54 protein-coding genes (2 of these 54 running past the window's edge) are annotated in these 56657 nt (G+C 65.5%); 18 read left to right on the forward strand and 36 right to left on the reverse strand.

The window, feature by feature from the left end; translation table 11 throughout:
• The 9 genes from bamA to rpsB form a co-directional block, all read right to left on the reverse strand.
• Positions 1-209, reverse strand: partial view of an outer membrane protein assembly factor BamA gene (gene bamA, locus AC0KVN_RS13020; RefSeq protein WP_435567353.1) — the start only. 2428 nt of this gene lie to the left of the window's left edge; only the first 209 of its 2637 coding nucleotides appear in the window; it begins with the start codon at positions 207-209; its stop codon lies off the left edge, out of view.
• 88 nt (positions 210-297) lie between these two features.
• Positions 298-1431 carry an RIP metalloprotease RseP gene (gene rseP, locus AC0KVN_RS13025; protein ID WP_017499846.1) on the reverse strand — a complete coding sequence of 378 codons (1134 nt, stop codon included), beginning with the start codon at positions 1429-1431 and terminating at the stop codon, positions 298-300.
• The gene (locus tag AC0KVN_RS13030) at positions 1428-2585 is read right to left on the reverse strand and encodes a 1-deoxy-D-xylulose-5-phosphate reductoisomerase (RefSeq protein WP_435567352.1); all 1158 of its coding nucleotides are present in this window, start codon (positions 2583-2585) and stop codon (positions 1428-1430) included. Before AC0KVN_RS13030 ends, rseP begins: the two co-directional genes overlap by 4 nt.
• Complete coding sequence (locus tag AC0KVN_RS13035) at positions 2585-3361, reverse strand: phosphatidate cytidylyltransferase (protein WP_435567351.1); 777 nt, start codon at positions 3359-3361, stop codon at positions 2585-2587. Before AC0KVN_RS13035 ends, AC0KVN_RS13030 begins: the two co-directional genes overlap by 1 nt.
• Positions 3362-3366: 5 nt before the next feature.
• Positions 3367-4107, reverse strand: a complete 741-nt coding sequence (locus AC0KVN_RS13040; protein WP_435567350.1) for an isoprenyl transferase — start codon at positions 4105-4107, stop codon at positions 3367-3369.
• A 43-nt stretch (positions 4108-4150) separates the two neighbouring features.
• Complete coding sequence (gene frr, locus AC0KVN_RS13045) at positions 4151-4708, reverse strand: ribosome recycling factor (protein ID WP_004211176.1); 558 nt, start codon at positions 4706-4708, stop codon at positions 4151-4153.
• Between the two features lie 2 nt (positions 4709-4710).
• Positions 4711-5436 (reverse strand): UMP kinase, encoded by a 726-nt coding sequence (pyrH, locus tag AC0KVN_RS13050; protein ID WP_004211175.1) that lies wholly within the window; start codon positions 5434-5436, stop codon positions 4711-4713.
• A gap of 226 nt (positions 5437-5662) precedes the next feature.
• A complete protein-coding gene (tsf, locus tag AC0KVN_RS13055; RefSeq protein ID WP_010337470.1) occupies positions 5663-6589 on the reverse strand; it encodes a translation elongation factor Ts in 927 nt (308 codons plus the stop codon).
• Positions 6590-6694: 105 nt separating this feature from the next.
• Entirely contained in the window at positions 6695-7453 is a 759-nt protein-coding gene (gene rpsB, locus AC0KVN_RS13060) for a 30S ribosomal protein S2 (protein ID WP_010337471.1), read from the reverse strand.
• A 257-nt stretch (positions 7454-7710) separates the two neighbouring features.
• On the opposite strand from rpsB, the gene AC0KVN_RS13065 reads away from it, so the two are divergent.
• Entirely contained in the window at positions 7711-7947 is a 237-nt protein-coding gene (locus AC0KVN_RS13065; RefSeq protein WP_214866142.1) for a hypothetical protein, read from the forward strand.
• Positions 7948-7961: 14 nt separating this feature from the next.
• On the opposite strand, the gene AC0KVN_RS13070 is transcribed toward AC0KVN_RS13065, so the two are convergent.
• Positions 7962-8675: a CDP-alcohol phosphatidyltransferase family protein gene (locus AC0KVN_RS13070; protein ID WP_048937892.1), complete on the reverse strand. Its 714-nt coding sequence runs from the start codon at positions 8673-8675 to the stop codon at positions 7962-7964.
• A 50-nt stretch (positions 8676-8725) separates the two neighbouring features.
• The gene (locus AC0KVN_RS13075) at positions 8726-9460 is read right to left on the reverse strand and encodes a phosphatidylserine decarboxylase (RefSeq protein WP_029547694.1); all 735 of its coding nucleotides are present in this window, start codon (positions 9458-9460) and stop codon (positions 8726-8728) included.
• A gap of 203 nt (positions 9461-9663) precedes the next feature.
• Between AC0KVN_RS13075 and AC0KVN_RS13080 the strand changes: the two genes are divergently transcribed.
• Together AC0KVN_RS13080 and AC0KVN_RS13085 are read left to right on the forward strand one after the other, a co-directional pair.
• On the forward strand, positions 9664-10884 hold the full coding sequence (locus tag AC0KVN_RS13080) for an NADP-dependent isocitrate dehydrogenase (protein WP_004211167.1): 1221 nt from the start codon (positions 9664-9666) through the stop codon (positions 10882-10884).
• A 119-nt stretch (positions 10885-11003) separates the two neighbouring features.
• The gene (locus AC0KVN_RS13085) at positions 11004-12617 is read left to right on the forward strand and encodes a bifunctional GNAT family N-acetyltransferase/carbon-nitrogen hydrolase family protein (protein WP_017501588.1); all 1614 of its coding nucleotides are present in this window, start codon (positions 11004-11006) and stop codon (positions 12615-12617) included.
• Positions 12618-12671: 54 nt separating this feature from the next.
• Here the strand turns inward: AC0KVN_RS13085 and glmS are convergent, their stop codons facing one another.
• The 3 genes from glmS to glmU all read right to left on the reverse strand — a co-directional run bounded on the left by glmS (position 12672) and on the right by glmU (position 16764).
• Positions 12672-14495: a glutamine--fructose-6-phosphate transaminase (isomerizing) gene (gene glmS / locus AC0KVN_RS13090; RefSeq protein ID WP_069336802.1), complete on the reverse strand. Its 1824-nt coding sequence runs from the start codon at positions 14493-14495 to the stop codon at positions 12672-12674.
• Between the two features lie 116 nt (positions 14496-14611).
• The gene (locus AC0KVN_RS13095; protein WP_435567349.1) at positions 14612-15475 is read right to left on the reverse strand and encodes a metallophosphoesterase; all 864 of its coding nucleotides are present in this window, start codon (positions 15473-15475) and stop codon (positions 14612-14614) included.
• Complete coding sequence (glmU, locus tag AC0KVN_RS13100; protein WP_435567442.1) at positions 15472-16764, reverse strand: bifunctional UDP-N-acetylglucosamine diphosphorylase/glucosamine-1-phosphate N-acetyltransferase GlmU; 1293 nt, start codon at positions 16762-16764, stop codon at positions 15472-15474. Before glmU ends, AC0KVN_RS13095 begins: the two co-directional genes overlap by 4 nt.
• A gap of 154 nt (positions 16765-16918) precedes the next feature.
• On the opposite strand from glmU, the gene AC0KVN_RS13105 reads away from it, so the two are divergent.
• The 3 genes from AC0KVN_RS13105 to AC0KVN_RS13115 all read left to right on the forward strand — a co-directional run bounded on the left by AC0KVN_RS13105 (position 16919) and on the right by AC0KVN_RS13115 (position 19640).
• Positions 16919-17587, forward strand: coding sequence for an HAD family hydrolase (locus AC0KVN_RS13105; protein WP_435567348.1), 669 nt, complete (start codon positions 16919-16921; stop codon positions 17585-17587).
• A complete protein-coding gene (locus AC0KVN_RS13110) occupies positions 17584-18345 on the forward strand; it encodes an enoyl-CoA hydratase/isomerase family protein (RefSeq protein WP_435567347.1) in 762 nt (253 codons plus the stop codon). The genes AC0KVN_RS13105 and AC0KVN_RS13110 overlap by 4 nt, the downstream gene beginning before the upstream one ends.
• 143 nt (positions 18346-18488) lie before the next feature.
• Positions 18489-19640: a GGDEF domain-containing protein gene (locus tag AC0KVN_RS13115; protein ID WP_435567346.1), complete on the forward strand. Its 1152-nt coding sequence runs from the start codon at positions 18489-18491 to the stop codon at positions 19638-19640.
• Here AC0KVN_RS13115 and AC0KVN_RS13120 read toward each other — a convergent pair.
• The 9 genes from AC0KVN_RS13120 to AC0KVN_RS13160 form a co-directional block, all read right to left on the reverse strand.
• Entirely contained in the window at positions 19616-19891 is a 276-nt protein-coding gene (locus tag AC0KVN_RS13120) for a hypothetical protein (RefSeq protein ID WP_435567345.1), read from the reverse strand. The genes AC0KVN_RS13115 and AC0KVN_RS13120 overlap by 25 nt on opposite strands.
• 94 nt (positions 19892-19985) lie before the next feature.
• Entirely contained in the window at positions 19986-21386 is a 1401-nt protein-coding gene (lpdA, locus tag AC0KVN_RS13125; protein WP_435567344.1) for a dihydrolipoyl dehydrogenase, read from the reverse strand.
• A 107-nt stretch (positions 21387-21493) separates the two neighbouring features.
• Positions 21494-22741 carry a 2-oxoglutarate dehydrogenase complex dihydrolipoyllysine-residue succinyltransferase gene (gene odhB / locus AC0KVN_RS13130; protein WP_435567343.1) on the reverse strand — a complete coding sequence of 416 codons (1248 nt, stop codon included), beginning with the start codon at positions 22739-22741 and terminating at the stop codon, positions 21494-21496.
• Positions 22742-22749: 8 nt separating this feature from the next.
• Positions 22750-25545 carry a 2-oxoglutarate dehydrogenase E1 component gene (locus AC0KVN_RS13135; protein WP_125998785.1) on the reverse strand — a complete coding sequence of 932 codons (2796 nt, stop codon included), beginning with the start codon at positions 25543-25545 and terminating at the stop codon, positions 22750-22752.
• A 98-nt stretch (positions 25546-25643) separates the two neighbouring features.
• Positions 25644-26528: a succinate--CoA ligase subunit alpha gene (sucD, locus tag AC0KVN_RS13140; RefSeq protein WP_004211155.1), complete on the reverse strand. Its 885-nt coding sequence runs from the start codon at positions 26526-26528 to the stop codon at positions 25644-25646.
• 99 nt (positions 26529-26627) lie between these two features.
• Positions 26628-27590: a malate dehydrogenase gene (gene mdh / locus AC0KVN_RS13145; protein WP_010337480.1), complete on the reverse strand. Its 963-nt coding sequence runs from the start codon at positions 27588-27590 to the stop codon at positions 26628-26630.
• Positions 27591-27906: 316 nt separating this feature from the next.
• Complete coding sequence (gene zapE, locus AC0KVN_RS13150; protein ID WP_037518112.1) at positions 27907-29019, reverse strand: cell division protein ZapE; 1113 nt, start codon at positions 29017-29019, stop codon at positions 27907-27909.
• A complete protein-coding gene (locus AC0KVN_RS13155; protein WP_010337482.1) occupies positions 29016-29477 on the reverse strand; it encodes a PaaI family thioesterase in 462 nt (153 codons plus the stop codon). The genes zapE and AC0KVN_RS13155 overlap by 4 nt, the downstream gene beginning before the upstream one ends.
• Before the next feature lies 1 nt (position 29478).
• The gene (locus AC0KVN_RS13160) at positions 29479-30267 is read right to left on the reverse strand and encodes a succinate dehydrogenase iron-sulfur subunit (RefSeq protein WP_004211148.1); all 789 of its coding nucleotides are present in this window, start codon (positions 30265-30267) and stop codon (positions 29479-29481) included.
• A gap of 278 nt (positions 30268-30545) precedes the next feature.
• Between AC0KVN_RS13160 and AC0KVN_RS13165 the strand changes: the two genes are divergently transcribed.
• From AC0KVN_RS13165 to AC0KVN_RS13175, 3 genes are read left to right on the forward strand one after another with little or no spacing between them, the layout of a single operon-like run.
• Positions 30546-31625, forward strand: coding sequence for a glycosyl transferase (locus AC0KVN_RS13165; RefSeq protein ID WP_435567342.1), 1080 nt, complete (start codon positions 30546-30548; stop codon positions 31623-31625).
• On the forward strand, positions 31622-32725 hold the full coding sequence (locus AC0KVN_RS13170) for a CDP-alcohol phosphatidyltransferase family protein (RefSeq protein ID WP_010337484.1): 1104 nt from the start codon (positions 31622-31624) through the stop codon (positions 32723-32725). Before AC0KVN_RS13165 ends, AC0KVN_RS13170 begins: the two co-directional genes overlap by 4 nt.
• Entirely contained in the window at positions 32722-33153 is a 432-nt protein-coding gene (locus AC0KVN_RS13175; protein ID WP_435567341.1) for an HIT family protein, read from the forward strand. The genes AC0KVN_RS13170 and AC0KVN_RS13175 overlap by 4 nt, the downstream gene beginning before the upstream one ends.
• A gap of 24 nt (positions 33154-33177) precedes the next feature.
• Here the strand turns inward: AC0KVN_RS13175 and AC0KVN_RS13180 are convergent, their stop codons facing one another.
• Positions 33178-34212: an outer membrane beta-barrel protein gene (locus tag AC0KVN_RS13180; RefSeq protein ID WP_252364929.1), complete on the reverse strand. Its 1035-nt coding sequence runs from the start codon at positions 34210-34212 to the stop codon at positions 33178-33180.
• Positions 34213-34389: 177 nt separating this feature from the next.
• Here AC0KVN_RS13180 and AC0KVN_RS13185 point away from each other — a divergent pair, with 177 nt between their 5' ends.
• Complete coding sequence (locus AC0KVN_RS13185; RefSeq protein WP_252364928.1) at positions 34390-35568, forward strand: BamA/TamA family outer membrane protein; 1179 nt, start codon at positions 34390-34392, stop codon at positions 35566-35568.
• 4 nt (positions 35569-35572) lie between these two features.
• On the opposite strand, the gene AC0KVN_RS13190 is transcribed toward AC0KVN_RS13185, so the two are convergent.
• Complete coding sequence (locus tag AC0KVN_RS13190; protein WP_010337489.1) at positions 35573-36343, reverse strand: phosphocholine cytidylyltransferase family protein; 771 nt, start codon at positions 36341-36343, stop codon at positions 35573-35575.
• A gap of 126 nt (positions 36344-36469) precedes the next feature.
• On the opposite strand from AC0KVN_RS13190, the gene AC0KVN_RS13195 reads away from it, so the two are divergent.
• Positions 36470-37816: a lipopolysaccharide biosynthesis protein gene (locus AC0KVN_RS13195; protein ID WP_214866133.1), complete on the forward strand. Its 1347-nt coding sequence runs from the start codon at positions 36470-36472 to the stop codon at positions 37814-37816.
• 95 nt (positions 37817-37911) lie between these two features.
• Here the strand turns inward: AC0KVN_RS13195 and AC0KVN_RS13200 are convergent, their stop codons facing one another.
• The 3 genes from AC0KVN_RS13200 to AC0KVN_RS13210 form a co-directional block, all read right to left on the reverse strand.
• Complete coding sequence (locus AC0KVN_RS13200) at positions 37912-38274, reverse strand: hypothetical protein (protein WP_126000313.1); 363 nt, start codon at positions 38272-38274, stop codon at positions 37912-37914.
• A 105-nt stretch (positions 38275-38379) separates the two neighbouring features.
• Positions 38380-39171: a nucleotidyltransferase family protein gene (locus AC0KVN_RS13205; protein WP_017503260.1), complete on the reverse strand. Its 792-nt coding sequence runs from the start codon at positions 39169-39171 to the stop codon at positions 38380-38382.
• A gap of 40 nt (positions 39172-39211) precedes the next feature.
• A complete protein-coding gene (locus tag AC0KVN_RS13210) occupies positions 39212-40696 on the reverse strand; it encodes a M23 family metallopeptidase (protein WP_435567340.1) in 1485 nt (494 codons plus the stop codon).
• Between the two features lie 285 nt (positions 40697-40981).
• On the opposite strand from AC0KVN_RS13210, the gene AC0KVN_RS13215 reads away from it, so the two are divergent.
• The gene (locus AC0KVN_RS13215; protein WP_435567339.1) at positions 40982-43927 is read left to right on the forward strand and encodes a helicase-related protein; all 2946 of its coding nucleotides are present in this window, start codon (positions 40982-40984) and stop codon (positions 43925-43927) included.
• 19 nt (positions 43928-43946) lie between these two features.
• Positions 43947-44243, forward strand: a complete 297-nt coding sequence (locus AC0KVN_RS13220; protein ID WP_037510259.1) for an RNA-binding S4 domain-containing protein — start codon at positions 43947-43949, stop codon at positions 44241-44243.
• A 21-nt stretch (positions 44244-44264) separates the two neighbouring features.
• Here the strand turns inward: AC0KVN_RS13220 and AC0KVN_RS13225 are convergent, their stop codons facing one another.
• From AC0KVN_RS13225 to purM, 3 genes are all read right to left on the reverse strand, one after another.
• On the reverse strand, positions 44265-45056 hold the full coding sequence (locus AC0KVN_RS13225) for a MipA/OmpV family protein (RefSeq protein ID WP_435567338.1): 792 nt from the start codon (positions 45054-45056) through the stop codon (positions 44265-44267).
• 201 nt (positions 45057-45257) lie between these two features.
• A complete protein-coding gene (purN, locus tag AC0KVN_RS13230; RefSeq protein ID WP_435567337.1) occupies positions 45258-46208 on the reverse strand; it encodes a phosphoribosylglycinamide formyltransferase in 951 nt (316 codons plus the stop codon).
• Positions 46209-46324: 116 nt separating this feature from the next.
• Positions 46325-47419, reverse strand: coding sequence for a phosphoribosylformylglycinamidine cyclo-ligase (purM, locus tag AC0KVN_RS13235; protein ID WP_435567336.1), 1095 nt, complete (start codon positions 47417-47419; stop codon positions 46325-46327).
• Positions 47420-47638: 219 nt separating this feature from the next.
• On the opposite strand from purM, the gene AC0KVN_RS13240 reads away from it, so the two are divergent.
• The 4 genes from AC0KVN_RS13240 to AC0KVN_RS13255 are packed head-to-tail and all read left to right on the forward strand — an operon-like array spanning position 47639 to position 53224.
• Complete coding sequence (locus AC0KVN_RS13240; protein WP_435567335.1) at positions 47639-48922, forward strand: heavy-metal-associated domain-containing protein; 1284 nt, start codon at positions 47639-47641, stop codon at positions 48920-48922.
• Entirely contained in the window at positions 48919-49551 is a 633-nt protein-coding gene (locus AC0KVN_RS13245) for an HdaA/DnaA family protein (RefSeq protein ID WP_004211120.1), read from the forward strand. Before AC0KVN_RS13240 ends, AC0KVN_RS13245 begins: the two co-directional genes overlap by 4 nt.
• A gap of 3 nt (positions 49552-49554) precedes the next feature.
• A complete protein-coding gene (locus AC0KVN_RS13250; protein WP_435567334.1) occupies positions 49555-51693 on the forward strand; it encodes an RNA degradosome polyphosphate kinase in 2139 nt (712 codons plus the stop codon).
• 7 nt (positions 51694-51700) lie between these two features.
• The gene (locus AC0KVN_RS13255) at positions 51701-53224 is read left to right on the forward strand and encodes a Ppx/GppA family phosphatase (protein WP_004211116.1); all 1524 of its coding nucleotides are present in this window, start codon (positions 51701-51703) and stop codon (positions 53222-53224) included.
• 21 nt (positions 53225-53245) lie between these two features.
• On the opposite strand, the gene AC0KVN_RS13260 is transcribed toward AC0KVN_RS13255, so the two are convergent.
• The 5 genes from AC0KVN_RS13260 to AC0KVN_RS13280 form a co-directional block, all read right to left on the reverse strand.
• Positions 53246-53431, reverse strand: a complete 186-nt coding sequence (locus tag AC0KVN_RS13260) for a Trm112 family protein (protein ID WP_435567333.1) — start codon at positions 53429-53431, stop codon at positions 53246-53248.
• A gap of 8 nt (positions 53432-53439) precedes the next feature.
• Positions 53440-54051: an LON peptidase substrate-binding domain-containing protein gene (locus tag AC0KVN_RS13265; protein ID WP_037517693.1), complete on the reverse strand. Its 612-nt coding sequence runs from the start codon at positions 54049-54051 to the stop codon at positions 53440-53442.
• A gap of 15 nt (positions 54052-54066) precedes the next feature.
• Positions 54067-54978, reverse strand: coding sequence for a tetratricopeptide repeat protein (locus tag AC0KVN_RS13270; protein ID WP_435567332.1), 912 nt, complete (start codon positions 54976-54978; stop codon positions 54067-54069).
• A gap of 96 nt (positions 54979-55074) precedes the next feature.
• Entirely contained in the window at positions 55075-55512 is a 438-nt protein-coding gene (locus tag AC0KVN_RS13275) for a DUF2141 domain-containing protein (RefSeq protein WP_435567331.1), read from the reverse strand.
• Entirely contained in the window at positions 55509-56237 is a 729-nt protein-coding gene (locus tag AC0KVN_RS13280; protein ID WP_435567330.1) for a sterol desaturase family protein, read from the reverse strand. Before AC0KVN_RS13280 ends, AC0KVN_RS13275 begins: the two co-directional genes overlap by 4 nt.
• Positions 56238-56507: 270 nt before the next feature.
• Here AC0KVN_RS13280 and AC0KVN_RS13285 point away from each other — a divergent pair, with 270 nt between their 5' ends.
• Positions 56508-56657, forward strand: the 5' portion of a protein-coding gene (locus tag AC0KVN_RS13285; RefSeq protein ID WP_435567329.1) for a hypothetical protein. The gene runs 132 nt beyond the window's last position; only the first 150 of its 282 coding nucleotides appear in the window; it begins with the start codon at positions 56508-56510; its stop codon lies off the right edge, out of view.

The following is a 56657-nucleotide window of genomic DNA, read 5'->3' on the forward strand; positions in this document are numbered from 1 at the left end:
GTGTCCTGCTCCAGACGCTGGGTGCCGGTCACGGTGATGCTGCGGATCGTGCCTTCGGGCGTATTGGCCGTGGACGCCGCGATCGGCGCAGCCGCCGGTGCTGCCGGGGCCGCATTCTGGGCCATCGCCGGCACGGCCGACAGGCCCGCAATCATCGTCGTGGCCAACAGGGCCGCGATGATCGGACGCTGGCCCTTGCTGCTGTTCATCGCTGTCACCCGCTCACCTCAAAAAAGTAAAAAACTGTTTCGCCAGAAATAGACGGCGCCGAACCGCGCCTTCCCTGCCCGATGCGGCTCAGCCGATCAAGCCGGACAGCCGCTCCCACAATCCGAAAGACGACAAATCGTTGAAGGTCACCAGCAACATGACCGTCATCAGCAGCGCCAGACCCGACCGATAGGCCCAATCCTGCACCTGCGGGCTCACCGGCCGCCGCTGCACTGCCTCCACCCCATAGAAAAGCAGATGACCGCCATCCAGCATGGGAATTGGCAAGAGGTTGATGAACCCCAAATTAATCGAGATCAGGGCGATGAAGAAGATGAAGCTCTCCAGCCCCAGCGTCGCCGCCTGCCCCGATACCTGCGCGATCTTGAGCGGCCCGCCCAGTTCCTTGACCGAACGGTCGCCGCCGATCACCTGGCCCAGCGTCTCCACCATGGTGCGGATGATCTGGCCGGTGCGCTCGATCGCCACCACGGGCGCGCGCAGCAGGCTGACCGGTTCGATCACCGGTTCGCCCGGCGCGATGCCCAGCCGCCCGATGCGGAATTTGTTGCCAAAGCCGTCATCTTCGCTGACCGCGCCGACATGACCCTGCTTCTCGATCACCTGCCCCTTGCGGTCGAGCAGGATCGTCACCGGCTCGCCGGGACGGATCTGGGCATAAAGGCGGATGTCGTCGAAGGTGCTCATCGCCCGGCCATTGAGCGAGACGATGCGATCGCCGGGCTGGATACCGGCCATGGCAGCGGCGCTGCCCGGCTGGACCATGCCGGCGACCGCCGGGGTCCGGCTTTCGCCATGCAGGAAAGCGAAGGCAGCGAGGATCAGGATGGCGAAGAGGAAATTGATCGCCGGGCCGGCGGCGACGATCGCCGCGCGCTGCCACAGCGGCTTGGCCGGGAAGCTTTCGGCACGATCCTGCGCCGACATTTCCAGCCATTTGGGATCGGTCTGGCTGGCCGCGTTCATGTCGCCCTTGAAGCGGACATAGCCGCCCAGCGGCAGCGCCGCGAGCCGCCAGCGCGTGCCGCGCCTGTCCACCCAGGCGGCGATTTCCGGGCCGAAGCCGATCGAAAAGGCCTCCGCCTTCACCCCGCACCAGCGTCCGACCAGATAATGACCCAGTTCATGCACGAAGACGAGCGGCCCGATGACCGCCACGAAAGCCAAGATGGTCAACAGGAAACCGGGATTGTGGATCAAACCGTCAATCTTTCCATCACATCACCCGCCATAACCCGTGCCGTTGCATCGGCGTGCAGGACATCGTCCATGCAGGCAGGCATCGGCGCGCTATAGCGATTGAGAACATCCTCCACAATCATGGCGATATCAAGGAAGCCGATGCGGCCGGCCAGAAAGGCCGCCACGGCGACCTCGTTGGCGGCGTTGAGGATGGCGGCCGATGCGTCGCCCGCCTGCGCCGCCGCGCGCGCCAAGCGAAGCGCGGGAAAACGCCGGTCGTCGGGCGCCTCGAAATCCAGACGGCCGATCCGGGCCAGGTCGAGCGGCTGGCAGGGCGTGGCAATCCGCGCCGGCCAGGCCAGCGCATGGGCGATCGGGATGCGCATGTCGGGCGAGCCGAGCTGTGCCAAAGTGGACCGGTCGCGATATTCGACCATCGAATGGATGACCGATTGCGGGTGGACCAATATCTCGATCCGGTCGAGCCCGACCGGGAAGAGATGGGCCGCCTCGATCAGTTCCAGCCCCTTGTTCATCATCGTCGCGCTGTCGACGCTGATCTTCGCGCCCATCGACCAGTTGGGATGGGCCACCGCCTGCGCCGGGGTGATGGCGCGCATATCCTCATAGCCCAGGGTGCGAAACGGTCCGCCGCTCGCGGTCAGGATGATGCGGGCGACATCGTCCAGGCTGCTGCCCGCCAGGCACTGGAAGATCGCATTATGCTCGCTGTCCACCGGCAGCAGCGTCGCGCCCGATGCGGTCGCCGCCTGCATCATCAGCGCGCCGGCCGACACCAGCGACTCCTTGTTGGCCAGCGCCACCGTGCCGCCGGCCTGCAGCGCGGCGATGGTGGGCTTGAGGCCCGCGCAGCCGACGATCGCGGCCATGGTCCAGTCGGCACCCGCCGCCGCGGCATCGACCAGCGCGCCCTCGCCCGCCGCCGCCTCGACACCCGATCCGGCGAGCGCGTCCTTGAGCGCGCCATATTGGGCTTCGTCCGCGACCACGGCGATCTGCGCACCGACCGCGCGCGCGGCGGCGGCAAGGCCGGCGACATCGCGGTTGGCGGTCAGGGCAATGACCGCATAGGCATCGGGCTCGCGCTGGATCAGGTCCAGCGTCGACATGCCGACCGATCCGGTGGCGCCGAAGACGGAAACGCTGCGCATCAGGCGCCCGCCAGGACCAGATAGAGCAAGGCGGCGAGCGGCGCCGCCGCCACCACGCCGTCGAGCCGGTCCATCACCCCGCCATGGCCGGGCAACAGGTTGCTGCTGTCCTTGACGCCGGCGCGGCGCTTCATCGCGCTTTCGAGCAGATCGCCAAGCTGTGCCGCCACGGCGAGCAGGCCGCTCGCCGCCGCCAGCTGGATCGGCAGGTCGGCAAAACGATAGAGAAGGAAGCCGGTGAGCAGGGCCGCGAGCACGCCGCCACCCAGCCCCGACCAGGTCTTGGACGGGCTGACCCGTGGCGCCAGCTTGGGCCCGCCGATCGAGCGACCGGCAAAATAGGCGCCGATATCGGTCGCCCAAACCAGGCCCAGCGCCCAGAAGGCGAGCAGCAGGCCATGGCTGTCGGGCGCCTGCCCGCGCAGGAACAGCAGCGCCATCACCGGCAGGCAGATATAGAGAATGCCGAACGCCATCTTGATCGCGCGGCCGGTGATCAGCACGAAGAAGAAGGATGCCATCATCAGGCCGAAACCGAGCCAGGACACGCCCGCCGCCACTGGGCAGAGGATCGCCAGCGGCACCGAGACGGCATACATCGCCATCTTGCGCTGATCGGACGAGGCGCCGGTCAGCATGCCCCATTCGCCCATCATCAGCACACCGGCGATCGACAGCAGCATCCAGAAGACGAAGCCACCAAAGACCAGCGCGCCCACAGCCATGGCGATCAGGCCAAGGCCAACGATCGTGCGGGTCCGCAATTCACTCGACATGTTACTCACAGTCCGCCGAAACGGCGGTCCCTCATGCGGAAGGCGTCGAGCGCCTGCGCCAATGCCCGGCCATCGAAATCGGGCCAGAGCATATCGGTAAAATAGAGTTCGGCATAAGCCGCCTGCCACAGCATGAAATTGCTGAGCCGCTGTTCGCCCGAGGTGCGGATCAGCAGGTCGAGCGGCGGCAGGTCGGCGGTGTAGAGTTCGGCATCGATCGCCTCGATGCCGATATTCTCGGCCGACAATTCACCGCTTGCCACCCGCTGCGCCAGACGCTGCGCCGCGCGCACCATCTCGTCCTGCGCGCCATAGTTGAGCGCGATCGCGATCACCGGGCCAGTGTTGGCGGCGGTGCGCGCCATCGCGCCTTCGATCAGGTCGACCAGGCCAGGCTCCAGCGCCTTGTAGTTGCCGATCACCCGCAGCCGCACGCCATTGGCATGGAACTCGTCGATATCCGACTGGATGAAATGGCGCAGCAGCCCCATCAGGTCGGACACCTCGGTCGCCGGACGCTTCCAGTTCTCCGAGGAGAAGGCGTAGAGCGTAAGGCATTCAAGGCCCATATCCTGCGCCGCGCGGGCGACGCGACGTACCGCCTCCACCCCGGCGCGATGGCCGGCGATGCGCGGCAACAGCCGCTTCTTCGCCCAGCGGCCATTGCCGTCCATGATGATGGCGACATGACGCGCACCATGGGCAGGCGCAGCGCTGGTAAGATCGGGCTTGGCTTGTGTGGCCATCAGATAGGAATGCGTGCTTTGGCCGCGAAAGAAAAGCCCCGGCTTACTGGCCGAGGATTTCCTTTTCCTTGGCCGAAGCGGCCGCGTCGATATCCACGATGGTGGCGTCGGTCAGCTTCTGGACTTCGGTTTCCAGACGCTTGCGCTCGTCTTCGCTGATCTCGCCCTTCTTCTCGTCGGTCTTCAGGCTGTCCATACCGTCGCGACGGACGTTGCGGACGGCGACGCGCGCGCCTTCGGCATATTTGCTGGCGAGCTTGGCCAGTTCCTTGCGGCGTTCCTCGGTGAGGTCCGGGATCGGCAGGCGCAGCGTCTGGCCGTCGACGATCGGGTTGAGCCCCAGGCCCGCCGAGCGGATCGCCTTGTCGCAGGGGCCGACATTGGCCTTGTCCCACACCTGGACCGACAGCATGCGCGGCTCGGGCGCCGACACGGTGGCGACCTGGTTCAGCGGCATGTTGGCGCCATAGACGGTGACCATGACGGGATCGAGCAGCTGCACATTGGCGCGGCCGGTGCGCAGACCGGTGAGATCGCCCTTCAGCGCTTCGATTGCGCCGGCCATGCGGCGTTCGAGGTCGGACTTGTTATACTGGGCCATTATTAGCGCTCCTGATTTTGCACGATCGTCGCGGTGCCTTCACCCGCCAGCACCTTGGCCAGGTTGCCTTCCTCGCGGATGTTGAAGACGACGATGGGAATATGATTTTCACGGCACAGCGCGATCGCGCTGGCGTCCATGACCTTGAGATTGTCGGTCAGCACCTGGTCGAAGCTGATTGCCTCATAGCGGGTGGCGTCCGCCACCTTCTTGGGATCGGCATCATAGATGCCATCGACACTGGTGCCCTTGAACAGCGCGTCGCAGTTCATTTCCGCCGCGCGCAGGGCCGCCGTGGTATCGGTGGTGAAGAAGGGATTGCCGGTGCCCGCCGCGAAGATCACGATCCGGCCCTTCTCCATGTGGCGCACAGCCTTGCGCCGGATATAGGGCTCGCACACCGACGCCATCGGAATGGCCGACTGAACGCGGGTGTCGCAGCCGATCTTTTCCAGCGCATTCTGCACCGCCAGCGCATTCATGACGGTCGCCAGCATGCCCATATAGTCGGCGCTGGTGCGGTCAAAGCCCTTGGCCGCGCCGGCCAGGCCGCGGAAGATGTTGCCGCCACCGACGACCACGCACAGTTCGAAGCCCGCATCCTTCGCGGCGGCGATTTCCCCAGCGACGCGATCGACGGTCTCGGGATCGATGCCGAACTGGCCGGACCCCATCAGCACCTCGCCCGACAATTTCAGCAGGATGCGTTTGAAGGCTGGCCGGGTCATGTGGGGCAAGAATCCTTGATGGTTGGCAGGGGAAGCGGCCGGGACATTAGAGGCGGTAAAGCGCGATGCCAAGGGGCGTTTGTCGTGCGCTCCAGCCTCTTCATGGAGAAAGCGGCACCGATGGCGCCCGGCCCGACCGGCGCCGACCGCCGAACGCACCACGCTCTCATAGAAAAAGGGCGCCCCGCAGGACGCCCCTTCCCTTTGCTTGTCGCTCGATCGGCGATCAGGCGCCGGCGGCAGCAGCCACTTCGGCGGCGAAGTCGCTGACTTCCTTCTCGATGCCTTCGCCCAGCTGGAAGCGGACATAGGATTTGAGCGAGATCGACTTGCCGGCATCCTTGGCCGCCTTGGCCACGACGTCGGCGATCGGGGTCTTGTTGTCCATCACGAACAGCTGCGAGAGCAGAGCCTGCTCCTTGGCGAACTTGGCGACCGCACCGTCGACCATCTTGGCGACGATTTCGGCGGGCTTGCCCGATTCGGCAGCCTTTTCAGCGGCGATCGCGCGCTCACGCTCCAGCAGGGCCGGATCGATGTCGTCGGCCGACAGGGCCAGCGGGAAGGCAGCGGCGATGTGCATGGCCAGCTGCTTGCCCAGCGGCTCCAGAACGTCGGCGGGGGCATCGCCTTCGAGCGCGACGAGCACGCCGATCTTGCCGAGACCCGGCGCAGCAGCGTTGTGCACGTAGGGCACGACAACGCCTTCGGTCACTTCGACATGGGCGACGCGACGCAGATTCTGGTTTTCGCCGATGGTGGCGATGTTGGCGACCAGCTTTTCGGCGATGGTGCCGCCGGCGGGGTGCGGCTGGGCCGACAGGGCCTCGGCGTCAGCCGCGCCCGATTCCAGCGCAACGGTCGACACGGTGCGAACGAAGTCCTGGAACTGGTCGTTCTTGGCAACGAAGTCGGTTTCGCTGTTCACTTCGACGGCAACACCCTTGGTGCCGGCGACGGCAACGCCGACCAGGCCTTCAGCGGCGGTGCGGCTCGACTTCTTCTGGGCAGCAGCCAGACCCTTGGCGCGCAGCCAGTCGGTCGCCGCTTCGATGTCGCCATTGGCTTCGGTGAGGGCCTTCTTGCAATCCATCATGCCCGCGCCCGAACGGTCGCGCAGTTCCTTGACGGCGGCAGCGGTAATCTCGGCCATGTTGAGGCTCCTAAATCAAAAGGGGTTTAATCAGATAAGCACTAGGGCGCGTTCCGTAATGGACCGCGCCCTAGCCTGTCATTCTTGCAGTTCGAAGACCGCGGATCAGGCCTGCGCGACGACCTCTTCGGCCTCGGGCTCGTCCAGAGCGCCCAGGTCGATGCCCGAAGCCTGCTGCGCACCACGGTTGCCCTTGGTGGCGGCGGCGGCAACGGCGTCGCAGTAGAGGCGGATGGCGCGGCTGGCGTCATCGTTCGCCGGAACCGGGAAGGCGATGCCGTCGGGCGAGACGTTCGAGTCGAGGATCGCGACAACCGGGATACCCAGGGTGTTGGCTTCCTTGATCGCCAGCTCTTCCTTGTTGGCGTCGATCACGAACATGACATCGGGGATGCCGTTCATGTCGCGGATGCCGCCCAGCGACAGTTCCAGCTTCTCGCGCTCGCGGGTCATCTGGAGGACTTCCTTCTTGGTGAAGCCGTGGGTATCGCCCGACAGCTTCTCTTCGAGGGTCTTCAGGCGCTTGATCGAGCCCGAGATGGTCTTCCAGTTGGTGAGCATGCCGCCCAGCCAGCGGTGGTTGACGAAGTGCTGGCCCGACTTGCGGGCGGCTTCGGCGATCGGATCCTGGGCCTGGCGCTTGGTGCCGACGAACAGAACCTTGCCGCCGCCGGCGACGGTGGCCGACACGAAGTCGAGGGCGCGCGCGAAGAGCGGCACGGTCTGCGACAGGTCAAGGATGTGGATGCCGTTGCGGTCGCCGAAGATGTACGGCTTCATCCGCGGGTTCCAGCGGTGGGTCTGGTGGCCGAAGTGGGCGCCAGCCTCGATCAATTGCTGCATGGTGACGACGGGGGTCGCCATAATCATTTCTCCTTCCGGTTGCTACCTCTGGGAATCAGGAACCTTGGATGGTCTCAAAGACCCGTCCGGCACCGGATATGTCGATTCCCATGTGGAATGGGCGCGCCTTTAACGCCCAAAACCCCGTTGCGCAAGGGGTTGACTCGCTCTCAATATGAGAACATAAAGTGAACAAATGGAACAAACAGTCTAAACGCCCGTTTGCACCGACATAGTGAGCCTAACTGTGCAAATGGCAAGATAGAAAGTCAGCGGCCATGTTCACCATTGTTGCAGCGACCATTTTCTCCGCCGCCTTCCTGCTGGCGGTCGGCACCATTGCCTGGATGTTTGCGCTCTATCATCAGAAGATGGCGGCAGCTTTGCTGTTCGAGCCGATTCCCCAGAACCCGCCCGTCTATCATATCCGCATCACGCGGAACCGCGTTCGCCAGCCGGGCCGCACCACTACCCTGTCCGCCCCCGCCCTGCCCGGCAGCGCCCTCGCTGCCTGAACAGGACTTCCGGCTCAGCCAACAGGCTGCTTGCGCACCTTGGCGTAGGACAGGATGCCGAACGGGATCAGCAGCACATAGACGCCGCAGATCAGCAGCAGAGTGAACCAGGGCTGGGTCGCCAGCGCCGCCGCCAGCAGGCCGACAAAGGCGATGAGTTCCAGCCGGATGCGCTTGCGCAGCCGCAGCGCCGACCAGCTATAGGTGGCGATGCTGGAGATCATCAGGAAGGCCACGAACGCGGTCCAGGGCGCGACCACATACCAGGCGCGGAAAATCTCTTCGCCCGTCACCAGCCACAGATAGAGCGGCACGAAGGTGAGGCCAGCGCCGGCCGGGGCCGGCACGCCGGTCAAAAAGCCGGCCGATTTGTGCGGCTGTTCCTCGACATCGATATTGGCGTTGAACCGCGCCAGACGCAGCGCGCAGGACAGGGCATGGGCAAGCGCGAAGATCCAGCCGAATTTCGGCATGGCATGCAGCGACCAAAGATAGAGGATCAGCGCCGGCGCGACGCCAAAGGCAATCGAATCGGAAAGCGAATCCAGTTCGGCGCCAAAACGGCTCTCGCCCCGCAGCATCCGGGCGATCCGGCCGTCCAGTCCGTCGAGCACGCCGGCGAACAGGATGGACAATACCGCCCGCTCCCACTCGCCCGAAATGCCGTAGCGCACGCCGGTGAGGCCGAAGCACAGCGCCATCGCCGTCACCGCATTGGGCGCCAGCATACGCAGCGTGATGCCGCGCCGCAGCCCGCGCGGAACGGCGCGACGCCGCCTCACTGCTGGATGCCCGCAATCACGCGGCGATCGCCGATCTGGCCCAGGATCGTCTCGCCCGCAACGGTGCGCTGGCCCAGGATCACGCGCGGCGCGGTGCCGGCGGGCAGATAGACGTCGACGCGGCTGCCAAAGCGGATGAGGCCGATGCGCTGGCCGGCGGCGACCATGTCGCCCGGCTTGACGAAGGGCACGATGCGGCGCGCGACAAGGCCGGCAATCTGGGTGAAGCCGACGCGCAAGCCGTCATGACGCTCGACCAGGATATGCTGACGCTCATTATCCTCGCTCGCCTTGTCGAGATCGGCGTTGAGGAACTTGCCGGAAATATAGGTGACGGCCTTCACCGTGCCGCCGATCGGGGTACGGTTGATATGGACGTCGAACACGCTCATGAAGATCGACACGCGGATCAGCGGCTGATCGCCCAGGCCATCAGGGCCGGCCATCTCGCGCGGCGGCGGCACGCGCTGGATCAGCGTCACCAGGCCATCCGCCGGGGCGATGATCGCGCCTTCATCCTGCGGCACGGCGCGGATCGGATCGCGGAAGAAGGCCAGCACCCAGATGGTGACCATCAGCATCAGCCAGCCGATGATTTCCCAGCCCATCACGAAGAACAGGCCGGTGATCGCAGCCGCGATCGCGCCGAACTTCACCCCTTCGGGATGGACCGAGGGGAAGCGCCATTTGACATTGCCGCCTGCGGCAATCGTGATCTCGTCATTTTCCATGGGCATGTCTTTAGGGGGAGACATTGATCCTGACAACGACGATCCCCGTCCTTGGCTCCCGGCATGAACGCGCATCGCACAACAGTCTTGCGCATGCATCGCATGATCGGCCGGAAATCCGGCGCTGGACGGTTGAACATTGGCGGCGCAGGCCGTAGGGCGTCCCCATAATTCCACCCAAGAGAAGAAGGCGAATAGGCGCTATGGCGAAGATCAAGGTGAAAAACCCCGTCGTGGAAATCGACGGCGACGAAATGACCCGCATCATCTGGGAATGGATCCGTGAGCGCCTCATTCTCCCCTATCTCGACGTCGACCTGAAATATTATGACCTGTCGGTCGAGAAGCGCGACGAGACCAGCGACCAGATCACGATCGACGCGGCCAACGCGATCAAGGAATATGGCGTCGGCGTGAAGTGCGCCACCATCACCCCGGACGAAGCGCGCGTCGAGGAATTCGGCCTCAAGAAGATGTGGAAGTCGCCCAACGGCACGATCCGCAACATCCTGGGCGGCGTCGTGTTCCGCGAACCGATCGTCATCAAGAATGTCCCCCGCCTGGTTCCGGGCTGGACCGACCCGATCGTCGTCGGCCGTCACGCCTTTGGTGACCAGTATAAGGCGACCGATTTCAAGGTGCCCGGCGCCGGCACGCTGACCATGAAGTGGGTCGGCACCAATGGCGAGGAACTCGAATATGAAGTGTTCGAATTCCCCAGCGCTGGCGTTGCCATGGGCATGTACAATCTCGACGAATCGATCCGCGATTTCGCCAAGGCCAGCTTCAACTATGGCCTGAACCGCGGCTGGCCCGTCTATCTGTCGACCAAGAACACCATCCTCAAGGCCTATGACGGCCGCTTCAAGGATCTGTTCCAGGAAGTGTTCGACGCCGAATTCGCCGACAAGTTCAAGGCGGCCGGCATCGTCTACGAACATCGCCTGATCGACGACATGGTCGCTTCGGCGCTGAAGTGGAGCGGCAAGTTCGTCTGGGCCTGCAAGAATTATGACGGCGACGTCCAGTCGGACACCGTGGCCCAGGGCTTCGGCTCGCTCGGCCTGATGACCTCGGTCCTGCTGTCGCCCGACGGCAAGACTGTGGAAGCCGAAGCCGCGCACGGCACCGTCACCCGCCACTATCGCCAGCACCAGCAGGGCAAGGCGACCTCGACCAACCCGATCGCCTCGATCTTCGCCTGGACCCAGGGCCTGTCGTTCCGCGGCAAGTTCGACGACACGCCGGACGTCGTGAAGTTCGCCGAGACGCTGGAGCAGGTCTGCATCAAGACCGTCGAAGGCGGCGCGATGACCAAGGATCTGGCCCTGCTGATCGGCCCGGATCAGGCCTGGATGACCACGGAGCAGTTCTTCGAGGCGATCCGCGTCAATCTGGAAGCCGAAATGGCCAAGTGGGCCTGATAAAGGCTTTTTACCGGAACTGATCGCTTCCTGAAGCTTTCAATACGGAAACGGAACGAGGCGGCGCCGCATCCCGGCGCCGCCTTTTCCTTTTCGGATTGATGCGACGGGAGCAAAGAATGACCACGACAGCCAAGAAGCGCCTGGAAGTCCGGGCGGCGGTGCCCGGCGATGTGCGCGGCATCCAGCGGCTGATCGCCCGCGCCTATCCCGGCATGCCCAATTATTCGCTGGCCACGATCCGCGGCCAGATCAACAATTTCCCCAATGGCTGCTTCGTCGCCCTCTATGACAGCAAGGTCGTGGGCTATTGCGCCACCATGCGCGTCAGCAAGGCGATGGCCTTTTCCCATCATGACTGGGAGGAGATCACCGCCAACGGTTTCGGCACCCGCCACAGCGCGGCGGGCGAATGGCTTTATGGCTATGAAATGGCGGTCGATCCCAAGCTGCGCGGCCTGCGCATCGGCCAGCGTCTCTATGACGAGCGCAAGGAACTGGCCGAGGAACTCGACCTGCACGGCATCGTCATTGCGGGCCGCATGCCCGGCTATGCCCGCGCCAAGCGCCGCGCCGGCAGCGCAGCCGACTATCTGGAAAAGGTGGTCAGCGGCAAGCTGCGCGACCAGGTCATCAGCTTCCAGTTGAAGAACCAGTTCGAGCCGCTGGGCGTGCTCGAAAATTACCTGCCCGAAGACAAGCAGTCGGACGGACATGCCGCGCATCTGGTCTGGCGCAACCCCTATGTCGACCCGGACGAAGCGCCGGAAATGCGGGTGCCGCGCGGCGTCGAAAGCGTCCGCCTCGCCACCTGTCAGCTTCAGGCGCGCGCGGTGAAGGATTTCGACGAGTTCGTCCGCAACATCGAATATTTCGTCGATGTGGCGGCCGATTACCGATCGGACTTCATCGTCTTCCCCGAGCTGTTCACCCTGCCCCTGCTCTCCTTCGAAACCAAGAAACTGTCGCCGATCGAAGCGATCGACAAGCTGACCGGCTATACCCCGCGCCTGACCAAGGAACTGACGCGGATGGCGCTGGAATATAATATCAACATCATCGGCGGATCGCACCCGACCCGCGCCGATGATGGCGACATCCAGAATATCGCCTATGTCGCGCTGCGCGACGGATCGGTCCACACCCAGGAGAAGATCCACCCGACCCCCAACGAGGCCTTCTGGTGGAACATCAAGGGCGGCGACGCGCTCGACGTGATCCAGACCGATTGCGGCCCGATCGGCGTGCTGATCTGCTATGACAGCGAATTTCCCGAACTGGCCCGGCGCCTGGTCGATCAGGGCGCGCGCATCATCTTCGTCCCCTTCTGCACCGACTCGCGCCTGGGCTATATGCGCGTGCGCTATTGCGCGCAGGCCCGCGCGATCGAGAATCAATGCTATGTCGTGATGTCGGGCAATGTCGGCAACCTGCCGAACGTCGACAATATGGACATCCAATATGCGCAGAGCGCGATCCTGACGCCGTGCGACCTGCCCTTCGCCCGTGACGGAATCGCGGCCGAGGCAAGCGAGAATGTCGAGACGCTGACCATGGCGGACGTGAACCTGGCCGACCTCAGCTGGGCGCGGGCCGAAGGCACGGTCCGCAACCTGCGCGACCGCCGCTTCGACCTCTATCATATCGACTGGGACAGCAATCCCGACCACAGCCACGCACCAAGCGGCGGCCCGGTGCCGGCCGGTGGCCATAATTCACCGGGTGGTGGCTGATCGAAGCGCGAGCAGCCAAAGCCCCTGCCAGCATGACGGCAGGGGCAGTCCGGCTCACTCGACGGTGACACTCTTCGCCAGATTGCGCGGCTGATCGACATCGGTGCCCTTGAGCACGGCGACATGATAGGCGAGCAGCTGCACCGGCACGGCATAGACCATCGGCGCGATCAGCGGGTGGACCTTGGGCATGGTGATGGTGGCGAGGCACCCCTCGCCCGCCGCCTGCACCCCGTCATAGTCGGAAATCAGCACCACCTTGCCGCCGCGCGCCTGCACCTCCTGCATGTTGCTGACGGTCTTTTCGAACAGGGGGCCGCTGGGCGCGATGCAGATCACCGGCACCAGTTCGTCGATCAGCGCGATCGGGCCATGCTTCATCTCGCCGGCGGCATAGCCTTCGGCATGGATATAGCTGATTTCCTTGAGTTTCAGCGCGCCTTCCAGCGCCAGCGGATAGTCGGTGCCGCGGCCGAGATACAGGACATCGCGCGCCGGCACGATATGATGGGCCATCGCCTCGATCGCCTCATCATAGGCGAGCGCGCCGTTGATCGCGGCGGGCGCTTCGGCGAGGTGACGGACAATTTCCTTTTCATCCTTGGCGCTGAGCTTGCCCTTGGCCCGCGCCAGATTGGCGGCGAAGGCAGCGAGCACGGCAAGCTGGCAGGTGAAGGCCTTGGTGGAGGCAACGCCGATTTCCGGGCCGGCATGGGTCGGCAGCAGCAGGTCGGCCTCGCGCGCCATGCTGCTGGTCGGCACATTGACGACGACGGCGATCTTCTGCCCCTGGGCGCGGGCATAGCGCAGCGCAGCAAGCGTGTCGGCGGTCTCGCCCGACTGGCTGATGAACAGGGCCAGGCCGCCCTCCTCCATCACCGGTTCCCGATAGCGGAACTCGGAGGCGAAATCCAAATCGACCGGCACGCGGGCGAATTGTTCGAACCAGTAACGCGCGACCATGCCGGCATAGAAGCTGGTGCCGCAAGCGACGATGGTGACGCGGCGAATGGTCGACAGGTCGAAATCGGGGATCGGCAGCGATACGCGATCATCCATCCGCTGCAGATAGGCCTTGAGCGTCTGGGCCACGACGACCGGCTGCTCATAGATTTCCTTCTGCATGAAGTGGCGGTGATTGCCCTTGTCGATCATCGCGCCGGACACGCCGGAAATGGTGACCGGGCGTTCGACCGGGTTATTGTCCTTGTCGAAAATCTCGGCGCCGTCCCTGGTGATGACGACCCAGTCGCCCTCGTCCAGATAGGCGATGCGCTGGGTCAGCGGCGCCAGCGCCAGCGCATCGGACCCCAGGAAGGTTTCGCCATCGCCATAGCCCACGACCAGCGGCGAGCCGAGGCGCGCGCCGATCAGCATGTCGGGATGACTCTTGAACAGGATGGCGAGCGCGAATGCGCCGTGCAGGCGCGGCAACACCTGCGCCACGGCCTCCTTCGGCGCCACGCCCTGCTCCACCAGTTCGCTGACCAGATGGGCAACCACCTCGGTGTCGGTCTGGCTGTCGAAGGTGCGGCCGCGGGCAATCAGTTCGTCGCGCAGCGGCTTGAAATTCTCGATGATGCCATTGTGGACCAGCGCCACTTCGCCGGTCGCATGCGGGTGCGCATTGCTGGTGGTCGGCGCGCCATGGGTGGCCCAGCGGGTATGGGCGATGCCGGTGGTGCCGGCCAGCGGCGAGGCGGCCAATTCCTTGACCAGATTGTTGAGCTTGCCCTCGGCCCGGCGGCGATCGATCCGGCCATCATGCACGGTGGCGACGCCGGCACTGTCATAACCGCGATATTCCAGCCGCTTGAGGCCATCGACCAGCCGCTCCGCAACCTGATCCTTACCAATAATTCCGATGATACCGCACATGGTGGAAAGCCCCGCCGAACCAGATTAGTCAGATAGCGTCCATATAGGACAGCTTTGTCGCCATGCCATTAATGCCGGTCAGGCGACAGCGCCATGGCTGAGCCATGAAAAGAATGTCATCGAGGCCGGATGGTGATCAGCCAGATGTCGGGCGGCGCCAGCATGCGGAAGGGCAGGCCGCTGGTGCCCACGCCTCCGGACACGATCATCGCCTTCTTGCCATCCTGATAGCGGCCGCAGGCATAGCGGGTACCATAGCGGGAGGGGACATAGACGATCCCGGCAAAGGGCAGTGCCACCTGACCGCAATGGGTATGGCCGACCAGGGTCAGCGACGGTGCATCGGGCAGCAGCGGAAAGACATCGGGCCCGTGCGACAGGATCACCGGCGCGCCACCGATGTCCTGCATCGCCTTCAGCGTATCGGGTATGTCGGGCTTGCGGGTATAGATATCCTTGAGCCCGCCGATCGCCAGCGGCCCGCGCCGCACCGCGCCATCCTGTACCAGGGTGATGCCCAGATCGGCAAAGGCGCGCTGCCAGTCGTCGGCGCTCAGTGCCACCCGGTTCTTCCTGCTGCGGCTGTCATGATTGCCCAGCACCGCGACCACACCCATCGGCGCGCGCAGCCCGGCGAAGGGCGCGATCGCGTGGCGCGCATCATAGGTCGCGCCCCATTTATTGTCGCCGATATAGTCGCCGCCCAGCAGGATCAGGTCCGGCTTGAGGCCGTTGATCCGGGCCACGATCCGCGCCATCCGCGCCGGGCTGTTGTCCGGCCCAGACAGATGGGTGTCGGTCAGCAGCGCGACCCGGATCGGCTGCTGCGACGCGCCCGCCGGGAAAGGCAGCACGACATCGGCGCGCCGCACGACCGGCATGGCGCGCGCATTCATCAACAGCCAGAGCGGCCCTGCCACTGCGATCAGCAACAGGAACAGCAGGGCGGACAGAAACGGCCGGCGCCGGATGAAATTCAAGCCTTCGCCTTCCGCTCGCGCATGCGGGTGCGGAACGCCGCCGCCCAGCCCGGCTTGCTTTCCTGTTGCGGGCGGACGAGGCACAGCGCGTCGGCCGGAACCGGCTTGGTCACGACACTGCCCGCCGCGACGATCGCGCCATCGCCGATCGTCGCCGGCGCGACCAGCGCGCTGTTGGAGCCGATGAAGGCCCCCGCGCCGATCTGCGTCTTATATTTGAAGAAGCCGTCATAGTTACAGGTGATGGTGCCCGCACCGATATTGGCCGCTGCGCCGACGCTGGCGTCGCCGATATAGGACAGGTGATTGACCTTCGCCCCTTCGTCTAGGCGCGCCTTCTTGATCTCGACGAAATTGCCGACCTTCGCCTTGGGGCCGATATCGGCGCCGGGGCGCAGCCGGGCATAGGGGCCGATGTCGGCGCCGCTGGCCACGGTCGCGCCTTCCAGATGGGAGAAGGCATGGATGACGACATTGTCGGCGATGGTGACACCCGGACCGAAGACGACATTGGGTTCGACCGTCACGTCGCGGCCCAGCACCGTGTCGTACGAGAAGAAGACGGTCTGCGGCGCGACCAGGGTCACGCCCTCACGCATTGCCTCGGCCCGGCGGCGGTCCTGCCACACGGCTTCGACGCCGGCCAGTTCGGCGCGGCTGTTCACGCCGGCCACTTCCCACGCTTCCGTCTCGATCACGGCGCTGTTCGCGCCGGGCAGCATGATGATGTCGGGCAGATAATATTCGCCGGCCGCATTGTTGTTGCCGATCTGGTCGAGCAGCACGAACAGGTCGCTCGCCCGCACCGCCATCAGGCCGCTATTGCACAGGGTGACGGCGCGCTCGGCCTCGCTCGCATCCTTAAACTCGACCATCTTCTCGATGATGCCCTGGCCATCGGCGATGATCCGGCCATAGGCGGCGGCATCGTCCGGTCGAAAGCCCAGCACCACCGCGCGCGGCTCGTCACCCCGGCTCAGCCGATCGAGCATCGCCTGCATCGTCGCGCCGCTGACCAGCGGCACGTCGCCATAGAGGATCAGCACGTCGCCGGCGAACCCCGCCAGCGCATCATGCGCCTGCGCCACGGCATGACCGGTGCCAAGCTGCTGTTCCTGCACGGCGATGGCGACGCCGCTGCCCTCGACCGCCTTTTCGACCTGCTCGCGGCCGGCGCCGACCACGACCACCTGCCTCTCGGGCAGCAGGTCCGCGACGCTGGCAAGCAGGTGCAGCAACATCGGCCGCCCAGCGATCGGGTGCAGCACCTTGTGCGTGCCGGACTTCATCCTTGTGCCCTGCCCGGCGGCAAGGATGACGACTGCTAGGGGGCGAGGTGCGGTCACGGCGAGCGCGTCCTTTTCGTTCAAGTGGTCTGGAATATCACGGCTCTCTGCCATGTTTGCCTTGCCATTGCCACCGCCGACGCGGCATGGCGATGCCATGGCACGCTTATCCTTCGACATTGTCGGCTTCGACCTCGACGGCACCCTGCTCGACACCAGCGGCGATCTGGCCGCGGCGGTCAATTATGCCATCGGCACGATCGGCCGAGCCCCCTTCCCGGTCGATTCCATCCGGCCCTTCGTGGGCAAGGGGGCCAAGGTGATGCTGCAGCGCGCGCTCGACGCGTCGGGCGGCTATGACGAGGCGATCCTCGACCAGACGCTGCCGATCCTGCTCGATTATTATGAACAGAATCTGGCGCTCCATTCCCTGCCCTATCCCGGCATGATGGCGATGCTGGATGCTCTGACGGCGCGCGGCGTGAAGCTCGCCATCTGCACCAACAAGGCGGAACGCTTCACGATTCCCTTGCTGCACCAATTGGGCCTGTTCGACCGTTTCGCCTCGGTCGTGGCCGGTGACACGGTTGGTATTGCCAAGCCCGATCCGGCGCCGATCCATGCGATGATCGAGCGGGCCGGTGGCGGCCGCACCATCTTCCTGGGCGACACGATCAACGACATTGCCGGCGCCCGCAATGCCGGCATTCCCAGCATCGCGGTCAGCTTCGGCTTCCTCGACGGTCCGGTCGAAAATCTGGAGGCCGATGCGGTGATCCACCATTTCGACGAACTGGTGCCAATGCTGGAAGCCTGGCCGGCATGACCCTGCGCCTGGAACGGGACGGCGCGGTCGCCCGGCTGCTGATCGACCGGGCCGATCGCCGCAACGCCATGACCCAGGCGATGTGGGAGGCGCTGCCCCATCTGGTCGCCGATGCCACGGCCGATGCGGACATCCGCGTGCTGATCCTCGCCTCGGCGACGCCCGGCCTGTTCTGCGCCGGCGCCGACATCAACGAATTTGCCGCCTGTTCGGGCGATGGCGACTGGCGCGCCGCCAACCAGGCCGCGATCCGCGCCACCCAATATGCGCTGGCCCATGCCGACAAGCCGGTGATCGCGGCGATCGACGGCGATTGCGTCGGCGGCGGATGCGGCCTGGCGATCGCCTGCGACCTGCGCATCGCGGCGCCGACCGCACGGCTGGGCATCACCCCGGCCAAGCTCGGCATCGTCTATTCGTTGTTCGACACCCGTCTGCTGGTCGATCTGGTCGGGCCGGCACGGGCCAAGCGCATCCTGTTCACCGGCGCGCTGCACGATGCCAAAGCGGCCCTTGCCATCGGCCTGGTTGACGAGATCGCGGCCGATCCGCTGGCCGCCGCTGACGCACTGGCCCACGAGATTGCGGCCAATGCCCAGCATAGCGTGCGCGCGTCCAAGGCGATGGTTCGCCGCATCCTCGACGGTCAGGCGGATGACGACATGGTGACGCTGGAAATGTTCCGCGACGCCTTCACCTATCCCGACTTTGCCGAAGGGGTCGCGGCGTTCCGCGAGAAGCGCAAGCCGCATTTCTGATCCGGGTTAGGCAGTTTCCCCGCTCGGCCCGTCGCAACCGTTACGCTCTCTTAACCATCGACATTTACCGGAAAATGCAGGATGGCGCTCCTGCATGACGCGACGTCATGCCGTCATGCTGCACAAAGGATCGGTCGCGCTTCGTGGGTGAGAATTTCGCCTTCTTCCTGCCCATCATGATGGCCAGCTTCGGCGTCGCCTTCCTCATCGTCTGGGGCTGGGGGGCGCGGGAAGCGGGCTGGTGGAGCGGCGCCTTCTTCAGCGTCGCCATGGGCTTTGCCGTGCCGGTCGCGTTCGACTTCCTGCCGACGGGCCTGTGGGGCATCGTCGCCGACACCGCCTTTGCCACCGGCTTCCTGCTGTTCAGCCAGGCGCTGCTGACGCGCTGGCGCCCCAATTGGGTGCTGGGGCTGCGCATCTCCATCTGGGCGATATCGATCCTGATCTGCAGCTTTGCAGTGATGCGGGACATCGTCCCGCTGGAACTGGTGTCGTCCGACTTCGGTTGCTTCCTGCTGATTTCCATTCCGCTGATCGCCGGGCGTGGCCAGTTGCGCGGCTGGCCCGATCGCGCCCTCTATGCCGCCGTCACCCTGGTGGCGCTCGACAATCTGCTGCGCGGCAGCAGCGTGTCCTTCACCCTGCCCGGCGGCGTAGCGTTCCGCGACAGCCAATATGCCTTCCTGATGCAGGCGCTGGCCTGCATGTTCGGCCTGTTCCTGGCCCTCTCCGCACTCGCGGCGGCCATGCAGGACGTGCTCACCCGCTATCGCCATGATGCCCATGTCGATCCGCTGTCCGGCCTGCTCAATCGCCGCGGGTTCGAGGAAGCGGTGGCGCGCCATGATGCCAGCGGCAGCCTGATCGCCTGCGACATCGATCATTTCAAGCGCGTCAACGATGCCCATGGTCACGGGCTGGGCGACCGGGTGATCGTCGCGCTCGCCGATGCGCTGCGGGCACTGGCTCCGGCCGATGCCGTCATCGCTCGCTTCGGCGGCGAGGAGTTCATCCTCTTCCTGCCCGGTGCAGACCCCGCCATGGCGACCGGCATTGCCGATGCCATCCGGCTGCGCTTCGCCGAACAGGCGGCAAGCCGGCTTGGCCTGCCCGGCCCGCTCACCGCCAGCTTCGGCCTCACCAGCCTGCATCGTGCCGACCGCTCAATCCATGACGCGATCGCACGGGCCGACAGCGCGCTCTATGAAGCGAAGGAAAAGGGCCGCAACCGCGTCGCCATTCGGCCCGCGCTGGCGCCCGCCGGCGATGCTCAGTCGAGCCGCGCCATCGCCTGAAGAAAAGCGTCGCGCGCGGCCTGGCGCTTGAGCCGCCGGCGTCGCAGCAGGATCGCGACCGCGCCGAAGGGCAGACACACCGCCAGCCCCAGGGCCGTCTGCGGCAATATCTGCAGCGTCATTTCGGGATGGCAGACGATCGCGATGATGTCGGCCAGCGCGGTCAGCACCGAAAAGATGATCCACAGGGCGAAAAACAGCCGCTCCGGATTGGCCGACGGCACCGACTGGCTGGAGGGGAATTGGTTCATGCGCGTCCGATAGAACAGCGCGCGCCCTTCCCCAAAAGAAAAAGGCCCCCGCTTGGCGGAGGCCCCTTCCCTTATCCTGCGATAGCGCAGTCGATCACATGTGGATCGGCTTGCCGGTCACGGCCATCGCCGCTTCCTTGATCGCTTCGCTGTGCGTTGGATGCGCATGGCAGGTGTAAGCGATGTCTTCGCTCGACGCGCCGAATTCCATGGCCTGCGCCGCCTGTGCGATCATCGTGCCGGCGACGGTGGCGATGATCCACACGCCCAGCACCTTGTCGGTTTCGGCGTCGGCAATGATCTTCACGAAGCCGTCGGGCTCGTGATTGGTCTTCGCACGGCTGTTCGCCATCATCGGGAACTTGCCGACCTTGACGGCGCCACGTTCCTTGGCGGCTTCCTCGGTCAGGCCCACGCCCGCGATTTCCGGCTTGGTGTAAACCACCGAGGGGATCACGTCATGATTCACGATGCCGGTCAGGCCCGCGATATTCTCGGCGACGGCAATGCCTTCGTCCTCGGCCTTGTGCGCCAGCATCGGGCCGGGGATGACGTCACCAATCGCCCAGACGCCCGGAACCTTGGTGCCGAACTCATGGTCGGTCTCGATCTGACCGCGCGCGTTCAGCTCCAGGCCGATCTTGTCGAGGCCCAGGCCCTCGGTGTTGGGACGACGACCGATCGACACCAGGACGACATCAGCCTCGATCTTCTCGGCTTCGCCACCGGCAGCGGGTTCGACGGTCAGGGTCACGCCCGACTTGCCGACTTCGGCACCGGTCACCTTGGTGCCGAGCTTATATTCGAAGCCCTGCTTCTTGAAGATCTTGTTGGCTTCCTTGCGGACTTCGCCGTCCATGCCGGGCAGGATCTGGTCGAGATATTCGACCACGGTCACCTTGGCGCCCAGGCGCTTCCAGACCGAACCCAGTTCCAGGCCGATGACGCCGCCGCCGACGACGACCAGATGGCCCGGAACCTTGTCCAGTTCCAGCGCGCCGGTCGAATCGACGATCTTGCCGCCCGCATTGTCCACGGCCACGCCCGGCAACGGGGCGACCGACGAACCGGTGGCGATGACGATGTTCTTCGCCGTCACCTTCTCGCCATTCACTTCGACGGTGTTGGCGCCGGTGAAGCTGGCCAGGCCCTTGAGCCAGGTCACCTTGTTCTTCTTGAACAGATATTCGATGCCGCCGGTCAGGCCCTTGATGGCATCGACGCGCTGGCCCTGCATGGTGGGTAGGTCCAGGCTCATCTTGTCGATCTTGACGCCCAGCTTGGCGAGCGCGCCGTTGGTGGCCTCGTCATAGAGTTCCGAGGCGTGCAGCAGCGCCTTCGACGGGATGCAGCCGACGTTGAGGCAGGTGCCGCCCAGGGTCTCGCGGCTTTCGGCGCAGGCAGTCTTCAGGCCCAGCTGAGCAGCACGGATCGCGGCGACATAGCCACCCGGGCCAGCACCGATAACCAGGACGTCATAATCGAAATCGGACATGGGGTTTTCCCTTCTCCAGTCATGCCAGCCAAACTGGCATCGCTCTGCCCCAAATCAAGGGCAAGAGGCGCCCCGGCCGAAGCCGGGGCAACAATAAATGGTGATTATTACAGGTCGATCAGCAGACGGGTCGGATCCTCGATCGCGTTCTTGACCGCGACAAGGAAGGTCACCGCTTCACGACCGTCGATCAGGCGATGGTCATAGCTGAGCGCCAGATACATCATCGGGCGGATCACGATCTGGCCGTTACGGACGACCGGGCGGTCCTCGATGCGGTGCAGGCCCAGAACCGCCGACTGGGGCGGATTGATGATCGGGCTGGACAGCAGCGAACCGAACACGCCGCCGTTGGAGATGGTGAAGGTGCCGCCCTTCATATCTTCCATCGTCAGCTTGCCTTCCTTGGCCTTCTTGCCGAAGCCGCCGATGGTCTTTTCAATGGCAGCGACGCTCAGGCTTTCCGCATTGCGGATGACCGGAACGACCAGGCCGGTCGGGGCCGAAACGGCGACCGAGATGTCGGCGAAGTCGTTATAGACGATTTCGTCGCCTTCGATCTGCGCGTTGACGCCCGGAATGTCCTTCAGCGCCATGCAGACGGCCTTCGTGAAGAAGCCCATGAAGCCCAGACGGACGCCATGCTTCTTCTCGAACAGATCCTTGTACTTGGCGCGCGCCTCGATGACGTTGGTCATGTCGACGTCGTTGTACGTGGTCAGCAGGGCAGCGTTGTTCTGCGCTTCCTTCAGACGCTTGGCGACGGTCTGGCGCAGGCGGGTCATCTTGACGCGTTCCTGCTTGCGGCTGGGGCCAGCGGCCGGGGCGTCGGCGGCAGGCGCCGAAGCCGGGGTCGCAGCAGCGGCCTTGGCAGTGCCGGCGGCGACGGCAGCGGTGACGTCGTCCTTGGTCAGACGGCCGTCCTTGCCGGTGCCCTTGATCTTGCTCGGGTCAAGACCATGCTCCAGCACCAGGCGGCGGACCGCCGGCGACAGGGTCAGGCTGCCGCCCTCTTCGTCGTCCGATGCAGCCGGGGCCGAAGCGGCCGGCGCGGGCGCAGCGGCTTCCGCCTTGGCGGCGGGAGCAGCGGCAGCAGCCGGCGCGGCAGCAGCGGCACCGCCTTCGTTCACATAGGCCAGCAGCGCGCCGACCTCGACCGTATCGCCTTCCTTGGCGACCAGGTCACCCATGACACCGGCGACCGGCGACGGCACGTCGACCGCGACCTTGTCGGTTTCCAGGCTGACGATCGGCTCGTCGGCCTTGACCGCTTCACCCGGCTTCTTGAGCCACTGACCGACGGTTGCTTCGGTAACGGATTCGCCCAGCGTGGGGACTTTGACTTCGGTTGCCATGTGCTTTCTCAGCCTTTCTTCTGGCGACGGATTTCTTCACGAACGCTGTGACCCAGCGCATCGGCGACGAGGGCGCCCTGTTCGGACACATGGCGCGAGGCCAGGCCCGTGGCAGGCGATGCCGAAGCCTTGCGGCCGGCATAGCGGGCGCGCATCGGCGCCTTGCCGGCCTTGGCCAGCGCTTCCTCGATATAGGGTTCGACGAAGAACCAGGCGCCGTTGTTGCGCGGTTCTTCCTGACACCAGACGACCTCGTCCAGATTGGTCATGCGCTCGATGCGCGTGGCCAGTGCGTCGGTGGCGAACGGATAGATCTGTTCGATACGGACGATCTGGGTGTTGGCGTCGCCGGCGGCGTCGCGGGCTTCCATCAGGTCGTAGAAGACCTTGCCCGAGCAGAGCACCAGGCGCTTGGTATCCTTGTCGGCCGACCCATTGGGGTCCGACAGGATGCGCTTGAAGTGCGTTTCGCCCAGGAAGTCCTCGGCCTTGCTGACGGCGGCCTTGTGACGCAGCAGCGACTTGGGCGCCATGATGATGAGCGGCTTGCGGAAGGGCCGCAGCATCTGGCGACGCAGCGCGTGGAAGTAATTGGCCGGGGTCGTGATGTTCGCGACCTGGATATTGCCCTCGGCGCAGAGCTGCAGATAGCGTTCCAGACGCGCCGAGCTATGCTCGGGACCCTGACCTTCATAGCCGTGCGGCAGCAGGCAGACGAGGCCGTTGGACCGCAGCCACTTGGTTTCCGACGACGCGATATACTGGTCGAAGATGATCTGCGCGCCGTTGGCGAAGTCGCCGAACTGCGCTTCCCAGATCACCAGGCTCTTCGGGTCCGCCAGGGCGAAACCATATTCGAAGCCCAGCACGCCATATTCGGACAAAGGCGAGTCCAGCACTTCGAAACGGCCATGCGGCACGGTCGAAAGCGGGATATATTTGGCCTCGGTGTCCTGGTCGGTCCAGACCGCGTGACGCTGGCTGAAGGTGCCGCGACCCGAGTCCTGACCCGACAGGCGAACGCCATAGCCTTCCGACAGCAGCGAACCGAAGGCCAGGGCCTCGCCGGTCGCCCAGTCGAAATTGGCACCCGACTTGAACATCTCGGCTTTGGCATCCAGCACGCGCTTCAGCGTCTTGTGGACATTATGGCCTTCGGGAACAGTGGTCAGCGTGCGGCCCAGGCTGTCGAACAGCTTCTGGTTGATCGCCGATTCCACGCTCTGGCGCGCGGTTTCGGCATCGGCCGGCTTGTGCAGGCCCGACCAGCGACCGGCGAACCAGTCGGCCTTGTTGGCCTTGTAGCTCTTGGCGGCTTCGAACTCGTCTTCCAGATGGGCGACGAACTCGTCGGTCGAACCGGAGACGAACGCGTCGTCCACCACGCCTTCCGCCTTCAGGCGCGCGGCATAAATGTCGCTGACCGGCGGATGCTGACGGATTTCCTTGTACATCAGCGGCTGGGTGAAGCCCGGCTCGTCGCCTTCGTTATGACCGAAGCGGCGATAGCACCACATGTCGACGACGACGTCGCGATGGAATTTCTGGCGATATTCCATGGCGAGCTTGGTCGCAAAGGTCACGGCTTCGGGATCATCGCCATTGACGTGCAGGATCGGTGCCTGGACACCCTTCGCCACGTCCGACGGATAGGGCGAGCCGCGCGAGAATTGCGGGCTGGTGGTGAAGCCGATCTGGTTGTTGATGATGAAGTGAACGCAGCCGCCGGTGTTGTAGCCGCTGACGCCCGAGAAGCCGAGGCATTCCCAGACGATGCCCTGGCCGGCGAAGGCCGCGTCGCCGTGGATCAGCACGGGCAGAACCTGCTCATGCTTGGTGAGGTCGTCGCGGAAGGTCTGCTGCGCGCGGACCTTGCCCAGCACCACCGGATCGACGGTTTCAAGGTGCGACGGGTTGGGAACCAGCGACATATGGACCTTGACGCCGTCGAACTCACGGTCGGTCGAGGTGCCGAGATGATATTTCACGTCGCCCGAACCACCCACGTCTTCGGGGTTGGCAGTGCCGCCCGAAAATTCGTGGAAAATGACGCGGAAGCCCTTGGCCATGACGTTGGCGAGGACGTTCAGGCGGCCGCGATGGGCCATGCCGAACACGATCTCGCGCACGCCCGATGCGCCACCATATTTGATGACCGCTTCGAGCGCGGGGATCATGGATTCACCACCGTCGAGACCGAAGCGCTTGGTGCCGACATATTTGCGGCCCAGGAACTTCTCATACTGCTCGCCCTGGATGACCTTGGCCAGGATCGCCTTCTTGCCCTCGGGCGTGAAGTGGATTTCCTTGTCCTTGCCTTCCAGGCGTTCCTGCAGGAAGCGGCGCTCTTCGACGTCCGCGATATGCATATATTCAAGGCCGACATTGCCGCAGTAATTCTGGCGCAGGATCGTCACGATCTCCGCGACGGTCGCATACTGCAGGCCCAGCGTGCCGCCCAGGAAGACCTTCTTCGACGCGTCGGTCAGGCCATGATATTCCGGGGTCAGGTCCGCCGGCAGGTCACGCTTGGCCAGGCCCAGCGGATCGAGATTGGCGGCCAGATGACCGCGCACGCGATATGTGCGGATCAGCATCTGCGCGCGGATTGCGTCCTCGGCAGCCGATGCGATATCGGCCTCGGAAACAGCGGCACCCTGCGCCTTTGCAGCAGCCTTCACGGCCACCTGCATCTGCGTCGGGTCCATCGCCCCGGTCAGGTCGTCGGTGTCCGCCAACGGCCAGTTGGGGCGTGCCCAGCTCGGCCCCTGTTCGATCTCGAAATCCTGGTTCTCGTAACCCATCGTCTTGTGTCCCATGCATGCCGCGTGCAGTCGCGGAGCGGGAAAGTGCGGCCGGGGTGCAGCCCGGCCGCGTTTCCATATCATATTTTAAAGGCGGATCAGCCCTTCAGCACTTCCAGCAGGGTCTCGCCCAGCAGGCTCGGGCTGGCAGCGACCTTGATGCCGGCCGCTTCCATCGCCGCAATCTTGCTTTCCGCGTCGCCCTTGCCGCCCGACACGATCGCGCCGGCGTGGCCCATGCGACGGCCCGGAGGCGCCGTGCGACCAGCGATGAAGCCGGCCATCGGCTTCTTGCGGCCCTTCTTGGCTTCGTCGATCAGGAACTGGGCAGCCTGTTCTTCCGCGTCGCCGCCGATTTCACCGATCATGATGATCGATTCGGTGGCGTCGTCGGCCAGGAACAGTTCCAGCACGTCGATGAAGTTGGTGCCGTTGACCGGGTCACCGCCGATGCCGACGGCCGTGGTCTGGCCCAGGCCCGCATTGGTGGTCTGGAACACGGCCTCATAGGTCAGCGTGCCCGAACGCGACACGACGCCGACCGAACCCTTCGAGAAGATGTTGCCGGGCATGATGCCGATCTTGCACTCGCCCGGCGTCAGCAGGCCGGGGCAGTTCGGGCCGATCAGGCGCGACTTCGAACCCGACAGGGCGCGCTTCACCTTGACCATGTCCAGAACCGGGATGCCTTCGGTGATCGCGACGATCAGCGGGATTTCGGCATCGATCGCTTCCAGGATCGAGTCGGCCGCGAACGGCGGCGGAACATAGATGACCGAGGCGTCGGCGCCGGTCTTCGACTTGGCTTCGGCAACGGTGTCGAACATCGGCAGACCGATGTGGGTCGTGCCGCCCTTGCCGGGGGTCACGCCGCCAACCATCTGCGTGCCATAGGCAAGAGCGGTTTCGGTGTGGAAGGTGCCGGTGGCACCGGTCATACCCTGGGTGATGACCTTGGTGTTCTTGTTCACCAGAATGGACATGGGTGTCCCTTTATTCTCTGTGGACGTGGCACTTGGGTCTAAAGCGACCCGTCCCAGGCTGCGCACTTACCTGGAACGGGACGGTGCAAGCTGGTTGGCTCAGGCGAGCGAGGGATCGATACCCTTGCAGGCTTCCAGCAGTTCCTTGACGGCGTCGACCGACACCTGGAGGTTCGCCTTGGCTTCGTCGTTCAGCTCGATCTCGATGACCTGCTCAACGCCGTCCTTGCCGATGATGACCGGCACGCCGACATAGAGATTGTCGACGCCATACTGGCCGGTCAGGTTCGCGGCGCAGGGCAGCAGGCGCTTCTTGTCGCCCAGATAGGCTTCAGCCATGGCGATCGCGCTGGTGGCGGGCGCATAGAAGGCCGAACCGGTCTTGAGCAGCGCGACGATCTCGCCGCCGCCCGAACGGGTGCGCTTGACGATGGCGTCGATGCGCTCCTGGGTCGAACGGCCCTGCTTGATCAGGTCGGGAACCGGGATGCCGGCGACGGTCGAATATTCGATCACCGGAACCATGGTGTCGCCGTGGCCGCCGAGCACGAAGCTGGTGACGTCCTTGGCCGAGACATTGAATTCTTCCGCCAGGAAGTGGTTGAAGCGCGAGCTGTCCAGAACGCCGGCCATGCCGACGACCTTGTTCGCGGGCAGCCCCGAAAATTCGCGCAGCGCCCAGACCATCGCGTCGAGCGGGTTGGTGATGCAGATGACGAAGGCGTCGGGGGCGTTGGCGGCGATGCCCTCGCCCACGGCCTTCATGACCTTGAGGTTGATGCCCAGCAGGTCGTCGCGGCTCATGCCCGGCTTGCGGGCGACACCGGCGGTGACGATGATGACGTCCGCGCCCGCGATATCGGCATAGTCGTTGGAACCGGTGATCTTCGCATCGAAGCCTTCGACCGAGGCGCACTGCGACAGGTCGAGAGCCTTGCCCTGGGGAACGCCTTCGACGACGTCGAACAGGACGATGTCACCGAGTCCCTTGAGAGCCGCGAGATGCGCGAGCGTGCCGCCGATATTGCCAGCGCCAATGAGCGCGATCTTCTTACGGGCCATATGCAATCATCCTCCAAGATGTGAACTCTGGAATTGTCAGTGCGCCTACGCCCATATTGTGGGGGTTTCAACCAAACAAAGCCCCCTATGGCAAATTATCTTTGCAATTCATTCGCAGTTGCATTAGAGGCTTTTTCACACCCTGTCGCTCCTGGTCTCCTACCCTGGACCTAGAGCCTTCCCTGCAGCGGTAGCCTGCCGGATGCTTCCCAAGTGGAAGCATCCGGTCTGTTTTTCCGTAAGAAAGTTGCGCCCTGATGAACGTCGACGCAAGCGGCGATAGGGCGAAATGCGCGCACGACGGGGTGCGTCGCGCTTATTTGGGGCCGTGGCCCAGCGCGAGATAATCGTCGGACTGCATTTCCATCAGCCGCGACACGGTCCGCTCGAATTCGAACGCCCCATCCCCTTCGGGATAGAGTCGCATCGGCTCGGCATCGGCCGAGGCGAGCAATTTGACCTTATATTCGTAGAGCGAGTCGATCAGCGTGACGAAGCGCGCCGCCTCGTTGCGCTTCTCCGGCCCCAGCACCGGGATGCCGACGATGATGACCGTATGATATTTGCGCGCGATCGCCAGATAGTCGGGCGCGCCGCGCGCCTCGACGCACAGCCGCTTGAACGAGAAGACGGCAACGCCCTTCAGGCTCTTGGGCACATGCATGGTGCGCCCGCCCTGAACGACGATCTCCTCCGAGGGCACCTTGGCCCGGTCCTCGACCGAAAAGTCGGTCAGGCGGAAAAAGGCCTCCGACAGCGCCCTGGTCGCCTCCGGCCCATTGGGCACATGCCACAGCTTCGAGTCGCCCAGGCGGTCGCGGCGATAATCGACCGGACCGTTCAGCGTCATCACGTCCAGCTTCGCCTTGATGAGGTCGATGAAGGGCAGGAAGAGCTGGCGATTAAGGCCATTCTTGTAGAGTTCGTCCGGCTCGCGGTTGGAGGTGGTGACGATCGTCACCCGCTTTTCCAGCAGCCCCGTGAACAGGCGCGACATGATTGCCGCATCGGCCATATTGTTGACGACCATCTCGTCGAAGCAGAGCAGCCGCGCCTCTTCGGACAGCGACTCGACCACCGGCGGGATCGGATCCCCCGACTCGGACTTGCGCGCCTCGGCCAGGCGGGCATGCACGTCGAGCATGAATTCATGGAAATGGGCGCGCTTCTTGCGCTGGACATGGACCGTGTCGAAGAACAGGTCCATCAGCATCGACTTGCCGCGCCCGACCCCGCCCCACATGTATAGGCCCCGCGGCGGCTCGGGCTGCTTGCGCAGCAGCTTCCACAGCGTCGAACCACGCGCCGGCGTCGCTTCCAGATCGTGCTGAAGCTGGTCGAGTCGCACGGCGGCGGCACGCTGGTCCGGGTCGGGCCGCAATTCGCCAGCCGCGACCAGCGCATCATAACGGGCGATGACGCTGGTCACTGCGCCTTGGGCGCCTTGCGCAGCGTGGCGGTGGACGCCGCGACCGGCTCGCCCTCCTGGGTGATCAGCATGCGCAGAAACATGAGGCGCCCGGTCTCGCGCAGCAATTCCACCTCGGCCAGCAGGTCGGGACCGACCTTGCCCGCGCCCAGATATTGCATCGACAGGTCGATGGTCACGCCATTGACCTGGCCCTGATGCCCCATCGCCCAGAGTGCGCCGAAATAGGCATGATCGGCAAAGGCGGCGAGGAAGCCGCCATGCAGCGTATCGAGCCGGTTGCGATGGCTGGTGCGGGTTTCCAGCGCGACATGCGCCTTCTTCTCGCCCAGCCCGCGCATATAACCGCGGCCGATGGCCTGCAGGAAGGTGTCGGGATGCGGATCGTGCCAGGCGGTCCAGCCCGACCATTTCCCTTCGTTCAGCGGTCGCCCGCCTGCAACACCGTCGCTGGTCAACTTACAGCTGCCGTTCGACCATCATCTTCTTGGTCTCCGCGATCGCCTTGGCCGGGCTCAGGCCCTTGGGGCAGACGTTCGCGCAGTTCATGATGGTGTGGCAGCGATAGAGGCGGAAGGGATCTTCCAGCTCGTCGAGGCGCTCGCCGGTAAACTCGTCGCGGCTGTCGGCCAGCCAGCGATAGGCCTGCAGCAGGATCGCCGGGCCCAGGAACTTGTCGCTGTTCCACCAGTAGCTGGGGCAGCTGGTCGAGCAGCAGGCGCACAGGATGCACTCATAGAGGCCATCCAGCTTCTCGCGATCGGCGGGCGACTGCAGCCGCTCCTTGCCGCTCGGCGCCGGGCTGACGGTTTGCAGCCAGGGCTTGATGCTGTTGTACTGGGCGTAGAAGTGGGTGAAGTCCGGCACCAGATCCTTGATGACGTCCATGTGCGGCAGCGGGGTGATCTGCACCTGCTTGCCGGCGCACTCGTCGATCGCGGTGGTGCAGGCCAGGCCGTTCTTGCCGTTCATGTTCATCGAACAGGAACCGCAAATGCCTTCGCGGCACGAACGGCGGAAGGTCAGGGTCGAGTCATACTCGTTCTTGATCTTCAGCAGCGCGTCGAGAACCATCGGGCCGCAATTGTCGAGATCGATCTCGAACGTGTCGTAGCGCGGATTCTCGCCCGAGTCCGGATCGTAGCGATAGACCTTGAAGCTGCGGACATTGGTCGCGCCCTCGGGCGCCTTGTGGGTCACGCCCTTGCCGCTGATCTTGCTGTTCTTGGGCAAAGCAAATTCGGCCATCGCTCGTCGAGCCTCTTCGTCGATGTCTGTCTGATGGGGGTCCGCATAACGAAAAATCTGCAAAGGTCCAGCACTGAGACCATGATTCTGCCCCCGCGGGCCTTGTTGCAAATCGATTGCAAATAATCATTGCCGAAGAGGGGCTTCGGCTTGCGTCCCGCGTCAGCCACGCTAGAGCGACCTCGTTTCGCTCCCCCCTCGCATTGCGACGCGGGGCGAAGTAAAGCAAACGCAGGTCATGCCCCTGCGGCGGCGAATATCTGTGGGGACCGCCTTCATTGCCGATCGACATCGCCTTTCTTGCCATCGCCGAAGCGCAGCAAGTGTTCCACTGGCTGCCGGCCGCCCTTGAGCTGGGCAAGCGCGCGGATGTGCGCGTCCATGTGCTTTCGCCCTCGCGCCTGATTCTCGATCTGGTCGCCAGCTATGATCCCGAAGGTCGGCTCGACCTCATCAAGCTGCGTCGCCCCTCCACCAAGCCCGACTCCCTGTTCCGCCTGCCCTCGCGGCTGGCGACGCTGCTGCTCAACTATCGCGCCATCGCCCGCTTCCCGACGCTGGTGACGACGGAGATTACCAGCGCCTGGCTGAAACGGGTGCCCGGCTTTGCCACCCGCCTGATCCTGATCAAGCATGGCGCGGGCGACCGGGCCGGCGGCTACAAGCAGCGCCACGCCGATTTCGACCTGACCATCGTCGCGGGCGAGAAGGATCGGCGGCGGATGATCGGCTATGGCCTTTGCACCGAAACCAATTGCCTGGTCGGCGGCTATGCCAAGTTCGAACTGCGCGCGCCGCGCCGCGCCTTGTTCGACGATGACAAGCCGGTGCTGCTCTACAATCCGCATTTCGACCCGGACCTGTCCTCCTGGGTCAGGCACGGGCCGCAGGTCATGGCCGCACTCGAAGCGCTGCGGGGCTGGAACGTCATCATCGCGCCGCATGTGAAGCTCGCCCGCCGCGTCCCGCCGATCCACAGCGACAGGCCGCATATCCGTGTCGACATGGGCAGCCGCCATTCGATCGACATGAGCTACACGACCAGCGCCGACGCCTATCTGGGCGACGTGTCGAGCCAGGTTTACGAGTTTCTGCTCACGCCCCGCCCCTGCATCTTCCTGAACCTCGACCATCATGACTGGCGCGAGGATCAGGCCTTCGCCCATTGGCGTCTGGGCCAGGTGATCGACCGCGCCGATGCGCTTCAGGGCGCGCTCGATCGGGCAGCAGACTTGCAACCGGGCCTGGTTGCTGCTCAGGAAGCGGCAATGCAGGATAGTATCGATCTTTCTCCGGTCCCCGCTTCGCAGCGGCAGGCCGCCCTCATCCTCGATTTTGCGCAGAAGGCACAGGCATGATGCAGACGATCAGCACCACCCTCGGCCCGGTTCGCCTGCTCGGCGAGAACGCGACCCCGATCTGGGGCATGTCCAACGCCGAACGCAATCGCCGCATGGCGGAAAGCGCAGCCAAGAATGGCAGCACGCTGGCGCCGGGCCATGAACTGGTCTTCAACCTCGCCTATGCCTTCGACCCGCTGCTGCTGCGGCTGGTGCTGGAAACGCCCGGCACGATGTTCGCCTGGGCCGGCCAGCCGATCGTCGGCCAGGTGCCCGCGGGCAGCGACCCGATGCAGGCCAGCGGCCTCATCGACCTGTCGGACGGACGCAAGCTCTACAATCGCCAGTTGCGCAAGCTGGAACAGCCGATGGTGCGCGAACTGGTGCCCCAGACCCGCAAGGCGATCGAACGGCAAAGCTATTTCGGCGCCTATAAGGGCGTTACCGACCTGCTGACCAAATATCTCTGGCCCGAACTGGCACTGATCCTGACGCGCATCGCCGCGCAGCTGAAGATGACGCCGAACATGGTGTCGGTGATCGGCGTAACGCTGTGCCTGGTCGCCACCTTCCTGTTTGCCAAGGGGCTGTTCTGGACCGGCTTCCTGTGCGGCTTCATCTTCATGGTGCTCGACACGGTGGACGGCAAGCTCGCCCGCTGCACCATCACTTCGTCCAAATGGGGCAATGTGATCGATCATGGCGTCGATCTGGTCCACCCGCCCTTCTGGTGGTATTTCTGGGGCACGGGCCTCACCTATTGGGGGCTGGGCCTGTCGGCCGGCACCTTCACCTTCATCATGACCGCCGTGATCGCGGGCTATATCCTCCAGCGCCTGATCGAGGGGATGTTCCTCAAGGACTTCAAGATGGACATCCATGTGTGGCGTCCGTTCGACAGCCAGTTCCGCCTGATCACCGCCCGCCGCAACCCGAACATGGTGATCCTGTTCGTGGCACTGCTGTTCGGCCGGCCCGACATCGGCCTGATCGCGCTTGCCTGGTGGACCATCATCTCGCTGGTCGTCCATGCCGTGCGCCTGGCCCAAGCCTATATCGTCCACCGCTCCGGCCGGCCGATCGTCAGCTGGATGGACGAGGCCGAGGCAGCGGCATGAACGCCACCATCGCGAAATTCGGCTGGCCTGCGACGCTGGTCGCCGAGTTCGACCATTGGGTCGTGCTGCTGCGCCCGGCCCAGCCGACGCTGGGATCGCTGGTGCTGGCGGCCAAGAGCGACGCGACCGCGTTCGGCGACCTGCCGGGCGCGGCGCATGCCGAACTCAAGACCGTCACCGCCGCGATCGAGGCCGCGCTGACCCGCGCGGTGGGCTATGCGAAGATCAATTATCTGATGCTGATGATGGTCGACCCGCATGTCCATTTCCACGTCATCCCCCGTTATGACGGGGAACGCAGCGCCGCCGGCCTGACCATCGCCGACGCCGGCTGGCCGGGCCAGCCCGACCTTGGCAGCGCGGTCAAGATTGACAGCGAAGCTGACACGGCACTGCGCGATTGGCTGAAGGGGTATTTCGCCCTCTGATCGGACGGATCGGGGCCAGCCGGATCAGGGCCGGAAGGTCAGGCTCAGCACGAAGCGGTTGGATTCCTGCCCCAGATTATATTCGGCCTGCATCGCCCAGTGGCTGGACAGTTCCAGATTGGCGCCGGCGATGCCGGCCCAGGGGCGCCGGCTCGACAGGTCGACCTTGTAGCGCAGGCCGACACCATCGCCGTCCTCGAACAACGGGCCGCTGCGCACCAGCCCCGACACGGTGACATCCATGTCGAAATAATTAGCGCCGACATAGGGTGTCAGGATCGTGTCGCCGCCCAGCGAGAAGCGCGGGCCGGCCCGTGCCGCGATGTTGGTCATCTGCATATCGGACCGGTCCTTCTTCGCCACGCTGATCGTCTTGGCGAGGGACAGGGCGGCAAACCAGTTGTCACTGCCATAACCCAGGATACTGCCGAAGGTGAAGGAGGTGTTGTCGACATCCGCCTTGAAGGGCAACTGGGTATGACCGCAGGGCTTGGCCGGCCGACAGAAGGGAAAGGGTACGAAGGCATCGAGGTCGATGTCGACCCCGACATTGACATGCCCCTTCACCTTGCCGACCCCAGCGAACAGGTTGAGGAAGGGGAAGAGCCAGACATCCGCCTTGAATTCGGTGTTGCTGCTGTGGCTTTCCATTTGCGTCGTCGTGACGAACGGCACTTCCAGCAATGCGCCCCCTGCGGGCGGATCCTCCCCCTTGGCGATGGCGATCGCCAAATTGCTGCTGTTCATATTCTGGACGTTGTGGATCAGCATTCCGCTGGCGCCCAGCGCCCGCTGAATATGATAGCCGCGCTCAATCGCCGCGCGTCCGCCGATTGGCAGCAGCGGATATTTTTCGCGCGTCGGCGGAGGTTCGGGAGGCGCTTCCCTTGTCGCTGGCGCAAAGACCGGATCGGCAGAGCCACTGGCCGCGCCAGCGCCAGCATCAGCCGCAACCTGGGTAATGATCGGAACGGGCGGTAATTCTTCCGCCTGGGCATGACCGACCGCACCCAGCGGCGCAGCCAGCATCGTGACGGATAGCAGCGTCAGTCTTCGCATCACCATCATCCCCTGTTCCCCGGCCGCGTCCCCCGCTCTTACGGGCCAAGCAGACTATATGCGGGAAAGCCCGTCTCCTGGCTTCTGGGTAATTTCCCCGCAGCGACTGCACATTTCCCCCGATATCGACGCCCGCGCCTTCCTCTAGGCTGATCCGATATGACAGGGAGACATGGCGTGCGACACGCACTAGCCGGGCCAAGCCTGATGATGTGCCTGGGCATGGCCCTTCCCGCCGCCGCCCAGAATACGCCGTCGCGCGAGATCATGGAGCAGGCGCAGAGCGTGCAGGCCGGCGAACCGGAACCCGCGCCCGATGCCGTCCTGCCCCCGCCCAGCACCAAGCCGGATCTGGTGATCGCGCCGATCCCGCTGTCCAATCCGGCAATGGGCACCGGCCTCGGCGGCGCAGCCGTGCTTTACTATAATCCCAACGGCTCCTCCCGCCCCTGGGTCAGCGGCGTTGGCGGCGGCTATACCAGCACGGACAGTTGGGGCGTCGGGGTCTCGCACAATATGACGCTGGCCGACGACCGGCTGCGCTTCCAGGGCTGGGCCGGCTATGGCATCGCCAATCTGCGCTTCTATGGCATCGGCGCCAATGCCGGCGCGTCCAACCTGTCGATCAAGCTGCGCGACAAGGCCTTCGCCGCCATGGTCGACACCCAATATCAGATCTTCAGCAAGGGCTTCCTGCGCCACCTCTCCTTCGGCGCGCGCCTCTATTATCTCGACATGAACGCCCGCGTTTCGCTGCCGCTGCCCAATCATCCGAACCTGACGCCGCCCGCGATCGAGCGGCACAGCCAGATTGCGATGCTCGGCCCCTCCTTCACGTTCGACAGCCGCAACAATCCGGTCGATCCGCGCAAGGGCGTCTATACCACCGGATCACTGACCTATGGCGCCGACTGGCTGGGCAGCGACTTCACCCATCACAAGTTGCAGATTGCGGGCAATGGCTATTTCCCGCTGGGGCGCGAAACCGTGCTGGTGGTGCGCAAGACGCTGTGCGAAGCGTCAGACGGCGCGCCCTATTACGACCTGTGCCTCTATGGCCAGAATGGCGACCTGCGCGGCTATGAGACCGGCCGCTATCGCGACCGGGCCAGCTGGGCGCTGCAGGGCGAGGTGCGCCAGCATCTGTTCGGCAAGATCGGCATGGTCGCCTTCGGCGGCATCGGCGGCATTGCGCGCAGCGGCAAGGATATCTGGAAACATACCAAGATGCTGCCAGCCGGCGGTTTCGGCCTGCGCTATCTCGCCTCGAAGGAGGCCAATGTAAATCTGCGGGCCGACATTGCCTGGGGCAAGGACGGCGCCGCCTTCTATTTCGGCATCGGGGAAGCCTTTTAGGCGCTCACGCGCCGTAGCGCCCTTCTTCCACCCATTTCTCGGTGAGCGCATTGGCCGCATCGACATCCTGCGGGAAGTCGACTTCCTGCCATTCCAGCCCCTCGATCGACACGGTGCCGACCCGGTTGCCCTTGGCGATGATGTCGATCGCGCGCAGATACCAGCGGGCAACGCCTTCGGGCGTGCGCATCATCTGGTCGACCTGGTTGCGGAAGATCGCCGGCCCTTCGCCCACGAACGCCAGCATGCCGATCGATTCGGCATTGGTGTCGGGCGGCAGCAGCCGCTTGCCGATATGGTGCAGGCGACCGGTCTCGTCCCGGTTCACCTTCATGTCGTCATCGTCATAGTCGCCGTCGGGCTTCACATCGACGGTGACGGTGATCGCGTCCTTGGCGCCCGAGACCAGCTTCGCGACGATCTCATCCGACACGATGGTGTCGCCGTTCAGGATGATGAAGTCCTGATCCATCTCCTCACGCGCGATCCAGCAGCTGCCCAGATTGTCGGCGACCTGGAAGAAGGGATTGAACAGCGTGCGGATGCGCGCCCCGGTCTCGCGATAGAGTTGCAGCGCATGATCCTCGACCCGCTCGGTGCGGAAGCCGGTGACGACGACGATGTCGGTCACGCCATTGGCGACCAGCGCGGCGATCTGCCAGCTGATCAGGGTACGGCCGTTGAAGTCGATCATGCACTTGGGCACGTCACGGGTCAGCGGCAGCAGGCGCGAACCCTGGCCGGCGGAGAGGATGATGGCTTTCTTGATGGTCATGCCCGCGCTTTAGAGGGATTTCGCAGCGCAGGGAAGAGAAGGACGCATTTGCGCAATGCGCCGCCCTTCCCTAGATAGACGCCCGCCAGCAACAAACGGCGTGTCACGCGAAAGGCTCCTGTTCCGGTGAAGTTGAAGCGCGCAAAGGGTAGCAGCGCACAGGATGGCTTTGCCCGTATCCTGGCCAATACCGGCTGGTTGCTGGGCGGCAAGGGCGTGGGCGCGGTGCTGAGCCTTGCCTATCTCGCCATCGTCACCCGCACGCTGGGCGTCGCCGATTTCGGCCGCTTCGCGCTGGTGCTGAGCGCCGCCAACGTCATCAAGACGTTGGTGTCCTTTGACAGCTGGCAGATCGTCGTGCGCTATGGCCAGCCGCATCTGGCCGACGGCAACGGCAATGCGCTCAACCGGGTGCTGCGCTTCTGCATCCTGATCGATCTCGCCTCGGCCGTGGCCGGCGGCCTGATCGCCGCGATCATCATCCTCGCCTTCGGCAACCAGCTGCAACTGGGGCCCGGCATGGGGCTTCAGGCCTGGCTGTTCTGCATGGTGATGATGATCACCATCCGCTCCTCCCCCACCGGCATATTGCGCCTGTTCGACCGGTTCGATTCGGCCGCCGTCGCCGAAACCATGATCCCGGTCGGGCGGATGATCGGCGCGGGCCTGGCCCTGGCCCTGATGCCCGGCATCACCGGTTTCCTGATCGCCTGGGGCGCCGCCGAACTGCTGTGCGCGGCGGCCTATTGGTACCTCGCCCTGCGCGAAGGCAAGGGGCGGCTCGGCAGCTGGACCGCCGGCCGGGCGCTTGATGCGCGCCACGAAAATCCCGGCATCGTCGGCTTCCTGACCGCCACCAACCTGCAGACCAGCCTGTCCGCCATGGGGCAACAGGTCGCGGTTCTGGTCGTCGGCCTGTTCGTCGGGCCGGTGGGCGCGGGCCTCTATCGCCTCGCCAACCAGCTCGCCCAGTCGCTGACCAAGATTTCCAGCCTGCTCTCGCGCAGCATCTTCGTCGAACTGTCGCGCACCCAGTCCAGCCATGGCGTGGATGCGCTGCGGTCCCTGTTCCGCCGCACCAACCGGCTGGCGCTGATCGCCGGCGCCATCATCATCGCGCTGATCCTGACCATCGGCCATCCGCTGCTGGGCCTGATCGCGGGCAAGGAATTCCTGCCCGCCTATCCGCTGCTGATGCTGCTGGGCGTGTCGGCCTGTATCGACCTGGTCGGCGTCAGCTATCGCCCGCTGCTGATGGCGACCGACCGGGCCGGCCTGTCGCTGCGCATCACCTTTGCCTCCACCCTGCTGCTGTTGGGGATGCAGGCGGTGCTGCTGCCGATGAACGGCACGATCGGCGCGGCGATCGCCAATATCGTCGCCTCGATCGCCGGCTTCCTGATGATGGGACTTGCTACCCGCCATGCGCTGGCGCTGCGTGATACGCTGCCGCCGAAGCCCGACGCGAACTGAGCGACACCAGCGCGCCATCCCTGGATCGAGGGGGGAGAGGAACGACGCACTGGTGCCGCGCCCGGTTCAGCCTGATGAGACCGGGCTAGGAAAATTCAATAATATTTGAAGGCGGTTACCACCCCATTCTGGGTGCTGCACTTGAACGTCTTCTTGACCGTCTTCTGCTTGCCGTCCTTGTCGATCACGACATTGACCAGCGCGCGCACGGCGCCGCGGCTGTCGCTTTTCTTGTCGGTATCCTCGACCTCGCGCAGGGTGACGTCGATCACGCCCTTCTTCGCGCCCTGGGCCTTGGCTTCGTTCAGGCAGGCGGCGACCGACACGTCGCGGGAATCGCCGCTGACCGGGGTGACCGGGGTCGGCGCCGGCGGCGGGGGCGCTGCTTCGGGCGCTGCCTGTGCCATCAGGACGAGGGTGGCGGGCAACAATGCCGCCAGGGGCAGAATCTTGCGCATGCGGGTGCTCCCTTCATCGGGCCCATCTGCCGGGTCCGATTGTTTCTAGCATGCAGCCACAGTGCGCGGCATCGGGAATAACCCGATAGGGAAACGCCCTGCCCCTTAGCGCGCGAGGATGGATTCGATCAGCACGATGTCGTCGGGCTTGTCGGCGTCGATGCAGGCTTCCGCCTGGTCCATCGCCACCAGCCGCGCGGTCAGGCCGAAACGCCGCCCCACCCGCGCAATGCCGCCGCGCAGGGTCAGGATGCGCAGCAGCGCGCCCACCAGCGCCAGCGGGCCGAAGGCGGACAGGATCTTCCAGCCCTTCTTCCGGTCCTGCTCGACATCCTGCCACAACGCGATCACCGGGCGCGCTTTGGCGCTGCCGAACCAGAAGATGTTCGCGCCCGACCACCAGCCGTCGCGGAATTTGAGCCAGGTGCGACGCGACTGCGGATAATGGGCCAGCAGGGTCGCCTTCTCGACCATGGCGACGGCGATGTCGGCGCCCGTCGCCTCCGCCACGAACTGGTCCAGCATCGCCGCGTCGAGCAGCACATGGTCCGCCGTCGTCATCAGCAGCGGGAAAGGCAGGTCCGCCTTCTCCATCAGTTCCAGCAGCGAGGAGGCGATGCCCTTGCCGCCACGCTCGAACCGCACGCGCGGATCGCTGGCCAGCCAGGCGGTGGCCGGATCATCGGCGAAATATTCGGGATTCTGCGTCAGCACCACCAGCTGGCCGATCGCCGGATGGGCGAGCAAGGCGCGTGCCGGGCGGTTGATCATCGGCTCGCCTGCGACCGGCACCAGCGGCTTGACCGGCACGCCGGCAGCGGTGGCGAGCGGATCGGCGATCGGCCGCGCCCCTGCCAGCAGGATCGCGGTAATGGTGGCGGGATGGGAGGATGTCATGCCCGCTCGTTAGCCGAGCGAGCCACCGCCGCAAAGCCGCTTATTTCCCCGCAGCGGCCGGTGCGCCCGCGGTCGGCGCGGTCGCCGCCACCTCATGCGTGCCGACCTTCAGCCCCTTGAGCTGGGCCAGGCGCGCGCGGAACGCGGCCAGATTGCTGCCGGTCAGCTGCGCCGTGGTGGTGAACTTCACCGACAGCGGATTGACCACCTGCCCACCCCGATACAGCTCATAATGAAGATGCGGACCAGTCGACAGGCCGCTGGAACCGACATAGCCGATCACCTGGCCGCGCCGCACCCGCTGGCCCGACACCGCCGCGATCCGGCTCATATGGGCATAGCCGGTGGCCAGGCCCCCGCCATGGGAAATGCGGACATAATTGCCATGGCCGCCATGGCGGCCGGCAAAGGCGACCACGCCGTCGGTCACGGCATAGATGGGCGAACCATAGCGCGCGCCGAAATCGATGCCGGCATGCATGCGGGTATAGCCCAGGATCGGATGGCGGCGCATGCCGAAGCCCGATGTCATGCGGGCGCCGTCGACCGGCGCGCCTAGCACGCCGCGTTTTTCACCCACGCCCGATGCCTCGAACCATTCGGCGCGGCCGTCGCTGGTCCATTTCAGCATATCGACCGCCTTGCCCCGAGCCCGGCGGAAACCGGCATAGAGCAGCTCGCCCACCTCGACATCGCCGGTTTCGGCGCGATGATATTCGGTGATGATGTCATAGCGGTCGCCCGCGCCGATCGATCCCAGATCGACCTGCTTGGCGATCACCCGCAGGAAGGCCTGCACCGCCTTGGGCGGTGCGCCGGCGGCGCGGGCCGAACGATAGATGCTGTCGCCGACCACGCCCTGGATGCGCAGCGGGGTGTTGTCGACGCGAATGGGCACGCGCGTCACCTGCAGCACGCCGCCGACCCGGTTGAGTTCGACCGCCAGGTCGAGCCGCGCGCGGAAATTGAGCTTGTCGAGCGGCCGGGGCGACGTGCGGCTGGCACGACGGCCCAGGATGATGTCGAGCCGGGTGCCCGGCTTCACGCCCGCGCCGATATCGCCGCCGACCATGCTGGTCACGGTCGCGACATCGCCGCTGCTCACCCCGGCACGCGACAAGGCGCGGGCCAGCGTGTCGCTGCTGCCGATCTGGGCATTGAGTTCGATCTGCGGCCGTTCGGGCGTTTCCTTGAGGGGCTGCACCGCGTCGGTCGCGCCCATCCGCCGGCCACTGTCCGCGCCCAGCGCCAGCGGCGTGATCATCTGGCTGCGCACCTCGTCATATTGGGCTGGCGTCAGCAGGGGTTCGGGCGCGCCGGGCACCGGCTGGAAACCGGGCGAGAGATAGAGGGCGGTGGCGCACAGGCCAAAACAGGTAGCAAGGCCGCGGAACCAGGTAAGGCTGCCGACATTCTGCCCCAGGTCCGGGACCAGATTGACGTCCTCCGCCCAGTCGCGCAGGCGCGTGCGCCAGTCGCGCGGCGCCGCCGGTCGCTGCAGGCTGTCCGCCAGCCATAGTGACATGGACGCGCCACCCTGCTGAAAACCCGACTGATTATCCTGGAACAAAAGCCGCAACCCCCGGGGTGCTTTTTATCGCATCGCCAACGCAATGGTCCCCGCGCCATGCGTCGGACCGCACCCTTGTGAACGCGCAGGGTTAAAGTCAATTTAAGACGCCACCATGACCCGCGCCGCTGCGACGAAACGTGCCCATCGCCGGGCACAGTCCCGTTAACCAACGGAACATCGGGCCGATCGCGCAAAGTCCTTGCCCTGCCCGCCGTCCTGCACGACATAGGCCCCATCATGGCCCAGTTCGCCCGTTCGCCCGTCACCGCTGTGCTGGGCCCCACCAATACCGGCAAGACCCATCTCGCCGTCGAGCGCATGTGCGGCCATTCGAGCGGCATGATGGGCTTTCCGCTGCGCCTGCTGGCGCGCGAAGTCTATGACCGCGTCGTCGCGATCAAGGGCGCGCAGCAGGTTGCGCTGATCACCGGCGAGGAAAAGATCGTGCCGCCGGGCGCGCGCTATTTCCTCTGCACCGCCGAATCCATGCCGATCAGCGGTGGGCGCGAGGCGGCGGCGATGACCGGCGGCCTCAGCGATTTCGCCTTTGTCGCGCTGGACGAGGCGCAACTGGGCGCCGATCCCGAGCGCGGCCATATCTTCACCGACCGCATCCTGCGCGCGCGAGGCCGGGAAGAAACGATGATGCTGGGCTCCGCCAGCATCGCGAAGACAGTCAAGAGCCTGGTCCCCGAGGTCGAGATCATCGGCCGGCCGCGCTTCTCCACCCTCTCCTATGCTGGCGCCAAGAAGCTGTCGCGCCTGCCGCGCCGCTCGGCGATCGTCGCCTTCTCGGCCGAGGAAGTCTATGCCGTGGCGGAAATGCTGCGCCGCTTCCGGGGCGGTGCGGCGGTGGTGATGGGCGCGCTGTCGCCCCGCACCCGCAATGCCCAGGTGCAGATGTTCCTGAACGGCGATGTCGATTATCTGGTCGCCACCGACGCGATCGGCATGGGCCTCAATCTCGACGTCGCCCATGTCGCCTTCGCCTCGCTGCGCAAGTTCGATGGTCGTCGCTCGCGCCGGCTTACGGTCGCCGAAATGGCCCAGATCGCCGGCCGCGCCGGGCGCCATCACAAGGATGGCACCTTTGGCAGCCTGGGGTCGGAGGATAGCGACGCCGCCTTTACGCCGGAAGAGATCGAGGCGATCGAGGCGCATCGCTTCCCCTCCGTCGACCAGCTTTTCTGGCGCGACGGCGCACCGCGCACTGACAGCATCGATCATCTCATCATCGATCTGGAGGCCCGGCCCGACCGCCCGGAACTGCGTGCCGCGCCGCAAGCCGTCGATCTCGCCGTGCTGCGCCGCATGGCCGAAGATCCCGAGGTCCAGGCCCGTGTCCGCTCCAAGCGCGATGTCGAACGGCTCTGGGCCGCCTGCGGCCTGCCCGATTTCCAGAAGCTGGGCGCGGAGCATCATGCCCGCACCGTGGCGCGCATCTGGCGCTTCATCGCCGGCAATGGCTCCGGCTTTGGCGGCCATATTCCACGTGACTGGTTTGCCCAGCAGATCGCCCGCCTCGATTCGGTCCAGGGCGATATCGACACCTTGTCGGGCCGGATCGCCGCCGCGCGCACCTGGTCCTATATCGCCCATCGTCCCGACTGGCTGGCCAATCCGGTGGAGATGGCGGAACGCACGCGCATGCTGGAAGAAAAGCTGTCCGATGCGCTGCATGCGGCCCTGACGCAGCGTTTCGTGGACCGACGCACCTCAGTTCTGCTAAGGGATATCGGACAGAATGCGAGCAATCTGCCGGTCACGGTCGACCCGGATGGGACGGTCTGCGTCGATGGCGAGACGATCGGGCGACTTGACGGATTTCGTTTCTCAGTCGATCCCGCTACGCGACTCCAGGACAGAAAGCTGTTGCTGGCGGCGGCGGAAAGGCGCCTTGGAAAGGTATTACGAGTGAAGGCTGACGAATTGATGAGCGCTGCGGATACGGATTTCGCGCTCATGGACGATGCGGGACAGACGCCGGGCATCGCCTGGCAGGGAACCCCGGTCGCAACGCTGATGGCGGGCGCAGGCCTGCTCGCGCCCGAAATCCGGCTCGATCGCGCGCTCGCCGCGTTGGGCCCGGATGTGCAGAAGCAGGTGACGACCCGTCTGGCGACCTGGTTCGAGGCGCAGAAGCAGAAGCATCTGCTGCCGCTGGTCAAGATGAGCGAAAGCGCTGCCGATCCGGCCGTGCCCGCCGTCGTCCGCGCGGTCTTCGCCCAGCTGGCCGATGCCGGTGGCGTCGCGCCGCGACTCGACCTTGATTCGGCGCTCGGCCATCTCGACAAGGATCAGCGCCATCTGTTGCGCCGCGCCGGCATCGATATCGGCGTGCTCGACCTCTATCATCCCGGCCTGTTGAAGCCGGGCGCGGCGCGCTGGCGCGCGGCGCTGCAGGCGACCCGCATCGGCAAGCCCTGCCTGCCGCTGCCCCAGCCGGGCCTGACCCTGATCCCGACCGGCGACAAGCCGCAGGAAATGGGCGCCCGCATCGCCGGCTTCCGCAGCTTCGGTCCGCAGATGCTGCGCATCGACATGGCCGAGCGTATGGCCCGCACCGCGCATGAGACGATCGCCAAGAATGAGCCGTTCAGCGCGCTCAGCCCGCAGATCGTGTCGCTGGGCCTGAGCGAAGAGGCGTTCCTGCAACTGATGCGCGCCGCCGGCTTCCGCCCGATCGATCCGGTGCCGACCCCAGCGCCTGTCGCCGAGGCATTGGCCGAAGCCGCACCCGCCGTGGAAGGCACGGACGTGGTCGAAGCGACCGACGCTGCGCCTGAAGCCGCAGCGGAAGCCGTTGCCGAGGCTCCCGTCGAAGCGGACGCGGGAACGCCTGGCGAAGCGACGACCGAAACCCCGGCCGAAGCGCCCGTGGCCGCCACCGGCGCCAACTGGGTGTTCAAGGGCCGGCAGAAGGGCCGCCCGCAGGGCGATCGTGGTCCGCGCGGTCCCCGCCGCGATCAGCAGCAGCGCCCCGAGGGCAAGTTTGCCGGCAAGAGCGACAATCGCGGTGAAAACCGCAGCGACAACCGTGGCAAGGGCGGCGATCGCGGCCCGCGCAAGGGTGGCGACCGCGACGATAATCGCGCGCCGCGCGCTACCCCCGCCAGCCACAAGGCCGCGACCAGCAACCATGCCTTCGCCGGCCTGGCCGAACTGCTGGGGCGCAATGGCTGACCCCAAGGGGGCCATGACAATGCCGGGGAAGGGGCCGGGGACGGGCCTCGGCCCGTCCCTGCGCATCGACAAATATCTGTGGTTCGCGCGCCTGTCGAAAAGCCGATCGACCGCGCAGAAGCTGGCCGAGGACGGCCATATTCGCCTCAACGGCCGGCGCATCGATCGGTCCCATGCGCCGGTGCGCGCCGGCGACCTCATCACCTTTCCCCACGCCGCCGGCGTCCGCGTCGTCCGCGTGATCCAGTTGCCCAGCCGGCGCGGCCCCGCGCCCGAGGCGCAGGCCTGTTATGAGGAATTGACGGTCGGCAGCTGAACCTGCCGCCGATCGCCTGGTTCAGAACCGGTAGGCGAGCGCCAGAAAGCCGTTCGGCCGCGTTGCATGCTCGACCAGCGGGCTGTCCTTCACCCGGCCGAGCAGGCTGGTCGCACCAACCGATCCGGTCAGGCTCCACCGGCTGTCGAGCCGATAGACGATGTTGAGCAGCGCCGAGACATCCTTGAACCCTGCCTTGCCGCGATATTGGTCCAGCCCGGATGCTGCCGCCTCCCGCGCATTCACCCCGAAATAGCCATCCATATGCTTGCCGTCGGCAAAGCTGGTGGCGATCGAGGGGGTGATAATGACCTTCGGATTGAGGATGATCGGATAGGAGAGGCTGGCGTCGGCAACGAAGCCGCCGGTGCTGCCGGTAATGCCCTGCGTCGCGCCGAGCGTCGCCACCACGCCGCCGCCGGTCAGATTGGCGAACACGCGCCCACCCACGCCCCAGGACAGCCGATCGACGCCCGTCGGCACGTCGCGCCGCCGATAGCCGGGCATCGGCGTGACACCCGCGCCGATGGTCAGCGCCCGGTCATCGACCAGATTAAGCCCCACGCCATTGCGGAAATTGGCGAAGAAGCGCCCCTCGACAATGTCGATCGCGGGCAGCGGCAGCACGCGATAATCGTCGGCGCCCTGATAGACCGGCGTCACCGCCGCACCCAGGCCGATGACGATCCGGTCCTTGCTCGGCTGCCCCACCGACTGGCGCGAACTGCTGAGATCCTGCGCCTTGACTGCCACCTGCGCGGCTGCGCCCATGGCGAGGAGCGTCATGCTCCATCGGGCTATCGTCGATTTCATTATGCAAATCCCTGTCGAAACGGCCGTCCGAAGATCAACCAGCCCCCATGCCGGCGCACGAGCATCCATGGCCCGGCACAATAATTTCCCGTCAATATACTGTAAATACAGCACAATGTTTCCGGACAATGTCCGGCATCGGCCCGACGCAGGAAGGTCACAACTCATCCTGCATATTTGTTCGGCCCATCGACCAGATGGTCAGAACTGGTCGGCGATGTCCATCAGGCCCAGCAGCTTCTTCGGCGCAATCTGGCGCCAGCTGGCGTGGAGCCGCTCGCCGATATGGTCCCAGTCGGTATCGCCCAGGTCGAGGCGGATGCCGACCCAGTCATTGCCGAAATAGGCGGGGCGGTAATAGCGGGCCGGGTCGGCTTCGATCAGGGTCGCCTGCTCCTCCGGCGCGGTGGTCTTCACCAGCACGGCGATGATGCCGTCGCCATGATGGTCGCGCGTGAAATAGGCGAATTTCTTGCCCTTGACGATGCCGAAGCAGGGCATGCCGTGCGACACGATCTCGTCCGCCTGCGGCAGCGCCAGCGCGGCCTCGCGCACCTTGTTCAGCAGCCAGTCGGGCTGGCGCTCGCGGGTGACGAAATCAGCGAGCGTGCGCGAATAGAGCTGATGCTCGGCGATCAGGATGCGCCCGGCCAGGCTGTCGGCCGTGTCGCCGGGCAGGATCGCCACCGGGGTCTGGCCCAGCACCGGGCCATCGTCCAGTTCGGCGGTGACGATATGGACCGAACAGCCGGCATGGCTGTCGCCCGCATCGATCGCGCGCTGGTGGGTGTCGAGGCCCTTATATTTGGGCAGCAGGCTGGGATGGATGTTGAGCATCCGGTCTTCCCAGCCGGACACGAATTCGGGCGACAGAAGCCGCATATAGCCGGCGAGCGCGACATATTGGACGCCGGCAGCGCGCAGTTGCGCGTCGATGACCGCGTCGAACTCCGCGCGCTTCAGTCCCTTGTGGCTCTGGCCGAAGGTGGCAATGCCCTCGGCCGCGGCGAGTGCCAGGCCGGGGGCTTCCGGGTCATTGGCGGCGACCAGCACGATCTCATAGGGGCAGTCCGCGGCCTTCGCCGCGTAGAGCAAAGCCGCCATGTTCGAGCCGCGACCGGAAATCAGGACGCCGATCTTTGCTTTGGTCATAGGGTCTCCCCTCCCGCTGGCGGGAGGGGCCGGGGGAGGGCCTGTCTTAAAGGCGATCCCCTAGAAAACCCTCCCCTAACCCCTCCCGCAGGCGGGAGGGGGATTGGTGGTGCTTGTCAGCCCAGATGCGTGGCCGACCAATCGGCCTTGGCGCTCCAGGTTTCGGCGCTGCCCTTGACGGTGCAGCCCTTGTCGCCTTCGCTGACAGTGCCGACGCGAAACACGGTTTCGCCCGCATCCTCCAGCGCCTGGGTGACGCCCACAACATGCGCCTCGTCCACGGCCAGGATCATGCCGATGCCGCAGTTGAAGGTGCGCGCCATCTCTTCCGGCTCGATATTGCCCTGGGCCTGGAGGAAGGCCATCAGGCGCGGCTGTTCCCAGGCGTCGGCGTCGACCGTGGCGTGGGTGCCATCGGGCAGGACGCGCGGGATATTTTCCAGCAGGCCGCCGCCGGTGATGTGGGCGAGCGCGTTGATCATGCCGGCGCGGACCAGCGGCAGCAGACTCTTCACGTAGATCTTCGTCGGCGCCATCAGCGCGTCGATCAGCAGCACTTCATTGTCGAACAGCGCAGGGCGACCGAGCTTCCAGCCCTTGTCGGCGGCGAGGCGGCGGACCAGCGAGAAACCGTTGGAGTGGACGCCCGAGGAGGCGAGGCCGATCAGGACGTCGCCAGCCTTCACCTTGTTGCCGGTCAGCGCCTTGGAGCGTTCCACCGCACCGACGCAGAAGCCGGCCAGGTCATAGTCGCCGTCGCTGTACATGCCGGGCATTTCGGCGGTCTCGCCACCGATCAGCGCGCAGCCGGCCTGGCGGCACCCCTCGGCGATGCCGGCGATGACGCGTTCGGCGACGCCCGACTCCAGCTTGCCGGTGGCATAATAGTCGAGGAAGAAGAGCGGCTCGGCGCCCTGCACGATCAGGTCGTTGGCGCACATGGCAACGAGGTCGATGCCCACGCCGTCATGGCGATCATGGTCGATCGCCAGCTTCAGCTTGGTGCCGACGCCATCATTGGCCGCGACCAGCAACGGGTCGTCATAGCCCGCCGCCTTCAGGTCGAAAAAGCCGCCGAAACCGCCCAGTTCGGCGTCCGCGCCGGGGCGTCGGGTGGCCTTGGCCAGGGGGGCGATGGCACGGACAAGGGCGTTGCCCGCGGCGATGTCGACGCCAGCCTTGGCGTAGCTGTAGGATTCGTTGTCGCTCATGAGGCTGCGCTCTACGTTCGAAACGGTCCGATGTCGAGTTTTGCGCGGCCATTGTCTCCATATCCCGTTCGCCCTGAGCGAAGTCGAAGGGCATCGCCGAGCGGAGCGAGGCGCCTTCGCTTCGCTCAGGTGAAGGCTTCGACTTCGCTCAGCCCGAACGGGGAAGGTCGTGCAGGTTCGCGCTTGGCATGCGGGGCAAATCTCGCCAAAAGGACGCCCGTGATCCTTGCCAAGACTCTTCGTCGCCTGTCGTTTCCGCCAGCGCTTGCTCTCCATGCCCTGTCCCGGCCGGCGCAGATCGCCGGCGCGGTGGGAATCGGCCTGGTCGGCGCGGCGCTGTTCGCCCAGATGGAGGGCGAACGCGGCGTCCCGCCGATCGCCAGCGGCGGCGATTATGAGGTGCGCGGCGTGAAGGTCGACGTCCAGGCCGGCAGCGCCGATGCGGCCCGCTATGCCGGCTGGCGACTGGCCCAGCGCCAGGCCTGGAAGATGCTGTGGACCCGCACCCACGGCGGCACCGGCGTGCCCAGCCTGTCCGATTCGCAGCTCGAAGCCATGATCTCGGGCATCGAGGTCGAATATGAACAGGCCGGCCCCGGTCGCTATGTCGCGACGCTCGGCATCTTGTTCGACCGCGCGCGTACCGGCCAGTTGCTGGGCGTTTCCGGCAATGTGATGCGCTCGCCGCCGCTGCTGGTGATCCCGGTCCTGTGGGATGGCGGCTCCGCCGTATCCTATGAACGGGTCAATGAATGGCAGAAGGCCTGGGCCCGTTATCGCACCGGCGACAGCGCGATCGACTATGTCCGCGTCGCGGGCTCGGTCGCCGACCCGGTATTGCTCAACGCCGGCCAGACCGGGCGGCGCGGCCGCCTGTGGTGGCGTGTGCTGCTCGATCAATATGGCGCCGCCGATGTGGTGATCCCGATGGTGCGGCTCGACCGGCAATGGCCCGGCGGTCCGGTGACGGCCAATTTCACCGCCCGCTACGGCCCCGACAACAGCCTGATCGGCAGCTTCGCGCTGCGTGCGTCGAACGACAGCGGCATCCCGCAGATGCTGGACGAAGGCGCGCGCCGGATCGACGAACTTTATATCCGCGCGCTCAATGACGGCCGCCTGCGGCCCGATCCGTCGCTGATCATCGAGGAACCGGTCGACCCCAGCGCGCTGGCGATCGAGAATGCGACCGAAACGCCGATCGAGGCGGTCGACATGCCGCTGCCCACCGCTGGCGCCAGCATCGCCAGCTTCGCGATCCAGTTCGACACGCCCGACGTCGGATCGGTCACCGCTGGCGAATCGGCCTTGCGTAGCATTCCGGGCGTCCGCTCGGCCGCGACCAGCAGCCTGGCGCTGGGCGGCACGTCGGTGATGCAGGTCAGCTTCGAGGGGACGGCCGACGCGCTGCGCACCGGATTGCAGGCGCGCGGCTACAGCGTGGCGGTATCGGGCAACACCATGCGCATCTCGCGCCGGCAGGCGCCCGCAGGACAGCCATGAGCCAGATCAGCCTGCCCTTCGAATGGCAGGGCCAGGGCGAGGAGTTTCTGGTGAGCGAGGCCAATCAACTGGCCGTTGCCCATCTGGAACGCTGGCGCGACTGGCCCGTGTCCGTGACCGTGCTGACCGGCCCGCCACTGTCGGGCCGTTCGGCGCTGGGCCGCCAGTTCGTCGCGATGAGCGGCGGCAGCGTAATCGACGATGCCGAGGGGCAGGACGAGCATATGCTGTTCCATGCCTGGAACGAGGCGCAGACCGAGCATCGCCCGCTGCTGATGATCGGCCGCACGTCCCCGCTGCGCTGGACGGTGGCGCTGCCCGACCTGCGATCGCGGCTGGCCGGATCGCCCCATGTCGCGATCGAGGAGCCGGACGAGGCGCTGGCGCTGGCGCTGATCGAGCGGCGGCTGGGCGCGTCGGGCGCCAGCTTCGCGCCGGACCTCGCCCCCTGGCTGCTCCGGCGGATCGAGCGCAGCTATGGCGCGATTGCGGCGGTGACGGCGCTGCTGGATGAGGCATCGCTGTCATCTGGACGTAAGATTTCGGTCGCACTGGCGAAAGAGGCCCTGCAATCTGCAGGAATCTTGCCTATAGTCCCGCCCGATCCCACCAACGACCAGCGCGAGTAATCCGTGGCCGAAGCCGATCCCATCGCCAGCCTTTCGCCTGCGGGCGAGCGCTATTTCAACCGCGAGCTTTCCTGGCTGGCCTTCAACCAGCGGGTGCTGGAAGAGGCGATGAACCGGGCCCATCCGCTGCTCGAACGGCTCCGCTTCCTGTCGATTTCGGGCGCCAATCTCGACGAATTCTTCTCCGTCCGCGTTGCCGGGCTCAAGGGCCAGCAATTGCAGGATGTCGATCTGCGATCGGCCGACGGCCTGACGCCCGCGCAGCAGCTCGGCGCGATCACCGAAACCACGGCCAGCCTGATGCGCGCCCAGCAGAAGGTCTGGGGCGCGCTGCATGGCGAGCTGGTGCAGGTCGGGATCGAGGTGATCGGTCCGTCCGCGGAAATGGATGTCGGCTGCGCCCAATGGCTGCGCGAGCATTTCCTGACCCAGATCTTCCCGATCCTGACGCCCCAGGCGCTGGACCCGGCACATCCCTTCCCCTTCATCCCCAATCAGGGGCTGTCGATCGTCTTCGATCTGGAGCGTCTGTCGGACAAGCAACCGATCCGCGAACTGGTGATGATCCCCTCCTCGCTCGCCCGCTTCGTGCGCATTCCGGGCGAACCAATGCGCTACATGGCGCTGGAGGCGGTGATCCGCCGCTTCTCGGCCGATCTCTTCCCCGGCTATCGCGTCCGCAACAGCGGCGTGTTCCGCATCATCCGCGACAGCGACATCGAGATCGAGGAAGAGGCGGAGGATCTGGTCCGCTATTTCCGCAGCGCCATCAAGCGCCGCCGCCGCGGCCGCGTGATCCGCATGGAGATAGAGGAACGCATCCCCGAACCGGTCGAGGAAATGCTCCAGGACATGCTCCAGGGCCATGAGGCGATCGTGGTCGAGGTGGAGGGCTTCATCGGCATCGGTGACCTGTCCGGCATCGTCGACGCCGACCGCCCGGACCTCAAGTTCGAGCCCTATGCGCCGCGCTTCCCCGAGCGCATCCGCGAATATGGCGGCGACTGTTTCGCCGCGATCCGCGCCAAGGACATCGTCGTCCATCACCCCTATGAGGCGTTCGACGTCGTCATCTCCTTCCTGAAACAGGCCGCGTCCGACCCGGACGTGGTTGCGATCAAGCAGACCCTCTATCGCGCGGGCAAGCAGTCGGCGATCATCCGCGCCCTGATCGACGCGGCCGAGGCCGGCAAGTCGGTGACCGCGGTGGTCGAACTGAAGGCGCGCTTCGACGAGGAACAGAATCTGATGTGGGCCGACGCGCTGGAACGCGCGGGCGTGCAGGTCGTCTATGGCTTCATCGACTGGAAGACGCATGCCAAGGTGTCGATGGTGGTGCGGCGCGAGGGCGACCAGTTCCGCAGCTACTGCCATTTCGGCACCGGCAACTATCACCCGATCACCGCGCGCATCTATACCGATCTCAGCTTCTTCACGGCCGATCCGGCCTATAGCCGCGATGCCGCCGCGCTGTTCAACTACATCACCGGCTATGTCGAGCCGCAGCGGCTGGAAAAGCTGGTCATGTCGCCCCGCGACCTGCGCGACACGCTGTGCGCCTGCATCGATGCGGAGATCGACCATGTCCGCGCCGGCCGCCCCGGCACCATCTGGGCCAAGATGAACAGCCTGGTCGACCCGGCGATCATCGAGAAACTCTATGCCGCCAGCAATGCCGGGGTGCAGATCGACCTGATCGTGCGCGGCATCTGTTGCTTGCGTCCGGGCGTTCCGGGCATGTCGGAAAATATCCGGGTGAAGTCGGTCGTCGGCCGTTTCCTGGAACATAGCCGCATCACCGTCTTCGGCAATGGCAAGGCGCTGCCGAATAATGGCGCGAAGGTCTATATCAGCTCGGCCGACTGGATGCCGCGCAACTTCGACCGCCGCGTCGAATTCCTCGCGCCAGTGGAGAATGAAACCGTCCATGACCAGATTCTCGACCAGGTGATGGTCGCCAATCTGATCGACACCGAACAGAGCTGGGTGCTGGACAGCGACGGCCATTATACCCGGCTGGAGCCGGGCGACCGGCCGTTCAACCTGCACCGTTATTTCATGACCAACCCGTCGCTGTCCGGGCGCGGCGCAGCGCAGGAGCATGGCGCGGTGCCGACCCTGCGCCTGCGTGGCCGGACCTGATCGCGCCATGAACTCGATGCTCAGCCGCGTGCGCGCCATGGCGGAGACCATGGCGACTTCGCCCGAGCCCGCCACGGCGCGCTCGGCGATCATCGACATCGGCTCCAACAGCGTCCGCCTGGTCGTCTATGACGGGCCACGCCGCATCCCCTTCATCCTGTTCAATGAAAAGGTGATGGCGGGCCTGGGGGCTTCGCTCGCCAAGACCGGTGCGATCGAACCGGAGGCGATGGAGCGCGGCCTGCGCGCCATCGGCCGCTTCGCCCATCTGTGCCGCGACATGCGCGTCACCGACATACGCTGCGTGGCGACGGCCGCCGTGCGCGATGCCACCAATGGCGCCGAGTTCATCACCCGTGCCAAGGCGATGGGCCTGACCGTCGAACTGCTGTCGGGCGCGCAGGAGGCGATCGGCGCCGCCATGGGCGTGCTGTCGGGCATTCCCGATGCCGACGGCATTGTCGGCGACCTGGGCGGCGGCAGCCTGGAACTGGCCCGCGTGCGCAAGGGCGCGGTCGAACAGACCATCTCGCTGCCGCTGGGCGTGCTGCGCCTGCCGCAGATCCGGGCCAAGGGGCCGCGCGCGCTTGATCGCTGCGTCGCCAAGATGCTGGAAAAGGCCGGATGGCAGGCGGAACCGGACCTGCCCTTCTATCTCGTCGGCGGCTCCTGGCGTTCGCTCGCCCGCTTCGACATGCAGCTCACCCATTTCCCGCTGCCGGTCGTCCATCAATATGAGATGAGCGCGGCCCGTGCCGAACAGCTCACCCGCATCATCTCCCATGTCGACAAGGGCCGGCTGAAGCAGATCCCGGCGATGACCGGATCGCGCGTGCCGACCCTGCCGGATGCCGCCGCGCTGCTGTCGGTGGTCGTGCGCCAGCTCAAGTCCAGCCGGATGATCGTGTCGGCCTATGGCCTGCGCGAAGGGCTGCTCTACGAAAATCTGCCCGACGATATCCGCGCCCATGATCCGCTGCTGGTCGCGGCCGAGGCGGAGGGCGAGGCACAGGCCCGTTTCCGCGGCCATGGCGACCGTATCGACCGCTGGATCGCGCCGCTCTTCCCCGACGATGACAAGGATGCCCGCCGCATCCGCCGTGCCGCCTGCCTGCTGGCCGATGTCAGCTGGCGCGCCAATCCCGATTTCCGCGCCGAACGCGGCGTCGAAATCGCCCTGCACAGCAATTGGGTCGGCATCACCGCTGCCGAGCGGGCGATGCTGGGCCAGGCGCTGCACACCCATTTCGGCGGAGATGTCGGCACGCTGCCCAACCTCGACCGCATGGCCAGCCCCGACGCGCTGCGCCGCGCCGCGCTCTGGGGCCTCGCCATCCGCCTGGCCCAGCGCCTGTCGGGCGGCGTCGAAGGCCCGCTCGCCATTTCCCATCTGGAACGGCACGGCGACCGCATCGACCTCCACCTGCGCGACGAGGATGCCGATCTCTACGGCGAAGCGGTCGAACGCCGCCTGCGCAACCTCGCCCAGGCCATGGGCCTCAAATATCAGCTGCTCGGCGGACAGGGTTAGGCCGACACCGACCGCGCCCGGTCAGGAAAGGGCGGTCGCTTCCCGCACCACCAGCACCGGCACGCCGTCGCGCACCGGATAGGCCAGGCCCGCCACGTCCGACACCAGCGCCTGGCGCGCCACGTCCCAGCGCAGCGGCGTGCGCGTCGCCGGGCAGACCAGCTTGGCCAGCAGCCAGGGATTGATTGGGGCCGTCTCTTCGCGCATAATCTCGCTCATTGCATCGTCGCGCCGCCGTCGCGCTCGGCGCGGCCGACGATCTGCATCAACTGGATGATCCGGTCTGCCCGCTCGCTCAGCGTGTCGGCCTCCAGCAGCGTCTGCTTGGCCGCCGGGTCGAACGGCGCGATCTGGGCGATGCCGTTGACCAGCGCCATGTCGTCCAGCCGCGACACCGCCGTCCAGTCGACCGCATAGCCCAGCGCATCGGCGAAGCGGCGCGATTCCTGCTCCAGCGCGGCCCGCTCGACCAGATGCAGCACCTCGTCCTCCGGCGCCTGCTCCACCTCCGCCTCGATCTGGCGGAACAGCGTCGACACCTCCAGCTCGCGCACCAGCCGGAACCGGGCGAGCCCGGTCAGGATGATGTTGAACCGGCCATCGTCCAGCGCCTCGATATGGCTGATCCGCCCCAGGCAGCCGACGTCGAACAGCGCGGGCTTCTGCCCCTCGCTGCGCGGCTGGATCATGCCGATGCGCCGGTCGCGCGCGGACGCATCCTGCACCAGCGCGCGATAGCGCGGCTCGAAGATATGCAGCGGCAGCTCCATGCCCGGCAGCAGCAGCGCGCCGGACAAGGGAAAGATCGAGATGCGCGCGCGATTCACCGGCTCACCGATCCTTTACGAAAACAGGATCTGCGACAGCTTGCGGCGCTGCGCCGACACCCACGGATCTTCCAGCCCGACCGCCTCGAACAGGGTCAGCAGCTGGGTGCGCGCGGCGCCGTCATTCCAGGCCCGGTCGCGGCGCACGATCTCCAGCAGCTGCTCGGCCGCGCCATCCCGGTCGCCATTGCCCATCAGCCCGGTCGCCAGCTCGAAGCGCGCTTCATGATCGTCACCATCGGCCGCCAGCCGCGCCTCAACCCCCGACAGGTCGGCCACGGGCCTGGCATTGCGGGCCAGCGCCAGCGCCGCCTTGGCGCGCTCGATCGCCTGGTCCTTCTGCATCTCGGCCGGCAGTTCGGCGAGCAGCGCATCGGCCTCGTCCAGTTGCCCAAGCGCCACCAGCGCGCGCAGCAGGCCGCTCAGCACCTCGGCATTGTCGGGCGCAATGTCGGCAATCTGCTGGAACACCGACAAGGCACGCTCCGCCTCGCCGCCGGCCAGCATCTCCTCGCCCATCGCGATCAGCGGCGCAATCTCTTCCGCCTGCGCCTTCTCGTCCGATTCGATCGGCAGCTGGCTCAGCAACTGGTCGAGATATTGCTTCAACTGCCCCTCGGTCCGCGCCTGGCTCAGGTCCGCGACCGGCTGGCCCTGGAACACGGCATAGACGGTCGGGATCGACTGGACGCGGAACTGGCTGGCGATGAAGCCATTTTCATCGACATTCACCTTCACCAGCTTGACGCCCTTGCTGGCATAGTCGGCGCACACCTTCTCGATCACCGGCGCCAGCTGCTTGCACGGACCGCACCATTCGGCCCAGAAGTCGACGATCACCAGGCTCGTGCGCGAAGGCTCCACCACATCCTGGCGAAACGCCTCCACGGCCGCCTTGTCGGCCTCGCTCAGTCCCAGGGTCGCCACGCTTCATTCTCCTGCAATGCGGTTAGTCGCCGCCGTCATACAGCGCCTTATGTGGGGCGTCACCCCTTGCCGACAAGTCGGGGCGCGCGCGCCGCCTTACAGGAAATATTTGAGCCGGATCGCCTGCCGCACCGGCGCGCCGCTCACGACGAACTCGGCTGACCGGAAGCTGGGCGCGCCAAAGCGCAGCACCGGATTGCGCGAAAAGCCCACCCCTTCGCGCGGAATGCCGGCAAAGGTGTCCAGCTTGCCATTGCCATTTTCGTCATGAATGATCGCGATCGCATAATCGCCCGGCGCCAGATTGCCGAGCGGGATGGCATTGCCCGTCGTCGCCACGATCAGGTGGCGCTTGTCGGGATCCTTGCTGCAATCGGGGAAATAGTCGGCCGATCGCGCGACGCAGATCAGGATGCGCCCCTTGGCCGATCGCAGCCCCTCGGCCGTCATGCTGATCGGCTGGGCCAGGTCCAGCGGCGCCGCCCCCACCAGCCCCGCCATCGCCACCGCTGCAAACACCACCCGACCGATCACACCTGTTCCTTCCTGAAATCCCCCAGCCCCCGGTCGGTGCCGCACAGCCGGTCCCAGACGCGAAAATAGAGGCCATAATTGCACCGATATTGTTCATGATGCCGCTGATGATGGCTGGCGGTGATCAGCCAGCGGCCGATCGGCCCGCGCACCATCCAGCGCGGAAACATCTCCCACCCCATATGGTTGGACACGCCCATGATCGTCATGATCGACAGCACCACGCCCAGCGCGCCGACATGGATCGGGATCAGGAAGACCAAAGCCGGGATCACCACCGCCCCGGTCAGCGCCTCCCACGGATGAAAGCTCATCGCCGCCCAGGCCGTCGGTGGCCGGCTGGCATGATGGACGGCATGGGCGATGCGGAACAGCCAGGGCGCGTGCATCCACCGGTGCGTCCAGTAGAACCAGGTGTCATGCGCGGCGAGATAGAGCAGCACCGACACCGGCAGATACCAGAGCGGATAGCGGCCGACATCCTCATAGATGCGCGTCCACCCCCGCGCCTGCCAGCCCCATGCGACGACCCCGGCGGGAATGCCATAGATCGCCGCCGACGCCAGCGACCAGCCAATCTCCCGCCCGATCTGTCGCCCCTGCCCGCGATAGAGGCCGGGCTGCCGCAGCCTTGTAGCCAGCGCAAAACCGCCACTGGCAATCAGATAGCGCACCCCGACGATCAGCGTCATCGCCAGCGCGGACAAGAGGATCGCAGCGACCATGGCGGGGCTATAGCGGTGATTGAAGGGGAGCGGAAGCGGAGGGGGTGGGAGGTGCTGGTTGCGTCCAATTCTGCCAGCCAAGAACTGTCCCACTGTTCCCGAAAGCAGTCTGCCTGTTAACAGGCTAAAATACTTCCGACGAGGTGGGCAGTCCGGTGACGAAAGCGCCTCCAGGCTAGCGCCCGAATGCCTCTCGACATTCCACCGCTTCTACGGAATAGAGGGACGATATCTTGTTCGCTGTGTGCGGCAAGGAGCATTGGAAGCCGCTTGATCAACCCTCCTGCAATGGCACTTCGTCGACGATCGGAGGAGCTCTTCGCGTCCGCTGAGCGCGAAAAGCTGCACGACCCCGATTCTGCTGCATTGCTGTTGTTCTATGCGGTCGAATGCGGACTCAAGGCCGTATACATGCTGCAG

The sequence above is a fragment of the Sphingobium sp. SG1 genome, assembly GCF_057063145.1.

Bases quoted from the DNA above. Each gene is read 5' to 3' on its own strand.
- AC0KVN_RS13220 (WP_037510259.1), top strand. From the start codon at position 43,947: ATGCCGGGGAAGGGGCCGGGGACGGGCCTCGGCCCGTCCCTGCGCATC.
- AC0KVN_RS13215 (WP_435567339.1), top strand. From the start codon at position 40,982: ATGGCCCAGTTCGCCCGTTCGCCCGTCACCGCTGTGCTGGGCCCCACC.
- tsf (WP_010337470.1), bottom strand. From the start codon at position 6,589: ATGGCCGAGATTACCGCTGCCGCCGTCAAGGAACTGCGCGACCGTTCG.
- AC0KVN_RS13210 (WP_435567340.1), bottom strand. From the start codon at position 40,696: ATGTCACTATGGCTGGCGGACAGCCTGCAGCGACCGGCGGCGCCGCGC.
- AC0KVN_RS13200 (WP_126000313.1), bottom strand. From the start codon at position 38,274: ATGCGCAAGATTCTGCCCCTGGCGGCATTGTTGCCCGCCACCCTCGTC.
- purM (WP_435567336.1), bottom strand. From the start codon at position 47,419: ATGAGCGACAACGAATCCTACAGCTACGCCAAGGCTGGCGTCGACATC.
- lpdA (WP_435567344.1), bottom strand. From the start codon at position 21,386: ATGTCCGATTTCGATTATGACGTCCTGGTTATCGGTGCTGGCCCGGGT.
- AC0KVN_RS13075 (WP_029547694.1), bottom strand. From the start codon at position 9,460: ATGGAAAATGACGAGATCACGATTGCCGCAGGCGGCAATGTCAAATGG.
- pyrH (WP_004211175.1), bottom strand. From the start codon at position 5,436: ATGACCCGGCCAGCCTTCAAACGCATCCTGCTGAAATTGTCGGGCGAG.
- AC0KVN_RS13245 (WP_004211120.1), top strand. From the start codon at position 48,919: ATGAGCCAGATCAGCCTGCCCTTCGAATGGCAGGGCCAGGGCGAGGAG.
- AC0KVN_RS13085 (WP_017501588.1), top strand. From the start codon at position 11,004: ATGACCACGACAGCCAAGAAGCGCCTGGAAGTCCGGGCGGCGGTGCCC.
- AC0KVN_RS13120 (WP_435567345.1), bottom strand. From the start codon at position 19,891: ATGAACCAATTCCCCTCCAGCCAGTCGGTGCCGTCGGCCAATCCGGAG.
- purN (WP_435567337.1), bottom strand. From the start codon at position 46,208: ATGACCAAAGCAAAGATCGGCGTCCTGATTTCCGGTCGCGGCTCGAAC.
- AC0KVN_RS13180 (WP_252364929.1), bottom strand. From the start codon at position 34,212: ATGCGAAGACTGACGCTGCTATCCGTCACGATGCTGGCTGCGCCGCTG.
- rpsB (WP_010337471.1), bottom strand. From the start codon at position 7,453: ATGGCGACCCCCGTCGTCACCATGCAGCAATTGATCGAGGCTGGCGCC.
- AC0KVN_RS13040 (WP_435567350.1), bottom strand. From the start codon at position 4,107: ATGGCCACACAAGCCAAGCCCGATCTTACCAGCGCTGCGCCTGCCCAT.
- sucD (WP_004211155.1), bottom strand. From the start codon at position 26,528: ATGTCCATTCTGGTGAACAAGAACACCAAGGTCATCACCCAGGGTATG.
- glmS (WP_069336802.1), bottom strand. From the start codon at position 14,495: ATGTGCGGTATCATCGGAATTATTGGTAAGGATCAGGTTGCGGAGCGG.
- mdh (WP_010337480.1), bottom strand. From the start codon at position 27,590: ATGGCCCGTAAGAAGATCGCGCTCATTGGCGCTGGCAATATCGGCGGC.
- AC0KVN_RS13170 (WP_010337484.1), top strand. From the start codon at position 31,622: ATGATGCAGACGATCAGCACCACCCTCGGCCCGGTTCGCCTGCTCGGC.
- AC0KVN_RS13205 (WP_017503260.1), bottom strand. From the start codon at position 39,171: ATGACATCCTCCCATCCCGCCACCATTACCGCGATCCTGCTGGCAGGG.
- AC0KVN_RS13135 (WP_125998785.1), bottom strand. From the start codon at position 25,545: ATGGGTTACGAGAACCAGGATTTCGAGATCGAACAGGGGCCGAGCTGG.
- AC0KVN_RS13065 (WP_214866142.1), top strand. From the start codon at position 7,711: ATGTTCACCATTGTTGCAGCGACCATTTTCTCCGCCGCCTTCCTGCTG.
- glmU (WP_435567442.1), bottom strand. From the start codon at position 16,764: ATGAAGTCCGGCACGCACAAGGTGCTGCACCCGATCGCTGGGCGGCCG.
- AC0KVN_RS13160 (WP_004211148.1), bottom strand. From the start codon at position 30,267: ATGGCCGAATTTGCTTTGCCCAAGAACAGCAAGATCAGCGGCAAGGGC.
- AC0KVN_RS13260 (WP_435567333.1), bottom strand. From the start codon at position 53,431: ATGCGCGAAGAGACGGCCCCAATCAATCCCTGGCTGCTGGCCAAGCTG.
- frr (WP_004211176.1), bottom strand. From the start codon at position 4,708: ATGGCCCAGTATAACAAGTCCGACCTCGAACGCCGCATGGCCGGCGCA.
- AC0KVN_RS13035 (WP_435567351.1), bottom strand. From the start codon at position 3,361: ATGTCGAGTGAATTGCGGACCCGCACGATCGTTGGCCTTGGCCTGATC.
- AC0KVN_RS13280 (WP_435567330.1), bottom strand. From the start codon at position 56,237: ATGGTCGCTGCGATCCTCTTGTCCGCGCTGGCGATGACGCTGATCGTC.
- AC0KVN_RS13225 (WP_435567338.1), bottom strand. From the start codon at position 45,056: ATGAAATCGACGATAGCCCGATGGAGCATGACGCTCCTCGCCATGGGC.
- AC0KVN_RS13070 (WP_048937892.1), bottom strand. From the start codon at position 8,675: ATGCTGGCGCCCAATGCGGTGACGGCGATGGCGCTGTGCTTCGGCCTC.
- AC0KVN_RS13030 (WP_435567352.1), bottom strand. From the start codon at position 2,585: ATGCGCAGCGTTTCCGTCTTCGGCGCCACCGGATCGGTCGGCATGTCG.
- AC0KVN_RS13190 (WP_010337489.1), bottom strand. From the start codon at position 36,343: ATGACCATCAAGAAAGCCATCATCCTCTCCGCCGGCCAGGGTTCGCGC.
- AC0KVN_RS13255 (WP_004211116.1), top strand. From the start codon at position 51,701: ATGAACTCGATGCTCAGCCGCGTGCGCGCCATGGCGGAGACCATGGCG.
- AC0KVN_RS13080 (WP_004211167.1), top strand. From the start codon at position 9,664: ATGGCGAAGATCAAGGTGAAAAACCCCGTCGTGGAAATCGACGGCGAC.
- odhB (WP_435567343.1), bottom strand. From the start codon at position 22,741: ATGGCAACCGAAGTCAAAGTCCCCACGCTGGGCGAATCCGTTACCGAA.
- AC0KVN_RS13105 (WP_435567348.1), top strand. From the start codon at position 16,919: ATGGCACGCTTATCCTTCGACATTGTCGGCTTCGACCTCGACGGCACC.
- AC0KVN_RS13110 (WP_435567347.1), top strand. From the start codon at position 17,584: ATGACCCTGCGCCTGGAACGGGACGGCGCGGTCGCCCGGCTGCTGATC.
- AC0KVN_RS13175 (WP_435567341.1), top strand. From the start codon at position 32,722: ATGAACGCCACCATCGCGAAATTCGGCTGGCCTGCGACGCTGGTCGCC.